The organism is Algibacter amylolyticus (assembly GCF_014202225.1).
In the GTDB taxonomy this organism is placed as follows: Bacteria; Bacteroidota; Bacteroidia; order Flavobacteriales; family Flavobacteriaceae; genus Algibacter_B; species Algibacter_B amylolyticus.
In genome coordinates this window covers 115,343-173,013 of the sequence record NZ_JACHGE010000009.1, presented here as the reverse complement: position 1 = coordinate 173,013, position 57,671 = coordinate 115,343, and the positions used below count along the sequence as shown (strand labels likewise).

Here is a 57,671-nt window from a genome sequence, read left to right as displayed (position 1 = left end):
ATGTGCAGCAAATACTTAATAATGGTTTCAAATTTTACTTTTTAGATTTTAACGGTTTTGCTGGACTACCTATTAAGGTAGTTTTAGCATCAAATGATTTGGTAACGTTTGCTTTAGCACCAACAATACAATCGTTACCAAGTGTTAACTTATTAGGTAGAATTAAAGAATTTAATCCAAATAAAACACGCTCACCAATGGTACTATAAGCACCAACTAAGGAAAAAGGTGCCATAAAGCAAACATTACCCAAACTAGCATGATGTCCTAACATAGAGCCAGAACTCACAATACAATCATCACCAATTTTAGTTGCTGTATGCAAAATAGCCATGGCGTGTATAAAACATCCAACACCAATTTCTACAGATGGACTTAGAACTGCTTTTGGATGTATCAAATTAGGTGTTTCCCCTCCAAGGCTCCTTATTGTTTTTGAAATTGACTCTCTAGTATTGTTTTCTCCTACAGAAACGCCAAATTTTTTACCTTTTATATTACCACTAAAAAGCGCTTTAGTGGTATCTATAATTTTTACACCTAGAACTATTTCTCCAACACGATCCTCATTATAATGATATAACCCTGCCACTTGATAACCACAATCTCTAGCCAATTCTATTATAACTTCCGTATAATATCCAACACCAATTAAATATATAGTTGGTTTCATTTAGATTGTTTTATTAATAATTAAGCTAATAGCATCCACTTGATCTTCTGTTAAATCAAAATATAAAGGCAAACATAATATACGCTTAGCTATATTTTCCGCAATAGGCATGTTTTGCCCACCTAAATAATCAACTGTATTTAATGCTGGATAAAAATACCGCCTTGGATGTATATCTTTTTCATTTAGGGCTTTCTTAACCTCATATAATTGTTTTTCATTTTTAAAAACTACAGGCATATACGCATAATTATAAAGTACATTTTTTTTAATTTTTTGAAAAACCAAATCTTTATTATCTTCTAAATGATTCAAATATCTATCGTACAAAAGCTTTCGTCTATAAAAAATATCATCAAAATAAGGTAATATGGTTAATCCCATGGCTGCCTGAAATTCACTCATTTTGGCATTAATACCCAAACCATGAAATTTTTCAGGACCATCATGCCCAAAATTATGATGATAATACAAAGTATCATGCAACTCTTTATTTTTAGAAAACATTGCTCCACCTTCACCTGTATGAAAAATTTTAGTAGCATGAAAACTACAAGTACTTACATCCCCATATTCAAATATAGATTGTTTTTTATATTCAACACCAAAAGCATGTGCGGCATCATAAATAACTTTAAGATTATATTTATCGGCAATAGCTTTAATAGCGGTTATATTACAGGGGTTTCCAAAAACATGCGTTGCAACAATACCAGTAGTATTACTAGTAATGTGAGCTTCAATTTTAGAAGGATCAATATTAAAGGTTTCTTTATCAATGTCTACAAAAACAGGTGTACAACCTTCCCAAACAATACTTGAAGCTGTAGCAATATAGCTAAAAGGGGTTGTAATTATTTCTTCTTTTAATTGTAATGCTTTTATTGCTATCTGCAATGGTAACGTACCATTTGTAGTAGCAATCATATTCGTAATATTAAATTTATTTTTTACCTGAAGCTCCAAAGACTTCACTAATTCTCCTCTATTAGTAATCCAAATTTTATCCCATGACTTCTTTAGGTGTGCTTGATATTCTTCTTGATTAGGTAAAAAAGACTTTGAGACATTTATCATATATTAACTATAATTTAACACAAATATAAATCTTTACATTTAAAGCGTTATTATTAGTTTTGCTGAATTATAACAATATATATGCAAAACGAAATCAATAAAACACTACAAATCCTAAAAAACGGCGGCATTATCCTCTACCCCACAGATACGGTTTGGGGAATTGGTTGCGATGCCACCAACCCGGAAGCCGTTAAAAAGGTCTATAATTTAAAAAATCGCATAGATTCTAAAGCACTTATATGTCTTGTGGCCGATGATAGAATGCTAAAACAATTTGTTAAAGTCGTACCCGATACAGCCTTAAATATAATTGATATTGCAGAGAAACCAACTACTATTATTTATGACGATGCCAAAAATTTAGCACATAATTTAATTGCTGATGATGGCAGTATTGCTATAAGAATTCCCGCTGATGATTTCTGCTATTGGGTGTCGCGAAAACTAAATGGACCACTAGTTTCTACCTCGGCCAATATTAGTGGTGCGCCAACTCCAAAATCGTTTAAAGAAATAAGCGATGAGATTTTAAAAGGTGTTGATTATGTAGTAAATTTGCAGCACGAAAAAATTTGCAATAAACCCTCATCAATTATAAAGATTAGTAACAGCAATGTTGTAAAAATTATTCGAGAGTAAACGCTCAAATATAACCATGAATTACAAAGAAGCACTTCAGCATAACATATTTAAAATCATATCAAAATCGGCAAAAGAACTTCAACTAGAATCTTTTGTAATAGGTGGCTTTGTTCGCGATTTTCTCTTAAAACGTGGTGATGCTAAAGACATAGACATTGTTGCTATTGGAGATGGCATTCAATTAGCTAAACAAGTTGCTAAAAATCTACCTACTAAAACCAAAGTACAAGTTTTTAAAACTTATGGTACGGCTATGCTAAGGCATGATGATATTGAAATTGAATTTGTTGGTGCAAGAAAAGAATCTTATACAGAAGATAGTAGAAACCCCTCTGTTGAAAATGGCTCTTTAGAAGACGATCAAAACCGAAGAGATTTCACTATAAACGCACTAGCACTAAATTTAAACGAAGATGCTTTTGGAGATTTATTAGACCCCTTTAATGGTGTAAATGATTTAGAAAATAAAATCATTAAAACACCTTTAAACCCAAATATAACTTATAGTGACGACCCGTTACGTATGTTACGCGCCATTAGGTTTGCTACGCAACTAGATTTTATTATAGAAGCAAAATCGCTGGAAGCTATAACTAATAATAGCGCTCGTATAAAAATAATTACTAACGAGCGTATAGTTACCGAGCTTCATAAAATTCTTGAAAGCAAAAAACCATCAAAAGGATTTTTATTACTAGAAAAAACAGGGTTATTAAAACACATCCTACCAGAATTAACAGCCCTAAAAGGTATTGACGAGGTTGAAGGGCAACGCCATAAAGACAATTTTTATCATACCCTAGAGGTAGTCGATAACATTTGCGAAAACACCGATAATCTTTGGTTACGTTGGGCAGCCTTATTGCACGATATAGGAAAAGCGCCAACCAAAAAGTTTAGTAAAAAAGTAGGATGGACCTTTCATGGACATGAATTTGAAGGCTCAAAAATGGTTTATCATTTGTTTAAAAGACTAAAAATGCCATTAAATGATAAAATGAAGTTTGTTCAGAAAATGGTATTTATGAGCTCTCGTCCTATCGTTTTGGCCGATGATACGGCTACAGATTCGGCAGTGCGTCGTTTGGTTTTTGATGCAGGCGATTATGTTGAAGATTTAATGACGCTATGTGAAGCAGATATAACAACTAAGAATCCTAAAAAATTCAACAAATACCATAACAATTTTAAAACTGTTCGTGAAAAAATTATTGAAGTAGAAGCTCGCGATCATGTTAGAAATTTTCAACCGCCAATATCTGGTGAAGAAATTATTAAAACATTTAACCTTAAACCTTCTCGCGAAATTGGTTTAATAAAAGAAAGTATTAAAGAAGCTATACTAGAAGGTACTATCCCGAACGACTATGAAGCGGCATTTCAATTAATGCTAAAGGAAGGAAAACGTTTAGGATTGCAAGTGGCAAATACAAAAAATATATAAAACACACAGCGCTAAAATAAAAACAGTTGCATGCATTTAGTTAAAACAGATTCAGAGAACAAGGACTTTAAAGATTTGGTATCTCAACTAGATGCATATTTAACTATAGTTGATGGCGATGAGCATGATTTTTACCATCAATACAACAGTATAGACGCTCTTAAAAACACTATTGTAGCCTATATAGACAACAAGCCAGTAGGTTGTGGTGCTTTTAAAGCGGTTGACAGAAATACTGTAGAAGTTAAACGCATGTTTACAAGGCCAGAAACCAGAAACTTAGGTCTTGCTACTAAAATTTTAAAAGGTTTAGAGGATTGGGCAAAAGAATTAGGATATAAAAAATGCATTCTAGAAACAGGAAAAAGACAAATAGAAGCTGTGCAGTTTTATAAAAAAAATAAGTATCAAGTTATACCTAACTACGGACAATATGCAACTATTGAAAATAGTATATGTTTTAATAAAGCATTAATTTAATATGAAAAAAGACAACAAAAAAGTAATCTATTGGTTGCTTACCGGGTGTGTATTAATTTTTATTATGGTAGTTGTTGGTGGTATAACTAGACTTACTGATTCTGGCTTATCCATTTCAAATTACAAATTAATAACGGGCACCATTCCGCCATTAAATAATGCCGAGTGGGAAGAAGCTTTTAATTTATATCAGCAATATCCCGAGTTCCAAAAATTACATTCGCATTTTACCATAGAGGATTTTAAAAGTATTTATTTCTGGGAATGGTTACATAGACTTATTGGTCGAGTTATTGGCCTAGTATTCATTATTCCGTTTTTATACTTTTTAGCGACTAAACAACTTAACAAAAGCACTATAAAAAAATGTGTTGTATTATTAATACTTGGAGGCTTTCAAGGTTTTTTAGGTTGGTATATGGTAAAAAGTGGTTTGGTAGATATGCCAGATGTGAGTCATTTTCGTTTGGCAGCACATTTAACAACAGCATTCCTAACCTTTGCAGCTACACTTTGGGTAGCCTTAGACCTATATTTTCCGAATAGAAAAACAATTAATAAGTCCTTTCGAAAACTAATAATAGTCAGTTATATCATGCTTATCATTCAAATTATTTATGGTGCGTTTGTAGCTGGTTTAAAAGCCGGTTTACTGCATAACCACTGGCCTTTAATGAATGATAATAAGTTGATACATCATACCGTGTACGTTCTTGACCCTTTTTACAAGAACTTTATTGAAAACCCAAGCGGTATTCAATTTGTTCACAGAACTTTAGCGTATTTAGTTGTTATTTCTATTTTAGTATTATGGTTTAAATCGCGCAAATTAACGCTTACCACACTACAAAGTAAAGGTATAAATACCTTGTTAGTTCTAGTAGGAGTTCAATTTTTGCTGGGTGTTTTAACCATAATATACGCTGTTCCGCTCTGGTTAGGTGTTGCCCATCAAATAGGAGCCTTTTTTCTGTTAAGCGCCATGACATTTACGCTTCATAGATTTAGTAAGTAAAGAATAACTTTATTAAGATTCCCGTTTTCACGGGAATGACAATTTTAACGGATACTACGAGTTTAGACTCGTGGAATTCTTTTATAATAATTTAAAAAAAAGCTACCTTTGTAGCATAATTTGCTTGCCATGATTTATAGATTTAGAGTTATTTTAGATAATGATACAGAAGAGGATATTTTTCGCGATTTAGAAATTCGTGAAACAGATACCCTTGAAGATTTACACAATATAGTTACACAATCTTTTGGGTTTGATGGAAGTGAAATGGCTTCGTTTTATTTAAGTAACGATATTTGGGAACAAGGTGAAGAAATTTCTTTATTTGATTTAAGTGATGATGGTTCTGCGCGATTAATGAACGAAACATCTTTAGATAGTGTGGTTCATGAAGCACAAACAAAACTAATATACGTTTACGACTTTATGAGCATGTGGACATTTTATGTTGAACTTGCTGAAATTGTTGAAGAAACCGAAGGCAACGATTACCCTAACCTTATGTTTGTGCAAGGTCAAGTACCTGATACTGCCCCAGAAAAAGTGTTTGAAGCAGACGAAGACGATCCGTATAACGAGTTTAACGACGAGATTGATTTAGATGATTATGACAACCTAGATTTTAACGAAAACTGGAATTAGTATTTCGTTGCTCTCTTAAATTCTCAATATTTACATTTTCGTAATTTCGGGTTAAAAACTCCAATGAGTATTTTAGAATTTGGCCCATATTTTCGCAACGTTTAAAGTTAACGTCTTGCGTGTATTCAAATATCTTATATTTTAATAAATCGATATTATCAACCGTTGAAATGGCATCTTCCCCCATACAATCTAATAATACATCTATACGATCATGAAAACTTTTTAAGCGTTTTACTAGTATAGAGCGCTCCTCAGTTTTATATTGGTTTATAGACAGTTTTTGCATGCTGTTGGAAACCAATTGCACCATCTCATAGTTTTCTTTAAAAAATTGCGGTCTGTAAATATTAAACTTCCCCTCATAAGACTGCTGATCGAAATCTATAGCTCTTATTTTATACACCACATGATCAAAATCGTGAGTTGGTACAATAACATAATTGTACGATCGCATATCGCCTAAAAGCCTAATCATACAACGTTCGTTAAACTTAACAAACTCTTTGGCTATTTGAGATTTTTCAGATTTATCGCATTTTGGTAAAAAATTCTTTATAAACTCATCTCCAGGAATACCTGCAATATGTTCTTCAATTAATGTATTCTTATACACCAAATAATTTAGGTTGTAAGGCGATAACATATGTTCTAGCTCTAAACCATAAATCCTAGAAGAATCGGCTGTTTTAACATAAAAATACGTGTAATTATCATTCAAAATATTTCTAACTTTTATTCTAAATGGTTTGGAGTTTCCAAAGGTGCAAAAATCAATAGCATCAACATTTAAAAACGGCAAAACACTATCGTTACCATCAGAATGAAATATGGTATATACCTTTTTTAAGGCAGCATCAATTTCCTCACGTTCATAATCGTTATAATACACCCGAATCCATAACGTATCGTTATCATCTTTATCATAAACCACAATAGAACCTTGAAAACGCAACAAATCATCATAAAAAATAGGGATTTTTATATTTCTGTTGTATTCGCTTAAATACTCGTGTAACTTAGGCGTTATAGGAAATGATGGCTTCTTCTTTGATATTTTTAAATCTTGCATAGGTATCTTACTTATTCAAATTTAATGTTTTTATTGATATGGGTGTAACAAAAACGGCATACATTCGTCGTACTAAAATAACAAACCACAGCTAACTTTTTAGGTTGGCCCAAAAAACTTTTAGTTTGGATACTATACTTTCAATTAACAACCTTACCAAAAAATTCGGGTACTTAACAGCAGTAAAAAATTTATCCTTTACCATTAAAAAAGGTAATGTTTACGGCATTTTAGGGCCAAACGGAAGCGGGAAATCTACAACATTAGGCATTGTGCTAAATGTAGTTAATAAAACCGAAGGCGATTTCCATTGGTTTGATGGAAACACCTCAACTCATGATGCCTTAAAAAAAGTAGGTGCCATTATTGAGCGCCCTAATTTTTATCCGTACATGACGGCAGAACAAAACTTAAAATTGGTTTGTAAAATTAAAGATGTTCCGCTTAGCAAAATAAACGAAAAGCTAGACGTTGTTGGGCTCTTAGAACGTAAAGACAGTAAGTTCCAAACCTATTCTTTAGGTATGAAACAACGTTTAGCCATAGCTTCTGCCCTATTAAACGATCCGGAAATATTAATTCTTGATGAACCTACCAACGGTTTAGACCCGCAAGGTATTCATCAAATTAGAAAAATAATAAAACAAATAGCCGCTAAAGGCACGACTATATTATTAGCATCGCATTTGTTAGATGAAGTTGAAAAAGTATGCTCGCATGTTGTAGTACTTCGTAAAGGTGTAAAACTGTATTCTGGTAGGGTTGATGAAATGATTTCTAGTCATGGCTTTTTTGAACTTAAATCGAATAAAGAAACCGAATTAATTACATTGTTAGAAAGCAATCCTTCTTTTGGAAAAATTAAAGTGGAAGACCAACTAGTTACCGCCTTTTTAAATGAACCTATGAAATCTGAAGATTTTAACAAATACCTTTTTAGCCAAGGTATTATTCTAACACATTTAGTACAGCGTAAGGAAAGTTTAGAAGAACAATTTTTACAATTAACCGATAACAACAACCAAAACTAACCCTAATGTTACGACTTTTAAATTTAGAATTACAAAAGCTATTACTAAATAGAACGAGCAAAATACTCATATTCGTATCCTTTATTTTACCCTTTTTCGTGATACTTCTATCATCCCTAAAAATTAATGTTTTTGGTTTTTTTACGCTAGAATTAGGTGAACTAGGTATTTTCAACTTCCCTATTATTTGGCACTTAACAACATTTTTCGCGTCTCAATTTAAGTTCTTTTTTGCTATTGTGGTAGTGAGCATGATTGGTAATGAGTACAGCAATAAAACTATTAAACAAAACCTTATTGATGGATTAAGCAAAAAGGAATTTATACTTTCTAAGTTTTATACTATTGTATTCTTTTCATTGGTTTCAACCTTTATAATTGGTTTAATTTCATTTTGTATTGGCTTATATTATTCTAGTTATAACGAGGCTTCCATAATTTTTAGTGAAATCGAGTTTCTATTTGCTTACCTATTAAAACTCATAGGTTTCTTTAGTTTATGTTTGTTTTTAGGTATGTTGGTAAAACGGTCGGCGTTTGCATTAGCATTCTTATTCATTCTATTTATTACAGAATGGATACTGTTTGGGTTATTATCTTGGCAATTTGATGTTGCTTTAGCTGGTAATATTCAGGATTTCTTTCCTTTAAAATCTATGTATAATTTAATAGACCAACCGTTTCAAAGAATAGCCATGACTAAATTTCCTAACAAAGGAGAACTTATTTATGATTACGCTGTGCATTGGTACGAATTAGCCATTGTAATGGGTTGGACAGCGCTTTTCGTTTTTTTATCGTATAGATTATTAAAAAACCGAGATTTATAATACCTTTGGTAGCAATTGCTACAAAAAATGAAAAAGACTATATTATTCGTAATATTCTGTGTAATAAGTATATCTTCTTTTTCGCAGGCTGAAGCTTCAAATTGGTATTTTGGTTATGGAGCTGGTATTAACTTTAACCAAATAAACGGAGAGGTTTCGGCACTAAATGATGGCCAATTATTTACTAACGAAGGTTCTGCGGCTATTTCAGATAGCTTCGGGAATTTATTATTTTATACAGATGGCATAACCATTTGGAATAAAAACCATGGTGTAATGACCAATGGTTCTGGGCTAAATGGCGATCCTTCTAGTACGCAATCGGCTATAATAGTTCCTAAGCCTAATACACCAGATATATATTATGTTTTTACTGTAGACGACCATAATCCTGATGAACCGCACTATGGATTTAATTACTCCGAGGTAGACATGACGTTAAGTGGAGGCCTTGGTGCTGTTATCACAAAAAACGTAAATTTAATTCAAGATTGTTCCGAAAAATTATCAGCCGTAGTAAAAGACTGTGAAACGAAGTCCATTTGGGTGCTTGCATTTGCATCAGAAAGTGGTTTACTAGAAGAATATAATACTTTTCATGCCTTCGAGGTAAGCGATCTTGGTATAAATACCACAGCTGTAAAATCAACTTTTCCTTTAGCAATAAATGACTATAGAGGAAATTTAAAAATTTCTCCCGACGGAAAAAAAATGGCTTGTGCTAATGTTTCGGCTGATAGATTTTTTAACAATGTTAACGACAGGCTATTGTTATTCGATTTTGATTCGGCAACGGGTCAAGTATCAAATCTTGATCGCGTAGTTGTAAGTGGTAGCAGTAATTTCCCGTATGGTATAGAGTTTTCACCAAATAGTGAGTTACTCTATGTACATGCCTCAAACGATTATAATGGTGCGAATAGAAATGTGCCTTCAAATCATACCTCAGTATTATTGCAATATGAGCTTCTAGCCGGAAATGTTCAAAGTTCGGAAGTTGTTATAGATAGCAGATCGTTATACAGAGGTGGTTTACAGCTTGGTCCAAACGGAAAAATTTATAGAGCTCTAAGTGCTACTTACGACTTAGGATTATCTAATCTTGGTGTTATAAACAATCCTAACGCTGTTGGTATTGCTTGCGATTATGAACATAACGGACTAAGTGTATCTCCTAACCTATCATCACAAGGCTTGCCTCCTTTCATTCAATCTTTCTTTAACGAAAAAGTAGATATTATAAATAACGGAACAGGATCTTCAACTTTAGACCTTTGCGATGGCGATAAATACACTTTAAGCGCTCCAGATATTGCAGGTGCTACCTATATATGGACAGTAAATAAAACGCCTTTATCAAACACAGCGCATGATATTGAAGTATCATCCACAGGAAATTATGAAGTTTTTATAGATCTTAACGACGGAAATTGTGGTGTTTTAGAAGGACAAGCTTTTGTGAGCTTAAACCCTAATCCGGAAGCCTACAATGACACCTTATTACAATGTGATGAAGATGGAACTACCGATGGCCTTACCGTTTTCAACCTCAACAAATCTCATAATAATTTAACAGGTGGCATTCTAGATCGATCTCTTAAATTCTATACAGATTCGGCAAGAACTATTGAAGTTAATGGCAACAATTTCCCAAACACATCAAACCCTCAAACCATTTATGTTGAAGTAATAGACGACACTTCGGGTTGTAGTAGTTTTTCTGAGTTAACTCTGCAAGCCAGCGTAACCGATGCTAACAATACCGAATTAATGCATTGCGACGATGATGGTACCGAAGATGGTTTTCATATTTTTAACCTAAACGACGCAAATATTAATATTGTTAATGGTTTACCAACAGGACTAAACGTTACCTATTTTGAAACTTATGATGATGCCTTAATTGAGTCTAACAACATAACAGGAATATACACTAATACAAAACCATATTCGCAAACCATATTTGCGCGCGTTGAAAATGCTAATAACTGTTACGGGATTAGCGATGTTTTACTAACAGTAAATCCTTTACCAAATATTGAAACTGAAAGTTTGGAATACTATTGCTTAAATGATTTCCCGAATACCGTATCTATTGATGCTGGACCTATAAATGGTTCACCTAACAATTACAACTTTAGCTGGTCTAATGGCGATACTAGTTATGAAACAGAAATAAATACTGTAGGCACGTTTACAGTTACAGTTACAGACAAAACTTATGGCTGCTCGAAAACCAGAACAGTTACTGTTGCAGCATCTAATATTGCAACATTTAGCGCTCCCGCATTTAATGTAACCGATGCGGTTCAAAATAACACGATAACCGTTTTGGTTTCGGGAGAAGGCACATATCAATATAGCTTAATTGATAGCAATAATTTAACTATAAAGCCGTTTCAAGATAGTAACCTTTTTGAGAACATATATCCAGGAATTTACCAAGTTGCAGTTAAAGATGTTAAAAATGATTGCGGTATTGTAAATGAAAATGTATCCGTAATTGGTTTCCCTAAATATTTTACCCCAAATAACGATGGTATGAATGACACTTGGCAAATCTTAGGAGTCTCTAATCAATTTCAAGCCGAATCTAAGGTATACATTTATAACAGGTTTGGAAAACTATTAAAAGAGATTACAGCTACCGAAAAAGGATGGGATGGTACATTAAACGGACAAGTTCTACCTAGCGACGACTATTGGTTTTCAGTTAAACTAGAAGACGGTAGGGTGTACAAAAATCACTTTTCGCTAATAAACTAAAAGTCAGTCTATTTCAAATCAAAAAAAACTGCATTTTATCTGATTAATTTTGCATTTCATCTAAAAAACATCTATTTTCGGCCTTATTTCACCCCATCAAAATGCTTAATAAGCACTAAAAAAAAGAACTAGAAAGCTACTACCAGTTATGAGATCGATTTCCTTCATCATATTTACCTTGTTTTTTTGTGGAGCTATTGGGTTTTCTCAACAAATCACTGTAAATGATAATGTTGGTCTACAATCATTAATTCAAGATAATTTAGTTAATGGCTGTGTAAACATATCAAACATCAGTTCTTCGGTTAACGGAGCTCCAAGCGGATTTAATAGTTATGCTTTTTTTGAAAAAGGAGGATCTAATTTCCCTTTTGAAAATGGGATCATGCTATCTACAGGCGGTGCTACTTCCGGCGGAAATTCATTAAGAACACCTACCCTTAGCGAAGGGGCTACAACTTGGGGTACCGATCCAGATTTAGAAGCTGCTCTAGGAATAACAAATACCATAAATGCAACATCTATTGAGTTCGATTTTGTTTCAATATCTAATCAATTTCAATTTAATTACATTTTAGCTTCAGAAGAATACTTCGGTATTAATCCCTGTCAGTTTTCCGACGGATTTGCATTTCTAATTAAAGAAGCAGGAACTAGCGACCCGTATGAAAATATAGCAGTTGTTCCCGGAACCACCACGCCTGTTAATACAAGTACTATTCATAATGTTAGTGCCAACTCAGGGACTTTAAATTGTAACCCAGAAAACGAACAATATTTTGCCGGTTACAATCTTGGAGATACAAATTACAATGGCAGAACAACGGTATTAACAGCTGCAGGTAGCATTACGCCTAATGTAACGTATCATATTAAATTAGTAATTGCAGATCAAAACGATTACACCTTCGATTCTGCTGTATTTATAGAAGGTGATAGTTTTAAAGTTTTAGACTTAGGAGAAGATATAAGCACTTGTGCCAGCTCTGTAACTTTAGATGCCGATTTAGAAAACGCTCTAGCATCTTACGCATGGTACAGAAACGATATTTTAATTCCTGGTGCAGTTAGCCCAACATACACAGCAATATTAGATGGCACGTACCGCGTTGAAGTAGCTGTACCAATAAATGGAAGTACTTGTGTAGAAACAGACGAAGTAGAAGTTGTTCTAAACACAGAGGAACCTATGGATGCTATTTCCGACTATCAATTATGTGACGATTTTAGTGGTGATGGCGTTGAAACCTTTAACGTAAGTATAAAAGATGGAGAAGTTGCAGCAAATGCACCTTTTACAAATTACGCTTTCAGTTATCATTTATCAGATAGTGATGCCAGACTAAACATAAACCCAATTACGGGACCAATACAAAACACATCTTCCCCTCAAACTATTTATGTACGCGTTCAAGATTCTGATAGTAATTGTTTTTCATATACAACCTTCAACTTAGTTGTTAACCCTTTACCAAATATTGTAGAGCCTACAACCTTAGAAATTTGCGACAGTGATGATAATCCAGACGGTTTTGCGGTTATTGATTTAACACAAAAGAATGATGAAATTACTTCGGGTCAGAGTAACTTAGTGGTTTCATACCATTATAATTCCTTGGATGTTGGCACTGGAGCAAACCCAATACCTACTCCATATATCAACTCAAGCACACCAGACTTAGTTTATGTAAGAATTATTGATACAGAAACTGGTTGCGTTACCACAACAACATTAGATGTAGATATTACCATAAGCCCAATTGTAAATAGAGACACACAATACTTAGATGCCTGCGATAGGGATTTAGATGGAAGCGCTGTTTTTGATTTAACTGAAGTAATTGCCGCCGTTTTAAATGGTTTAACCGGTGTAACAACCACTTTTCATCAGTCGTTTAACGATGCCGAAATGAACATTAATGCCATTGCAGACGAAACAAACTACCAATACACTAACGCCGTAACAGAACCAGGTTCTGGAACTATTTATTTAAGAATAGTAGACGATACCACAGGATGTCCAACCATTGTGCCTTTTGAAATTCATACCAATTTATTATTAACAGGTACAGATACAGGAGATTTTGCATTATGTGATGACAATGGTGATTCTACAGATACCCTAGATTTCGATTTAAACACCGTTGAAACTTTTATAGCTAACGATTTACCTAGCTCTATTACAGTAACGTTTTATGAAGACGAAGATGACCGTGATAATGGTGTTAATGCCATTGATAAAACAGTGCCTTACCCTGCGTTAAGTCCGCAAGTTTTATACGTAAGTATTGCTGGTGGAGGTTGTGTTGAATCGACTGAAATAAACCTTTTAGTAAATCCTATTTTACTTTTTGCAGAAGTAACTGTGCCTTACTGTGATGATGATGATGATGGCTTTGCAAGTATAGATTTACATTCCTTAGATGAAACAGTAACTGGCGGAAACACTAATTTTACGGTAACTTATTTTGCAGACGAAACAGATGCCCAAACGAATAACACTGCAAACCAACTACCACCATTTTACAACAACACAAGCTCTACTGAAACGCTTTATGCTCGATTAGAAAGTGTAAATACGGGTTGTGCCACCGTTAACCCATTTCAAATAGAAGTATTGGTTGCTCCATCCTCTAACCAACCAGACGACATTGTTATATGTGATGACGACGATGATGGATTCTATATTATAAATATTGAAGATAAAATAGACGAATCCGTAGCCAGTAGAACGGGATTAAATATTGATGTTTTTACAGATCTTGAAGCTGCAAACAACAACACGCTTACCGAGGCTATTCCAGAATCGGAACGTGCTGCATACAACACAGATACTCAAACCATCTACATTCGTATAGAAAACGCTATTACAGATACAAACTGTACTTCTATAGTTTCATTTGAAGCCATAATAAATACTTTGCCAATTATCCCAACAGATATCCTTTTTCAAGTCTGTGAAGACGATGGCGATAATTTTGCTGATTTTATTTTATCTGAAATAGATGAAGAAGTTTTAAACGCACAAACCGGCAAAATTGTTTACTACTTTGAGGATGAAATTGATGCAATAAACAGAAACATAGTAAATGCCCTTCCTAAAGGCGCAGACACACCTTATAATTCCGATTCTAGAACCGTATATGTTAGAGTTGAAAATACAACAGACCAAACCTGTTTTGATACTGGATCTATTGAAATACAGGTAGCACCAGATCCTGTATACGACCCTATTATTGATTTCTTAGTTTGTGATGATGCCACAAACGATGGCTTTTTCGAATTTAATTTAGACGATAAAAAAGCTGAAATCCAAACAAATTCGCCAGATGTATTAGGCATTACTTTCCATACATCACCTCAGGATGCTATGGATAATTTAAATCCGTTATCCTCTACTTACACTAACGTAACAAACCCGCAAAGTATTTATATACGAATAGAAAGTAGTGCCTCTTTTTGTTATGTTGTAGAAGAATTAGGAATGAATATTGTTTCGGCTCCCGATATTTTAGTTGGCACACCTTCAATAACAGAATGTGCGCCTACACAGGCTGGTATAGCTAATTTCGATTTAACGGTTTATAATTTGGATACACGATCGGCAGATTTTGAAGTATTAGATCGTGTAAAAAGTAACCTCATCATTAATTATTTTGAAGACATAGCCGATATTAATCATGATGATGGGTTAGATAATTCCAATGAAATAACAGATCCAACAAGTCTTGATTCTGAAGCAAAAACCGTTTATATTAAAATTACTAACACCTTAACAGGTTGTTTCACTTTAGTGCCAATAGAATTAAATGTGGATTTACCACCTGTAATAAATACGGTAAATAATATTCCTATTTGCGATAACGACACTAAAACCTATGATTTAACCGATGTGGATAGCCTAGTGGTTGACGATCCTACTCTAGTAACTATTTCATATCATGTTACAGAACAAGAAGCTATTGATAATGTGGCTCCTATAGGCAATACGTTTAACTATACGGCTAGTAGCCATGAAATTTTCATTAGAATTTCAGATATTATTACAAGTTGTCCAATTGTAACATCATTTGTATTAGAAATAAATCAAAACCCAACGGCTAATAGACCTGCAGATTTAGTTATTTGTGATGATGATTTTGATGGCGAACAGGATTTCGATTTAACCGATAATAACAATGCCATTCTTGGTAGTTTATCGGCTTCCAATCATAGCATTACTTTTTACAACAATTTAGATAATGCCGAAACTGAAACCGATGCGCTTTCCAATAATTACAGGTCTTCAACGGAGAAAACTATTTTTGTAAGACTAGAAAACAGAACTACTGGCTGCTTTAACACCACACAATTTGATTTATTGGTAAATCCAAAACCAGAAATTCCTTTAGAAGAAATCGTTCCATTATGTAATGACGAACCTCTACTTGTAGTCGCAGATACCGGTGTACCTGGAGACCAGTATTTATGGTCTACCGGAGCCAGAACAAGCGAAATAATAATTGCTCCAGAAGACATTGGAAATTACTCTGTTACTGTTACGAGGCCAAACGCGGTTGGATCGGACTGTAGTACAACTCATGACTTTGAGGTAATCCCTTCGGAAGAAGCAGAAATAACACTTACATCAACAGTTAATTTTGCCGACCCTAATAGAATTACTGTAGAAATTAATAATGGCAGAATTGGCGACTATGTTTTTATATTAGATGGTGGCGAACCACAAACATCTAATATTTTTAACGATGTGTCATTTGGGCGCCATCTTGTAACCGTTAGAGATTTAAATGGGTGTATGGATATTTCGCAGCCCGTTTTTGTTTTTGACATTCCTAAGTTTGTAACACCAAATAATGATAACGCCTATGATACTTGGCACATTATTGGAGCAGATCAATTACCAGGTACCGAAGTATATATCTACAACAGACATGGAAAATTACTAAAAATGCTACCTTATAATTCCATTGGTTGGGATGGCACTTTTAATGGCCAAAATATGCCTTCGGATGATTATTGGTTCTCTGCAGATATAGTTCAAAATGGAGAAACATTTAATATTAAAGGTCATTTTGCTTTAAAAAGGTAACTAGTTAAAAATTCATTTTAGAATAGCATTTAGAAAGTTTTTAAATTAATATTAAACGTTTATACTTTTTTTAAGTCCAACACTATTAAAAAAGCATATTTTAGTAATGCGATTTCAATTCGATTGGCCCTTATGTATAAAGTCTTACTCATTGAGAAGTTTTTAAAATTTATACTTCCAATACTAATTATTCAGTTAAGCCTTCAAGGTTTCGCACAATTAAGCAAAACGCATTATATACCCCCATTAACGAGTGCTGCTTTTGGTAATGCCAATCCAGAAGACCAATATATTTATATATCAACACCCAACAATTCTAACGTACCTTATACCATTATTCCTTTAGGGCAACCTGCATCAAATTATATTACTGGTACCGTTTCAAATGCATTACCTCAGCAAATAACTGTAGGCACAGGATATGGTCAACTTTTTATACCATCAACAGTGTCGAGTGTGGTAACAAATAACAGAGGTTATATTATAGAAGCAGAAGCTCCTATTTATGTTTCTATTAGGATGAATGCTGGTGAAGGTGCTCAAGCAGGGGCCTTAGTTAGTAAAGGACTATCTGCTTTAGGCACAACCTTTCGTGTAGGCAGTTTTACCAATGCAAACCCTAGTGATAATTACTTAAACTTTGTTTCGGTAATGGCAACCGAAGATAACACCTCTGTTAACTTTAGTAATTTACCAAGCGGTCTACAAATAACCAATTATTCAGGAGCAACACCAATAAATATAACTTTAAACGAGGGTGAAAGCTACACATTAGCAACTCATAGCGACGACACTGTTATTAATCAAGATGGCCTTATTGGATGCTTGGTAAATTCGGATAAACCCATTGTTGTTAATTGTGGTTCCGCAAACGGTAGTTTTGGTACTGGTAACGGTAGAGATTATGGTATTGATCAAATTGTAGATGTGTCTAAAGTTGGAACAGAATATATTTTTGTTCGTGGCGATGGCGATAACGCTTGGGAAAATGTTTTAATTGTTGCACATTCAAATAATACAACCGTAAGCATAAATGGAAATGCACCTATTACTTCCATTAACGCGGGAGACTATTACGTTATTGAGGGCAACCAATACAACAGCAATGGAAACATGTACGTAGAAACATCTCAACCCGCATTTGCTTACCAAGGCGTTGGCGGTTTAGGCAATAATGGTTCTGCAAATGAGGCCAACCAAGGTCTGTTTTTTGTACCGCCTTTAAGTTGCGAAACGCGTGGTAATCTAGATAATATTGCTAATATAAATAACATAGGAAACACCAATTACAGTGGGGGAATTTCAATAGTAACTAAGGTTGGTGCTACAGTTAACATTAACGGTGCACCTATTAGCGCAGCTTCCAATCCTGTAAATGGCAAACCCGATTATATAACCTATAAGGTAAAAGGGCTATCAGGAAATATAGCTGTACAAAGTGATGATGAGTTATATTGCGCCTACTTTAATTATAATGGATCAGCCACTTCCGGAAGTTTTTACTCCGGTTTTCCATCGGCACCAGAAATTAATTTTGATGCACAATTTGCGACACTAGGAAATTGTATACCTAACATCACTCTAGAAGCGGCCAATACGCAAAGTTTTGATAGTTTTAAGTGGCTGTTTGATGATGGTTCTGGCTCAGGCTTTATCGATTTGTTAGTTACCACAACAAGCATTACACCTACCCTTCCGGGGAAATATAAATTGGTAGGCATTATTACATGTACAGGAGAAGAATTAGAATCTATAGAAATACCTATTAGCGTTTGCCCCGATGATAGAGATAATGATGGTATTATTGATAATATAGATATTGACAATGACAATGATGGCATTTTAAACTGTACAGAATCGCGAGGTGATGTAATTCTTGATTTGTCAAATACTAGCTCGCCTATCCTTAGGTTTGAAGATGGCACAAGTAACACCACCATAGCAACTAACACCACTGTTTTAAACCGTACAACTACTGGCACTAACACTATAAATTTAATGTCTACAGGACATATTACCAGTACAATTCCGCAAGATAATAATGCCGAAAATGAATACAATATAACATTTACCGAACCCGTTAATGTTAAGTTTTATGAAGACATTACAGCGACACTCACTAATGTAGATGGCGCGTTTTATATTGTAAAAGTATTACCTGTTAATAAAAACATCACCCTTATTAATCCTAGTGACAGGCTTCTGGTTGATTCAAATTTCGATGGTATTTTTGAAACTGGAGTAACTAGTATTTCAGGATCCGAAATACATTTTAAACCCAACCCCAACGCCATTGGAACGATTCCATACGAGTTTTTAGCAAATCAAGTAGATCAATTTTCTTTTATTCATAAACTAGAAAACATAACAACAGCCTCTACGTTTTCGGCAAATATTGGATTAAAGTGTTTTAAAAACGACCATGATTTAGACGGTATTAAAGACGAATTTGATTTAGATTCTGATAATGACGGTATTCCTGATAGTATAGAATATAGAGGTTCACAGATTGCCTTGTCTGGAATAGACAATGATAAAAATGGACTAGATGATGTGTTCTTTTCAATCTTTCCTTTAGATTATGATGGCGATGGCGTTTACGATTTTTATGATTTGGATAGCGATAATGATGGTATTTATGATGTATTAGAATCTGGAAGCGGATTATTAGATTCCAACATGGATGGCATAATTGATAATATCAATTCAACAATTGGATTAAATGGTTGGGACGACAATGCAGAAACGTCTGCCGACAGCAATCAAATAGGCTATTTACTAGACAATTTAGATGCTGATAATATATTTAGTTATATCGATGAAGATACAGATGGCGATGGCTGCTCTGATGTATTTGAAGCTGGTTTTTCCGATGGCAATAATGATTTCTACTTAGGAGACACACCCCCTGTTGTTGATGATTATGGAGTAGTTATCAATGCTTCTGATGGTTACACCTTACCAAATTCCGATTACTCAACCGCAACACGAATAAGCATAACCAAACAACCCGAATACACTACCGCTTGTGAATCATCTTTAGCCATTTTCTCTTTGGTTACAGATGCCGGAACTATGCAATGGGAAACAAGCCCCGATAAAATAACATGGACACCATTAACAGATACAGGCAATTTTAGTGGCACACAATCTAGCGATTTAAACATCGCCAATGTGCCAACCTCATTAAACAATAATTGGTTTAGAGCAAGGTTAAACAGCACAGGTACTAGATGTATCACGTTTACAGATGAAGTTTTATTATTAGTAAATGCGCAACCAAAAATCAACCCAACAGTAATTTTAGTACAATGCGATGACGATAATCTTTCAACATTAGGCTTTAGTCCCTTTAATTTAACCGAAGCTAATACCGCAATTTCTACCAATGCATCAAATGAAACTTTTTCATATTACCTCACGCAATCTTCAGCACTTCTAGGAGACATTACAAGTACCGATTATATTAGCAATCCCACAAGTTTTGTAAACAGAACTGTTAGTAACGATTTAGTTTGGGCTCGTGTAGAATCTCAAGGCGGATGCGCTGCTGTAGCTCAAATTGAAATAAATGTTTCTACTACTGTAGTACCTTCAACATATATTTTAAATTTTAATCAATGTGACGATAATCTCGATATTGATGGCAACGACACCACCAATAACGACAATAGAGATGGTATTGCAAACTTCGACTTTAGTAGTGTAACTGCTTCTTTTATAAGTTTTACACCTCCGGGACAATCTACTTTACCACCGCGTTATTACAGAAATGAAGTTGACGCTTTAGCCGAAGTTAACGAAATTACAGACCCTTCAAATTATAGAAATATTGGTTATCCTAATTCTCAATATATATATGTTAGAGTGGATAGTGCCTTATCTAACGACTGTTTAGCTTTAGGTGCTCATATATTATTAACCGTAGAGCCATTACCAGAATTAAACACATTAACTATAGCAAGACAGTGTGATGATGATGGCGATGGTAAATACCCTTTTGATACCACACAAATAGAAAATGATATTTTAGGCAACCTAAACCCTGCAAATTTTACGTTTTCTTATTTTGATGAAAACGGAACAGCCTTATCTAGTCCTTTACCAAACCCGTTTCTTACCGCCTCGCAAACTATTACCGTTCAAGTAAGTAATAAGGCTACTTCTGCTCCAGATGGTCCTTGTTTTGATGAAACAATACTCACTTTTACTGTAGATGCACAGCCTATTGTCAACACCATTCCAGACCTAATTGTTTGCGACGGAAGCGCTAGAGATAACGATAGCGATGGCTTCTACCCTTTCGATACTTCTGCATTTAACGCTTCCATATTAGGGAGTCAAACCGGTATGGAGATTTATTACACCTATACCAACGAAAATGGGAACTTGTTATCAAACCAAAGTAACTTGCCAAATCCATTAAACTCTAAAACGCAAACTATTATTGCCGAAGTAATAAACCCCGAGAATAATACCTGTACAGCAACCACAACTATAAATTTTATTGTTAACTCACTACCCAAATTTACGGTAGATACACCAAGACTTGTTTGTTCTTCAGATCCTTCATTCGCTATCGATTTACAACCTTTTGAAGCTAATATTACGGAAAGTTTCAACTACGAATGGGTGTTTTCTAGTTTAGATGGTACAATCACAAATCAATTTGTATCAAACAATAAAATTATTTCGGTTTCTGAAGCAGGAATATATAATATTACATTAACAAAAACAGATGGAACAAACTGTACTAAAACCCTAAGTATTTTTGTAGATGCATCTCAACAAGCAGTAATAACCCAAGATGCTGTTACTATTAAAGATCTTTCAGATAACAATACTGTAATTATAGATACCACAAATTTAGGTAACGGAAATTATCAGTATGCGTTGCAAGAAGAAAACTCACCATTTATAAACTACCAAACCAAAGCTACTTTTAATAACGTAAAACCTGGGTTTTATACCATTCACATAAAAGATGACATTTGTGGTGTTTCAACTTTAGATATTTCCGTTATAGGCTACCCTAAATATTTCACACCAAACGGTGATGGCGTGAACGACTTTTGGAGAATAAAAGGAGTTAACAATGTAGTTCAGCCTAATACAACTGTTTATATTTATGATCGCTATGGGAAATTAATTAAGCAACTTTTGGTAAGTAACAGTGGTTGGGATGGCACCTCTAAAGGCAATATACTGCCTAATAACGACTATTGGTTTCAGGTTAAGTTAGATGATGGTAGAACGTTTTCTGGCCACTTCGCTTTAAAACGATAAAAATTAAATTTCCATCGGTTAAATTCCTAATTCCATCAACTTTAAGTAATTTAGACACTTAAAGTATTAAAGGCATATGCAGTTTAAAATTGAATCGGAATTTAAACCAACCGGCGATCAACCACAAGCGATAAAACAGCTAGTTAACGGAATTACTTCTGGCGAAAAATACCAAACGCTACTTGGTGTAACGGGTTCTGGAAAAACATTTACGGTAGCTAATGTTATTGAGGAGGTCCAAAAGCCAACCTTGGTTTTGGCGCATAACAAAACTTTAGCTGCCCAATTGTATTCGGAATTTAAACAGTTTTTTCCTAATAATGCCGTTGAGTACTTTGTATCATATTACGACTACTATCAACCAGAAGCATACATCCCTGTTTCGGGAGTATTTATTGAAAAAGATTTATCTATAAATGAAGAAATAGAAAAAATGCGTTTAAGCGCTACTTCGTCTCTTCTCTCTGGCCGTCGTGATGTTCTAGTAATTGCATCTGTTTCTTGTATTTATGGTATTGGAAACCCCATTGAGTTTCAAAAAAACGTTATTACTTTAAAAAGAGATCAAGAAATTTCAAGAACCAAATTACTGCATCAATTAGTACAAAGTTTATACTCTAGAACCGAAGCCGATTTTAGACACGGAAACTTTAGAATAAAAGGAGATACCGTTGATATTTTTCCTAGCTATGCTGATGATGCCTTTAGAATTCACTTTTTTGGAGATGAAATTGAAGATATTGAATCCTTTGATATTCAAACCAATGAAGTTGTTGAAAAATACGACCAACTAACTATTTATCCTGCAAACATGTTTGTTACCTCGCCCGATGTTTTACAAGGCGCTATAAAAGAGATTCAGGACGATTTGGTAAAACAACATGATTATTTTAAAGAGATTGGTAAGCACTTAGAAGCTAAACGTCTTAAAGAACGTACCGAATTTGATTTGGAAATGATTCGCGAATTAGGCTATTGCTCGGGTATTGAAAACTATTCGCGTTATTTAGATGGTCGTTTACCAGGAACACGACCTTTTTGTTTATTAGATTATTTTCCAGATGATTATTTAATGGTTGTAGATGAAAGTCACGTAACTATATCTCAAGTTCACGCCATGTATGGAGGTGATAGAAGCAGAAAAGTGAACTTGGTTGAATATGGATTTAGATTACCTGCTGCCATGGATAATAGGCCATTAAAATTTGAAGAGTTTGAAGCCATTCAAAATCAAATAATATATGTTAGTGCTACACCTGCAGATTACGAGTTACAAAAATCTGACGGTATATTTGTTGAACAAGTTATCCGTCCTACAGGTTTATTAGACCCTATTATTGAAGTACGCCCAAGTTTAAATCAAATTGACGATTTAATTGAAGAAATACAACAGCGTATTGAAAAAGACGAACGTACTTTAGTAACAACACTTACTAAGCGTATGGCAGAAGAGTTAACCAAATATCTAGATAGAATTCAAATTCGTTGTCGTTATATACATAGTGATGTTGATACTTTGGAGCGTGTAGAAATCATGCAAGATTTACGAAAAGGACTTTTTGATGTCTTGGTTGGTGTTAATTTACTTCGTGAAGGTCTAGATTTACCTGAAGTATCGCTAGTAGCCATTTTAGACGCCGATAAAGAAGGTTTTTTACGTTCTGCACGTTCGCTAACCCAAACTGTTGGTAGAGCCGCTAGAAACTTAAATGGCAAGGCTATAATGTATGCTGATAAAATTACTAAAAGCATGCAAAAAACGATTGACGAAACAGAATATAGAAGGGAAAAACAAATTGCATACAACACAAAACACAACCTCGTTCCTACCGCATTAAATAAAAGTTTAGATAACGTGCTTTCTAAAAACTCGGTAAGTACTTACAGTTATGAACTTGAAGCGCTAAAAGCTGCCGAACCAGAAAGTGAATATTTAAGCAAACCCGAACTGGAAAAGAAAATTAGAGAACGACGTAAACTAATGGAAGAAGCTGCGAAAGCTTTAGACTTTATAGTCGCTGCAAAACTTAGAGATGAGATTAAAGCTTACCAAGAAAAACTAGAAAAGCTAAAAGTATAAACTTTTAGCTTTCTATAAGCAACACCTTTGTAAATTATAATGAACACTTATTATAGTAAACCTTTAAAATTAAAGGAGAGAGACGATGTGTTAGTTGTATTGAGTTTTAAAAATATCAATCAAAACATCAGGTGGTACTATTTTATTAGGAAAACTTTCCATTAAGTATAATACTTTGGTAATAGATTCATGACTTAACCCCATACGTAAACCAAAATTATATAACTTGATTACGCCAGCAGAATTATTATCCTCATTGGTTTCTTGTTCAATATTTAATAGTAATACTAATCTATGAAATTGAACAATACGTTCGCTATGCGATTTTAAATGTGTATACGATACAGGATTATCTAACAGATAGTCAAAATCATCACGAGAGATTTCTAATTGCTTAGCCACTCCTAGTAAAAAGTTATATTCTATGCGTTTAATATCCTTATCATACTTTGCAAAAGCGATCATTTCTGACAAAAGGCTTAATTTTTCTACTCTATTTACCATTATTAAGGGTTTTTGAGGGTTTTCTTAAAGGGATGAATTAATTATAACATAAAGTTACACAGAAGGGGTTCATAAATAATCGTGGATTTAATGTAACTTATCGAAAAACAGTAGGCTTTTAATCGTGATTTTTATTGGTTTCGTCAATAAAATGAATTATTAAACTAATAAAATTGCACTTTATCTTTTTAGAAGCCATTAATTCAGCATATAAACCACCACAGTAACACACTGTATTTCAGAAACATAATTACAAATTCTAGCTCTAAAAACGTATCCTTTAAAAATTCATTTTTTAAGGTATCTTTACAACATGTAAAAAACGTTAGTATTTCATTCAGCAAAATTCAAAATCGATGAAATGCATAGGCCTTAAGAAAACAAAAAAGCAACAATGACAAATAATGACATTTTAAAAAAATTAAGAGTAGCCTTAAAGCTGCGAGACGACGAAATAGTAAAAATTTTAGAGCTTGTAGATTTCAGAATTACTAAAAGCGAATTAGGTGCTTTTTTTAGAAAAGAAGATCATCCAAAGTATATGGAATGTGGCGACCAAATATTGCGTAATTTTTTAAACGGACTTGTTATTCATCTTAGAGGTCCAATGCCAAAGAAAAATGAAAAAATAGAGCAAAAGGGTAAACCAAAATTTGATCCTAAAAAGGGAAGTAAGTTCTCTAAACCAAAGAATATAAAGGATATTAAAAAATAGAAATATCTATACTATTTATAAAAACAAAAAAGAGCAACATTTAAATGTTGCTCTTTTTTTATATAATAATTGAAGTGTTAAAAATTTTAGCCCTTAACTTTTATCCTAATACTTGCTGTACTTTATCAGCAGCTTCTTGAAATTCTGTAGCACTCATAACATCTAATCCAGAGTTATCAATTAACTCCTTAGCGATATCAGCGTTAGTACCTTGTAAACGTACAATAATTGGCACATTTATAGTCCCCATATTTTTATAAGCATCAATAACACCTTGTGCTACACGATCACAACGTACAATTCCTCCAAAAATGTTTATTAGAATTGCTTTAACAGCAGGATCTTTTAAAATAATTTTAAATGCAGCTTCAACACGAGCAGCATCAGCAGTACCACCAACATCTAAAAAGTTAGCTGGTTCTCCACCGGCTTGCTTAATTAAATCCATTGTTGCCATTGCTAAACCAGCTCCGTTAACCATACAACCAACGTTTCCGTCAAGATCAACATAGTTTAAACCTAGTTCTCCAGCTTCAACCTCAATAGCGCTTTCTTCACGTACATCACGTAAATCAACATAATTTTTATGTCTGTATAATGCGTTGTCATCAATAGTAACTTTAGCGTCAACAGCCATAATTAAATTATCGCTCGTTTTTAAAACCGGGTTAATTTCAAATAAAGAAGAATCCGATTTTACATATGCTGTATAAAGATTAGTAACAAATTTTGTCATTTCTTTAAATGCTAAACCAGATAGACCTAAGTTAAAAGCAACACGTCTTGCTTGAAATGGCACTAAACCAACAGCAGGATCAATCTCTTCAGTAAATATTAAATGTGGTGTTTCTTCTGCAACAGTTTCAATATCCATTCCACCTTCAGTAGAATACATAATCATATTACGTCCTGTACCTCTATTTAATAAAACAGATACATAAAACTCACTAGTTTCAGTTTCACCTGGGTAATAAACATCTTCGGCAACTAAAACTTGGTGCACACGCTTACCTTCAGCAGAAGTTTGAGGTGTAACCAAATCCATACCTATTATTTGACCTGCAATTTCTTCAACTTCTTGCAAATTTTTAGCAAGCTTAACGCCTCCGCCTTTTCCACGTCCTCCAGCATGTACTTGTGCTTTAATTACGTGCCAGCTTGTTCCGGTCTCACTTGTTAATTGTTTTGCTGCAGCAACTGCTTCTTGAGCATTTTGTGCTACGATACCTCTTTGGATACGTACTCCAAAACTATTTAATATTTCTTTACCTTGATATTCGTGTAAATTCATAATATGGCTTCTTTTTTAAGATTCACAAATGTAAATAATAGCGTTTACTTACCCTAATATTTATTTACGAAAACATTTAAAAAATATTAACAGATTTAAAACTGTTAAATAATTAACAAAATGTTTAATTTGATATATTTTTTATTTTTTTATTTTTTTTTGAAATCAAACAAATATCTTTGACAAAAATTAAATGAATCATGTTAGATAATCAGTTGCTAAAAATTGCACAAGATTTTGGAAGTCCAGTATACGTTTATGATGCTGAGAAAATTGAAAACCAATACAAAAGACTTACGTCTGCTTTTAAAAATGTAAAAAAATTAAAGATAAATTATGCGGTTAAAGCATTATCTAACATCTCGATATTAAAACTTTTAAAGTCTTTAGGTTCTGGTATTGATACGGTTTCAATACAAGAAGTGCAATTAGGATTGGCTGCAGGCTTTTCGCCAGATCAAATTATATTTACTCCAAACGGCGTTTCTTTAGATGAAATTGAAGAAGCAGCAAAATTAGGGGTTAAAATAAACATAGATAACCTTTCTATATTAGAACAATTTGGAACAAAACACCCAAAAGTTCCTGTTTGTATTCGTATTAACCCTCACGTTATGGCGGGTGGTAACGCTAATATTTCTGTAGGTCATATAGATTCTAAATTTGGTATCTCTATTCACCAAATACCTCATATTTTAAGAATTGTGGAAAACACTAAAATGACAATTAACGGTATACACATGCATACTGGAAGTGATATTTTAGATATTGAAGTATTTCTTTATGCAAGTGAAATTTTATTTGATACTGCTAAACAATTCAAAAACTTAGAATTTATCGATTTTGGTTCTGGTTTTAAAGTACCTTACAAACAAGGAGATATAGAAACTAATATTGAAGAATTAGGGAAAAAATTATCGGCAAGATTTAATGATTTCTGTAAGTCTTACGGAAAGGATTTAACCTTAGCCTTTGAACCTGGTAAGTTTTTAGTAAGCGAATCTGGTAGCTTTTTAACTAAAGTGAATGCTGTAAAACAAACTACCTCAACTGTATTTGCTCAAGTAGATTCTGGTTTTAATCATTTAATTCGCCCTATGTTTTATGGCTCACACCATGATATTGTAAACATCTCTAACCCTAACGGAAGAGAGCGCTTTTACACGGTTGTTGGTTATATATGCGAAACCGACACATTTGGTAATAACAGGCGTATAAATGAAATTAATGATGGTGATATTTTAAGTTTTAAAAACGCTGGAGCCTATTGTTTTTCTATGGCTAGTAATTATAACTCTAGATTCCGTCCTGCTGAAGTTTTGTGGTATAATAACGAAGCGCACTTGATTAGAAAAAGAGAAACTTTTGAAGACATTATAAATAATCAAGTTGAAGTTGACTTCACTTCAAAAAAAGAAACTGTTTTAGCAAAATAATAGCTTTCTGAAAATAAATTACTGGCTTTAAAACTCAAAAATTGTTTTAAAGCCATTTTTTTTGAAATAAATTGAAGCTTATTAAGCATTACAATTAAAATCGTTATATTTTTGATAAAATTATAATTTCATGGATTTTACAAACCCTCTCGTTTACGGTGTACCTTGTTTTCTTGGACTCATACTTCTTGAATTTACATATAGCAGACATCATAGAAAAGATAAAAAAAGTAAAGAGCTTTACGATAATAAAGATTTAATGGCGAGCCTTACTATGGGTATAGGTTCTGCCGTTTTAGCACCACTTACCAAAACTATTGCAGCTATAGTACTTTTTAATTATGTTTATGAAGTTTTTAACCCTTTAGTTGATGGTGTTCGTATGAACATTATGGGTTGGCAATCCTTTGGATATGCTTGGTATATCTGGCTAATTTGCCAATTATTAGATGATTTTAGTTATTACTGGTTTCACAGGCAAAACCATAATGTTCGTGTTTTATGGGCAGCTCATATTGTACACCATTCCTCAGACAATTTTAATTTAGGAACGGCCGTAAGAAACGGTTGGTTTACTATATTTTATAAGCCCTTTTTCTATATGTGGATACCCGCAATTGGCTTTCCCCCAGAAATGCTAGTCGTTTGTTTAGGTATAGAAGCGCTTTGGCAATTTCAGTTGCACTCTGTTTATGTTCCAAAAATGGGATTCATAGAAAAATTTATGAACACACACACCATGCACCAAGTACACCACGCTCAAAATCTAGAGTATATGGATAAAAACCATGGTGGCTTTTTAAATATTTTTGATAAAATGTTTGGTACCTGGAAAGAACTAGATGAAAATATTGAAATAAAATACGGTGTAACACACGCTCCAAACTCATATAACCCATTAGTTATTTTAACCCATGAATACAAGGATATCTGGAATGATATGAAGAAATCTAAAAACTGGTACCATAAATTTATGTATGCTTTTGGTGCACCAGGTTGGAGTCATGATGGTAGTACCCTAACCATTAAACAACTACGAAAGCAAATGGAAGCAGAAACCTTAAAAAGTTAACTTTTTAAGGTTTAAAAAAAGCCTTCAAAATCTTAGTGATTTTGGAGGCTTTTTTTTTACCCAAGCACCTTATATATTATATATACTTTAAAACATTTGGTTATAGTCAATATTTTATCTAATATTATACCTATTCCCTACGTCTTTTTTATTAATAGCATAAATAAAAAGACTTGTATGTTAAATTGAAATTTAACATACATTAAAGGAGATAAAAAACCACATGCACATTAAAACAAAGCGCATAGAATCTATAGACATATTAAGAGGTCTAGTTATGGTTATTATGGCTTTGGACCATGTTAGGGACTATTTCCATTACGGTTCGTTTTTTAGCGACCCAATGAATTTAGAAACCACTACACCCTTTTTATTCTTTACTAGGTTTATAACCCATTATTGTGCCCCTGTTTTTATATTTCTTGCCGGCACCTCTGCTTTTTTATACGGTGCAAAAAAAACTAAGAATCAATTATTCAAGTTTTTATTAACACGAGGCATTTGGTTGGTTCTTTTAGCATTGATAGTCAATAACTTTTTATGGAAGTTTGATGTTAGTTACAGTTTTATTATTCTGCAGGTTATTTGGGCTATTGGCCTATGCATGATGCTATTAGCTTTTACTATTTATTTACCTTTTAAAGCTATACTAGCGCTGGGAATTATACTAGTAATAGGACATAATTTGTTGGACGGCATCACTTTTACGGGCACAAGCACAACATCTATATTATGGTATATTTTACACCAACGACAGTTTTTAGTAATTAATAATACTATGTTTGCCTTTGCTTATCCCATTTTGCCTTGGTTTGGGGTGATCTTATTAGGGTATTGTTTTGGTAAACTTTACCAAAACAGTTTTTCAGCAGAACTCAGAAAAAAATATCTATTAGCTATTGGTACCACAGCCATTGTATTATTCTTTATAATTAGAGGCATTAATATTTATGGTGATTTAGTCCCATGGACAGTACAAGATACCACTACAAAAACGGTATTTGCCTTTTTTAAAGTCACCAAATACCCACCATCTTTAGTATACATTTTAATTACTATTGGTCCTGCTTTAATTTTTCTATATCTTATAGAAAACACTAAAAACAAAATAAGTGATTTCCTTTTAGTTTTTGGTCGTGTGCCACTATTTTACTACTTCCTTCACATTTTAGTTATCCATGTTCTAGCTATATTAGGCATTCTCCTTTTTGGAGGAAATTGGCAAGACATGATTTTAACAAAAGAAGTCTTCCAGAACGCTAAACTAATTAATTATGGTTATTCGCTATTTGTTGTTTATATGGTTTGGATGTTTGTAATTGCGCTCCTTTACTATCCATCAAAAAAATATATGATTTATAAGGCTACCAATAAAGACAAATGGTGGTTAAGCTATCTATAATTTTATAAGTTAAATATGATAAAAAAAGAAGAAGGCTTAAAAAGACGCGTTGGCGTATTAGGGTTGTCTGCCAACATAATTAATATTATTGTTGGGTCTGGTATTTTTGTATTGCCTGCTGTTGTTGCCAGTTATATGGGAGCTTCTAGTATAATAGCCTATTTGTTTTGCGGTTTTCTAATGGCTATGGTTATGCTGTGTTTTGCAGAAGCTGGAAGCAAAGTAACAAACACTGGCGGTCCGTACACCTACATAGAAACAGCATTTGGAGATTATGCCGGTTTTATTGCTGGCACTTTTGCCATTGGAAGTAATTTATTTGCCGATGCAGCCGTATCAAACGCATTAGTAAACATTATTGGCACTGCATATCCTATTTTTGCTGAAGGCTGGCCACGTTTTTTATTTCTATTTATCCTTTTTTATGGGTTAGTTTACATTAATGTTATTGGATTAAAACAAGGTATTGGCTTAGTAAAGTTTAACACCATGATTAAACTAATTCCCTTACTCCTACTTATTATATTAGGTTTTAAAGATGTTACTATTAGTAATTTATATATTGAAAATATGCCGAGTATAAAAACATTAGGAGAAACCTCTCTTATTTTATTCTTTGCTTTTCAAGGTTGCGAAACAGGTATTATTGTGGGTGGCGAAGTTATTAATCCAAAACGCACTATACCTCGAGCCATTTTAATTAGCATCTCGGTTGTTGTGATACTATATGTTTTAATACAAACCGTTTCGCAAGGTGTTTTAGGGGCTAACTTACCTAACTTTAAAGCGGCGCCACTTGCCGAAACAGCCAAAGTAGTTATGGGATCTTTTGGTTACAGCTTATTACTTATTGGAGCTGTAATTTCCATGTTTGGTTATATGAGCGGGACAATACTTAATAGCCCTAGAATAGCTTATGCCCTTTCTAGAGATAACGTTATCCCTATAAAAGCACTTTCTAAAATCCATAAAAAATTTGCAACGCCCTATATAGCCATTATAACTCATGCCACTTTGGGCTTTATTTTTGCTATTTCTGGTAGTTTTGAACAACTGGCAGTCATTGCCAGTAGCTCTATGTTAATACTTTATTTTGGTGTTGCGGTATCTGTTATTAAATTACGTAAATCTGATAGCGAGCAGAACGATGTTTTTAAAATTCCTGGCGGTCTTTTAGTACCCATTTTAGCCATGGGCATTATTGCTTACTTTTTATCTAGCCTTGGTAAAAATGAAATAATAACAACAATAGTATGTATAGCTGTATTATCTCTCGTGTTTTTAGTGCTAAGATTTAAGAAAAATAAAAAGGCTTAAATATTACTTTTTTAATGAACCTTTAAATAGATTTACATCAGAGCTAAAAGGATTTCCTGAAGCGCGACGTAACATAACAATTTGTCCGCAATGCCACAACGCATCTTCTATTGGGCCATTTATGATATTCCAGAAAGGAATCTCGGAGCTTTCAAGATTGTATGGTGTTTTGGTATCGCGTAACACATCGGATACTAGTTTTAAATTTAGTAAGGTTTGTTTACGCTGGTCTTTAAAACTTAACTCGGTCCTATTTTCGTCCTTATTATCTACTAAGATGCTATTTCTAATAAATTTTGAAAGCGCATAAATATGCGCAATAGTTTCGGCAGAAGTTCTTCCAGATGCACAAGTTTTATGGCTTAAATCTTCGTTTCTTAAACCTTGGGTAGCCCAATAAAAACGAAAGCCTAAGCCATCAATTGTTCTTGCTGCTACGGTTCCTGCTGTATATGTTTCCGGGTTATCTGGAATTTCATAAAAAGGTAGTTCCTCTTCTATTTGCGCCATAAAAACCGTGGTAAAAAGTAAGTTGAGTATTAAAAGTGATGTTCTCATAAACCTAAACTTTACCTGAAAAGCATTAGTTTTTTATTGATGTGTTATTAGAAATAGGGTTTACGCCATACTTATCGAATAAATACACTAAAGATGTCATTGTTGCAGCGCCTAGTTCAAGTTCGCGTTTATTTATAGCATCGAAAGTATCGTTACTAGCATGGTGATGATCGAAATAACGCTGAGAATCTGGACGTAAACCAGCCAAAACATTAGATTCTGTTTTTAAAGGACCAACATCTGCTCCGCTACCTCCTTTTTCAAAATAATGAATAAGATAAGGCTTAAACAGTTGTTGCCAGCTTAATACTTGACTAAAAGCAGCATCGCTACAATCGAAACTAAAACCTCGAGGTGTAAAGCCTCCCGCATCACTTTCCAGAGCAAAAATATGATTCTCGTTTTTCTGTTTGGCAACCTCGGCATATTTATTACCACCGCGTAATCCGTTTTCCTCGTTCATAAATAATACCACACGAATACTGCGTTTTGGCTTAATTCCAGATGCTTTTAACAAGCGTAAAACATCCATAGATTGCACTACGCCTGCACCATCATCGTGAGAGCCATCACCTAAATCCCAAGAATCTAAATGGCCGCCAACAATAATATATTCGTCTGGGAATTCGCTTCCTGTAATTTCGCCTATTACGTTATGCGATTGTACATCTTTAAGTTGCTTACAATTTTGTTTGAAATAAAATTGAATAGATTTATCGAGGGTTAACATGGTACTTAATAACTCTGCATCGTTTGTACTAATGGCTGCCGACGGAATTCGTTTATCGACCGGTACATTATTATAGGTCATACTTCCTGTATGCGGTAAATCGTCCATTCGTAAATTCATAGATCGCACAATAACACCAACAGCACCATATTTTATAGCTTCTACTGCGCCTTGGTAACGCTGGTTAACACAACCACCGTAAGCATCGAAAGTTTGAATTAAATCGGCTTGCATGGGGCGATTATAAAATACTATTTTACCTTGTACGCCTTCAGTACCTAGAGCTTCTAATTCTTGAAAGTTATGCACCTCTACCACTTGGGCTTTTAATCCTAAAGCTGGGGTTGCTACAGAGCCACCAAGGGCACAGATATTAACGTTAGTGGTTTTACCTGGTTCGGTTTCTATAAAGGCAAATTCTTTTGCACCACGCACCCATTTTGGAACCATTACGGGTTGTAACCACACCTTATCTAATCCTAAGGCTTCTAACTCCTCTTTGGTATAAGCTACAGCGCGTTCTGCACCCAGAGAACCCGATAACCGGCTACCAATTTGATTGGATAAATGGTTTAACCAATCGTAACTTTTTCCGTTTGTTAAGGATTGTGTATATATAGACCTTAAAACCTCGGCATCGGTTTGAGAATAGCCAATTGAAGTACTAATTCCTATTAAAATTAGAAGTATTCGTTTCATGGTGTTATTTTTTTTAAAGATACTATTTCCTTAAAATCAAGTATTACACAGAACCATAAATTTGTGTTAATAGCATGGGGCAAGTGAGTTAACGATTGAACGGCATGTTTGAAATCCTTTTTTGTGTTTGCCAAAACCTTATAAATGAGGTAAATATTTAAATAAAAGACCTATTTTTAATGCTACGAAAAAACTAAATACACAAAAAAGATTGAGTAGTGAAAGCGTGTTAAAACGCCCAAAACCTACTCGTTACTTAGCTCTTGCTTGTACATTTCGATGTTGGCTTTAACCTTATCGTCTAATTCTGGCTCTTTAATATCGGTGTATGTGCTTAAGGTGTCGTACATGATTTTTGCCATTATGAATCGTGCCGATGGCTTATCGTCTGCTGGCACAGTAAACCAAGGTGCGTGCGGTTTAGAAGTTCTGTTTATAGCCTCTTCATAATAGGTTTGATACTCGTCCCATAATTTGCGTTCTTTTAAATCGCCTGCCGAGAATTTCCAGTTTTTTTCTTTCTTATTAAGGCGACGTAGAAGTCTATTTTTCTGTTCGTCCTTTGATAGGTTTAAAAAGAATTTAAAAATTATGGTTCCGTTTTGGGCAATGTGCTTCTCGAAGTTATTTATTTGCTCGAAACGCTTATCCCAAAAGGCATCGTTTACATCGTTTACGGTGTTTATACCCGGAATATTTTCGCCCATTACATACTCTGGATGTACACGTGTTACCAGCACATTTTCGTAATGCGTTCTGTTAAAAACGCCAAACTTACCGCGTGCCGGAAGTGCGATGTAATGGCGCCATAAAAAATCGTGTTTTAACTCCAACGGGGTTGGCACTTTAAAACTATGAACCACCACTCCCCGTGCATTAAAATCTTTAAAGACTTCGCGAATTAAACTGTCTTTTCCGGCGGTGTCCATACCTTGAATACACACTAAAACAGCATATTTACCGTGTGCATAAAGGGTGTCTTGAAGTTTACCTAGTTTTTTACGAACTTTTTTAAGTTCCTTTTCGGCATCGTCTACAACAACTTTTGTTACCGATTTTTTAAGACTAATGGCTGATGTTACTTTATAATTATCTACTTGCATGTGTCTTTTATTTTAAATTTATTTTGATGCAAATAGCTTTACATCTTGTTCGCTTACCTCGCTACCACCAAGGATAATTAAACGCTCTATTACGTTACGAAGTTCTCTAATATTTCCGGTCCAATCGTACTCTTGAAGCAGTTTTATAGCTTTATCTGAAAAGCCTTTTTTGGCTGTTCCTTGCTCGCTAGCTATTTTGTTTGAAAAATGCTCTACTAATAACGGAATATCCTCTCGCCTATCGTTTAAGGCAGGAACTTTAACCAAAATTACGGCTAGTCTGTGGTATAAATCTTCTCGAAACCTACCTTCTTCTATCTCCTTTTTTAAATTTTTGTTGGTTGCTGCTACTACACGAACATCAACTTTAATATCTTTATCGCTACCTACACGTTGCACTCTACTTTCTTGCAATGCACGTAATACTTTGGCTTGGGCAGAAAGGCTCATATCGCCAATTTCGTCTAGAAAAATAGTACCACCATTAGCGGCTTCAAATTTTCCTGCACGGTCTTTATTTGCACTTGTAAACGCGCCTTTTACATGACCAAACAATTCGCTTTCAATTAACTCGCTTGGTATGGCTGCACAGTTAACTTCTATTAAACTCCCTTTAGAGCGTGTACTCTTTTCGTGTAACCAATGTGCTACTAATTCTTTTCCTGTTCCGTTAGGTCCAGTAATTAACACACGCGCATCGGTTGGAGCAACCTTATCAATAATATCTTTTATTTGAGATATGGCATCGCTTTCGCCAATCATCTCATATTTTTTGCTAACCTTCTTTTTAAGAATTTTGTTCTCGACAACCAATTCTTTTCTATCTAAAGCATTGCGTACGGTATTTAATAAACGGTTTAAATCTGGCGGTTTCGATATATAATCAAAAGCTCCTAAACGCATTGTATTTACTGCTGTATCTAAATCGCCATGACCAGAAATCATAACTATTGGAATTTCTGGCTTTATTTTTTTAACAGCCTCTAGCACCTCGACACCATCCATTTTTGGCATTTTAATATCGCAAAGTATTAAGTCGAAATCTTCGTCTTTTATTTTTTCAATACCTGCCAAACCATCTTCTGCTTCATCTACTTTATAGGCTTCGTTTTCTTCTGAAAGAATTTTTACAAGCACGCGTCTAATTGCTGCTTCATCTTCAATTACTAAAATTTTTGACATACTTAAATTTTAAATTTTAATCCTGTTCTTAAATAAAAAGCATTTAACGTGTTAAATTTAAAAACTTCATCTCTATCTTTATTACGTAATACATTGTTTAACCTAAAAGTATAACCTGTATACATGTAAGCTACTAAATGTTTTGTAAAGCAATGTTCGTACCCTAATCCTCCAATAGCAACAGATAATGATATATGCTCTGTTTTTTTACCATCTATAATAGTAGCATCTTGAAGGTGCGCCAAATATCCATCTAACCCCACAAAAACTTGCATGATGTTGCGTTCGTTAAACGTGTATTTTAAATTAGACTTTGGTACACCTGCATTATAACTCCAGTTTTCGTTTATTTCTCTAAAATAACTAACAAAAGGCAACGGAAACGGGAGACCCGTGGTAGCATTATAAGTTAACCCTAAAATTAAGCGATACGGACGTTTTAAATTCTCGTCTTTCCTTTTATCGTTTATAAAAAAGGCACCACCATTAATAAATAAATCCTGAGAACCTATGGGTTGAGATAGCGTAGAAGCTATTCGAGGATTAACTTTTACACCAAACCGCCAACTTTCGTTCCATTTAAAGGTATAACCTAAATTTAAATCGATAACGTGAATTTTGTTTAGGCTAGAAACATCAAAATCATAACCGTCTTCTAAATTAAGTAAAATACGATTATACTCTGCGCCTACTATTAAATAATTATCTTCCTTAACTTTAATAGGGTAATTTACAAGCGCTCTTAATCTTGTATATTGATCTTCAGAATTACTTTGTGGAATAAAGGAATACTCCAAACGTGCTAAATCTGTAAGTTGCGCATTTGAGAATTGAAAACATGCAAAACCTCCTAAAATAAGCAGGTATTTTAGAACAACTTTAATTCTATTTTTAAATGTAATGGTCTTGATTTTGTATTACTCTTTTTGATTAAAAATATGAACATCTCTTTGCGGAAATGGTATGGTTATATTGTGTTTTCTGAATAATCTATCTATTTCAAATCGAATTTCACTTTGCGGAATACGCGCATTAAAACTATCATCGATGGTAAAGGCCACTTTAAAGTCTAATGAACTGTCTCCAAAATTTGTGAATAGCACCGTTGGTTCTGGAAATTTAAGAACATCTTTTTGTTTTTTTGCGGCTTCTAAAAGTAGCTTTTTAACTAATTGCACATCGCTTCCATAAGCTACACCAACTGTAACGCTTTCTCGAGTTGATGTTCCGTTTTGAGTCCAGTTGTACAAGCTATTTGTTAAATATAAGTGATTTGGAATAATAAGCACTTTATTATCTATAGTTGTGGCCCTAGTAGTTCTTAACTTAATTTCTTCAACTCTACCTATTTTGCCTTCTAACTCAATAATATCGCCTACATGAACCGTTTGGTCTATAAGAATAAATACTCCCGAAATAATATCTTGAAACAGCGTTTGTAATGCCAAACCAATACCAATCATTAACGCTGCCGATGCCGCAAAAACAGCCGTAACATTAACACCTAAACTATTTAACGTAATTAATAAAATAACAAGGTATATTAACCACCTAAAATAGCCATAAACCACATTAAATTTTCCTTTATTTTCGTTTGGTAAATTTCTTGTAATAATTTTTAAAACAACTTTAAGTAATACCGTAGTAATAAAAATAACAGTTATAATAACGATAACATCCCTAATGGAAATACTTATATCTTTACTAAAATCGTAGTGCAGATTTAAAAACTCGGAAATATTCTCCCAAATTGAGCTTTCCTTAATAGTTTCTTCTAAATTTCCTATACTTTGATTCATTTTAATACTTAATCCATTTAATCAATTCCTTATAACTCGGTTTTTTACCATACATTAAAATACCTACTCGATAAATTTTTGCAGCAAACCAAACGGTAAGCATAAATGTACCTATTAATATAATCAAAGATACTACTTGTTGCCAAATGGGCACGCCAAAAGGAATACGCATAAGCATAACCACTGGCGATGTAAATGGTATAAATGAAAATACTGTAGACACTGTGCCATGAGGATCTTCAATAACCGTAAATATACCTATATAAACAGCCAAAACTAATGGCATTAAAATAGGTAACATAAATTGTTGGGTATCGGTTTCATTATCGACAGCTGCTCCAATAGCTGCATACAACGAACTGTAAAGTAAATAACCGCAAATAAAAAATAAAATAAATGCCGTTATTAAGTTAAGCAAAGGCAAGTTAAAAAATGCCGTAACAATGTTTTGAATTTCACTATTAATCTCTGGAGTTGCCATGGCTTGTTCCACCATTTGCTGCTGTGGTGTTTGCATTTGTGCCAAGTCTACGCCTAAAACAAACGATGCCACCGTCATTAAAACACCGCCTAAAATAATCCAGATTACAAATTGCGATATACCAGCTAACGAGGTTCCAATAATTTTACCCAACATAAGTTGTACAGGTTTTACCGAAGAAATAATAACTTCAATAATTCTACTCGTTTTTTCCTCAATGACACTACGCATTATCATGTTACCATAAATAATGATAAACATAAAAAGCAAATAACCAGCTGCACCTCCAAAAATTAATTTTACAACACTATCTACTTTCGATGTTTTTTCACCCTTAAAACTTTCTTGATTTATTTCAATTTGAACTTTTGAAGCTTCTAACTTTTCTACATCTATACCTTCATTTATTCTATTTTGAAGGGTTAATTCCGTTTGAATTTTATTTTCTATTGCTGAAATTAAAGTAATTGATGGCGACTCTTCTGAATAAAACGTTACATTTTTAGACTTTATTGGTCCTTCTGAAACTTTAGATATATATAGTAATCCGTAGCCTTCTGATTCTTGCACCAAAGCTTTAGCGTCATTTAACGACATGCCTTCTAAATTATTATAAGACGTATGTTCGGTGCTTTTAAACACATGACGCACTAATCCTGAATCATCTAAAACCGAAATAACTTTTACTTTATCGTTATTTAATTGCGTTAAATAAGCAACAACAGCTATAAACGTAATAAAGATTAACGGACTCAAAAACGTCATAATAATAAACGATTTGTTTTTAACCTTAGTTAAATATTCTCGTTTTATAATAAGTGGTAAATGGTTCATACTATTAACTATTATTTACAGCTTGAATAAATATATCGTTTACACTAGGAATAAGCTCCACAAAATGAGATACCTCACCTTTTTGAGTTAAATAGTTTAATAAATCATTTGGATTTTCGTCCGGATTTATTTTTATATTTAACTTAAGCTCATCTTCTAAGGTTTTAAAATTAGCCTTTGAAACACTAAACTTTTCGGAGATTTCTTTTTCTAATGCTATTTGGTTGTTTGATCGAATACCAACTTCAAACGTATTAATCTTAAATTGTCGTTTTACATCAACCAATTTACCATCCAGTATTTTATTCGATTTATGAATTAATGCAATATCATCGCACAACTCTTCTACCGATTCCATTCTATGGGTTGAAAATATTACGGTTGCTCCATTTTCGCGTAAGCGTAAAATTTCATCTTTAATTAAATTGGCATTTATAGGATCGAAACCCGAAAATGGCTCATCGAATATTAAAAGTTTAGGTTCGTGTAATACCGTAACAACAAATTGTATTTTTTGCGCCATCCCTTTTGATAGCTCTTGAATTTTTTTGTTCCACCAATCGCCAATTTCCAAACGCTCAAACCAATATTTTAAACGTTTTTTAGCTTCGGCCTTACTTAAACCTTTTAATTGTGCAAGGTAAATAGCCTGTTCACCTACTTTCATAGATTTATATAAGCCACGTTCCTCTGGTAAATAGCCTATATCCATAATATGCTTTTGAGAAAGCGTTTCGCCATCTAAAATTACCGAACCAGAATCTGGCATTGTAATTTGATTTACAATACGGATTAGCGTTGTTTTTCCTGCGCCATTAGGTCCTAAAAGACCAAATATACTTCCTTTAGGTATGGATACCGAAACGTCGTTTAAAGCTTTAAAATCTCCAAAATACTTAGAAACATTATTGACCTCAAGTAAGTTATTCATCTTGAATTTTTAATTAACTGTAAGACCGTAAATATATTAAATGTTGTAATAGAAGCTTGATGCTTTTACTAATAATTATGATTATTATAATACAAGCTTTATAAATTAATGAAAAGCCTGTGACTAAATTCAGAATTATATCAACTTAGCATTTTTAGCAGGACTTAAAGTCTTCTAAAAGCTATGTTTTACTTAAAAAACAAAACCCACCCTCAATAAATTAAGGATGGGAAAAAAATTGCTATGAAAAAGAAAAATTATCACTAAAATAAATTAGTGATATTCAAATATAGTTTTTTTTCAATACAAATACTAGATAATCACCAAAATAACTTGTAAACTTATACGGATATTTCAAGTTTTAATAAAATACCTCCCATTTTTATAAACAAAAAAAATCCGCTTAAAAGCGGATTTTTTAATCACTATATAACTATTTTTAAGAAAACATATCTTTCACTTTCTCAAAAAATGATTTATCAGAGCTTTCTGGTTTTGGCGAGAAATGCTCATCATCTTGCATAGACTCGAAAAAGTCTTTTTGCTGTTTATTCAATGTTTTTGGCGTCCATACATTAACATGTACTAATAAATCGCCTTTACCATAACCGTTTATACTTGGAATTCCTTTTCCGCGTAAGCGTAAAATTTTACCAGATTGTACTCCAGCTTCAACCTTAATACGCACTTTTCCTGTTACGGTATCTATTTCTTTTGATGTTCCTAAAACAGCATCAGGGAAACTTACATACATATCGTAATGTAAATTATCGCCTTCACGCTGTAATTTTGCATGTGCTTCTTCTTCAATAACAACAATTAAATCTCCAGAAATTCCATTTCCAGGAGCTTCATTACCCTTACCAGAAACTTTAAGTTGCATACCATCAACAACACCCGCAGGTATTTTAATAGATACAGTTTCTTCAGCTACTTTTAAACCTTGTGCATCTGCATCGCTAGGTTTTTTATCGATAGTTTGTCCCGCACCACCACAAACATTACAAGGTGCCGAGGTTTGCATTCTACCTAAAATAGTATTGGCAATTCTTGTTACTTGTCCAGAACCACCACATGTAGAACATGTTTTATAAGTAGTTCCTGGTGCTTGAACTTTACGTTTTACTTTAATTTTTTTCTCAACTCCAGTAGCTATTTCTTCTAAAGTTAATTTTACACGAATACGTAAGTTGCTCCCTTTAACTCGACGTTGGCCACCGCCACCGCCAAAACCAGAGAAACCGCCTCCGCCGCCTCCAAAGATATCACCAAACTGACTAAATATGTCGTCCATATTCATGCCGCCACCAAAGCCGCCGCCACCGCCACCATTCTCGAAAGCCTGGTGTCCGTATTGGTCGTAACGTGCTTTTTTGTTTTCGTCACTTAATATTTCATATGCTTCAGCTGCTTCTTTAAACTTAGCTTCTGCTCCTTTATCATCTGGGTTTTTATCAGGGTGAAATTCAATTGCTTTTTTTCTATAAGCTTTTTTAATTTCGGCTGCAGTTGCACCCTTATTAATCCCTAATATTTCGTAAAAATCTCTTTTAGCCATTCCTGTTCCTACCCTTCCAAAAAGAAAGGACATTTTTTAATTATTAATACTTTTTATTGCCCTATAACTACTTTAGGAAAACGAATTACTTTTTCTCCTAGAAGATATCCCTTTTCAACGATGTCGATAATTTTCCCCTTCATATCATCAGAAGGTGCTGGTATTTGCGTTATAGCTTCGTGGTTATCGGCATTAAAAACATCGCCTTTTTTAACTTCCATAGGCTTTAGTCCTTTTTGCTCAAGCGTTTTTATTAATTTCTGGTAAATTAATAATACACCTTTACGTAATTCTTCAGCCTCTTTATCGTCTTCGATATGTGTTAAAGCACGCTCAAAATCATCTAAAACAGGTAATAATGTTTTCATAACACCTTCACTTGCTGTAGAAAATAATTCTATACGTTCTTTAGCTGTACGCCTTTTATAATTTTCAAACTCTGCAAATAGCCTTAAAAACTTATCTTTCTCTTGCTTTACTTCAGCTTCAAGTTTTTCTTCATTGGTAAGTTCTTCTTCAACTTGCTCTTCTACTTGTGCTTCTACCTCAACTGCTTGGTCTTGGGTAGATTCCACTTGTTCGTTCTCTATATCGTTATTTTCTTTATTACTCATGGTAAATTCAATTTTTTCAATCTTAAATTAAAGTTGGCAAAAGTACTGCCATTATTATAAAAATGTCATAATGTCATTAAAATAATTATAATTTTTTTTCTGATTGGTATTGTCTAATTTTACACAATAACAATTAAAACATTTTAAAATGAAAAAGAATATTGCAAAGATTTTATTTGTAGCAGCATTAGCTATAACAGCAACAAGTTGTAAAGACAAAGCAAAAGAAGCTGCTACAACAGCAGCCGAAGCTGTTGAAGAAGTAGTAAATGCAGAAAAGTATACGGTTAACACAGAAGCATCTACTATTACATGGGCAGGTTACAAGCCTACAGGATCACATAATGGAACTATTGCTATTGAAAATGGTATTTTAGATGTTACTAACGGTAAAATTGTTGGAGGTTCATTTATTATTAACATGGACTCTATTACTGTTTTAGACATTCCTGCAGACGATAAAGGAAACGCTAAATTAGTTGGTCACTTAAAAAATGCCGATTTCTTTGATGTTGAAAAACACCCTAACGCTGCCTTTACTATAACTGGTTTAGAAGAAGTAGATGGTAAAACAATGCTTTCTGGTAACTTATTACTTAAAGAAACTAAAAACAATGTTACGTTTCCTGTAACGGTTACAAATGAAAATGGTTCTATTACACTTACTAGTGAAACCTTTACTATAGACCGTACAAAATGGAATGTACAATATGGTTCTAAATCTATTTTTGATAATTTAGGTGATAAATTTATTAATGACGATATGGAATTAAAAGTTACAGTTAAGGCTACAAAGTCTTAATTTTTAAACACATATTTTTTAAAGCCACTTTCTTAAAACAGAGTGGCTTTTTTGTTTTTAACCACGCTGTTAAATAGATTGCATTCTTATTTTCATTCTCAAAAAACTAAAATAATGTTAAATCTTTTTTTATTACTAAACGATTGGTTAGTTTTGTAGTGTAAAACATAATAATGGCTAGAAACAAACAATATAACGAAGGGGAAGTCCTTGAAAAAGCAATGCACCTCTTTTGGAAAAACGGCTATGAGACAACCTCTATGCAAATGTTAGAAAAAGAAATGGGCATTAATAAGTTTTCCATTTATTCTAGTTTTGGCAATAAACATGGATTGTTTCTAGAAAGTTTAAAACAGTATAAATCTAGAGTAAACGATGTTTTACAAAAGTTTAAAAACGGAACTAAGGGCATTGAAGATATTAAACAATTTTTCTATGATTCTGTAAGTTCTAATTTTAAAAACGACCATTTAAAAGGCTGTTTTGTAACAAACACTTATAATGAATTTTCTGAAACTGAAGACGAATTAATCAAAGAGCAGATGGATTCTTTTATGGATAATTTAAAATCTATCATTATTGAAAAATTAAAGATGGATTCTACCAAAACTGAAGACACTGTTTTAAAACAAGCTAACTATTTACTATTAGCAAAGCATGGTTTAGCAGCAGCAGCAAGAGTAAACACAACACAAGAAATTGAAGATTATATTGAAATGACTTTCAAAAACATATAACCCTTTTTTTTACACAATAACTAAACGAACGTTTAGAAATAATTAACATAAATATAAAATAAAAATTATGACAACTTTAAAAATTCACGACATTGAAACGGCTCCAACGGAAGCAAAACCTTTATTAGAAAACTCTAAAAAAGCATACGGTATGATTCCTGGTTTACACGGTGTTTTAGCGGGTTCTCCACAAATTTTAAAAGCATACCAAACCTTACATGAGCTATTTACTCAATCTTCATTTAACGAAGAAGAATTAACTGTGGTTTGGCAAGCCATTAACGTAGAGCATGCATGTCATTATTGTGTTCCTGCACACACAGGTATTGCAAAAATGATGAAAGTTGATGATGCTATTACTGAAGCTTTACGTAACGAAACACCTTTAGAAAATTCTAAATTAGAAGCCTTACGTACTATGACTTTAACTATTGTTAGAAATCGTGGTAACGTATCGCAAGCAGATTTAGACACCTTTTACGCAGCTGGTTATGAAGAAAAACATGTTTTAGATATCATTTTAGGATTATCGCAAAAAACTATAAGTAACTACACAAATCATATTGCAAACACACCTGTAGATGCCGCTTTTGAAAAATTTGCTTGGTCTAAAGAAGAAGTAAACTCTTAATAATTTAAATTTGATTAATAGCAGTAGACCTTCCGTATTTACGGAAGGTTTATTAATTTTAAGCTTATGAAAGAAAAATTAAAAATAGATATCGTATCAGACGTTGTATGTCCTTGGTGTACCATTGGCTACAAGCGTTTAGAAAAAGCCATTCAGGAATTAGGTATTGAAGACCAAATTGAAATTGAATGGCAACCGTTTGAATTGAATCCTAATATGCCCTCTGAAGGTCAAAATGTAACCGAACATATTGCAGAAAAATATGGGGCTACTTTAGAACAGCAGAAGGAATCTCAACAACACATGACTGAAGTTGGAGAAGAACTCGGTTTTAAATTCGATTATTTTGACGACATGCGTATGGTAAATACTTTCGATGCCCATATTTTATTAGAATATGCTAAAGCTTTTGGTAAGCAAACCGAATTAAAAATGACACTAACTAAAGCGTTTTTTAGCGACCGTAAAGATGTGTCCGATCTAAATATTTTAAAAGAAGCCTTAATGCACGTAGGTTTAAATGCAGACGAAGCATTAGCCCAATTAGATAATGAAGACGCGCGTTACCAAATACGGCAAACCCAAAACTATTGGAAAAACTTAGGAGTAAATTCGGTGCCAACAGTTGTTTTTAATCGAAAAAGTGCTGTTACTGGCGCGCAACCTGTAGATACATTTAAGCAAGTACTAACCGAGTTAATAGCGGAACAAGCTAATGCATAATATAAGAAGAATTGATACCTAGTAAACCTAAATAACGAATACTATGACACCTTTGAAACCTAAAGTACTTTTTTTTGATGTAAACGAAACGCTTTTAGATCTGTCTACTATGAAAAAGCAGATTGGAAAAGCTTTAGGCGGCAAAGAGGATTTGCTCCCTTTGTGGTTTACAACAATGTTACAGTATTCGTTAGTGGTTTCGGCAAGTGGTACGTATCACTCTTTTGGACAAATAGGTGCTGCTGCATTGCAAATGGTAGCAGCAAACCATAACATTACAATTTCTGAAAATGAGGCTCGGAACATTGTTACAGATTCTATGCAAAACCTACGGCCACACCCCGAAGTCAAGGATACTTTAGTTACTTTAAAAGACGCTGGATACCAATTGGCAGCTTTTACAAACTCATCGCAAGATGGATTAAAAAATCAATTTAAAAATGCTGGATTAACGGATTATTTTGATGACATGCTTAGTGTTGAGTCTACCGGAAAATTTAAACCATTTACAGACACCTATCTTTGGGGAGCAAAAAAAATGGGCGTAAAACCTGAGGACTGTATGCTAATTGCAGCCCATGGTTGGGATGTTGCAGGTGCACTTTGGGCAGGTTGGCGCGCAGCTTTTGTACACAGACCAGGACAACAAAGGTTTCCTTTAGCTCCAGAAACGGAAATAGTTGAAACAGATTTAAATAAAATTGCTAGTATTTTGGCCGCTTATCAGTAAAAACTCTAGTACTTTTAATTGAAGTACAAATTAGCCTTTGATGCTTAGTAAAAGCTCTGGATTTGGGCAATTTTCTTTATAAAATTCCAAATCGTTTTTATTACAAACTCCGGGATAATCGCCTTTAAAATCTCCTAAATTCTTAATTATTTGAAAATGCAAATGTGGCGGATAATCGCCATTTACAGAAGCATCACCAAGAGTTGCTATTTCTTCATTTTGTTTAAAAACGGTTCCAACTTTTAAGCTATTTATAGAAGCTAAACTTAAGTGGCCATACAGCGTATAGAATACCATGCCTTTAAAATGGTGATCCAAAATAATAGTTGGACCATAATCGCCATAATTGGTATTGTTATTAAAACTATGCACACGGCCATCTAAAGGTGCATAAATTGGTGTTTCTGCTACGCACCATAAATCGACACCTAAATGAATATTGCGTTCGCTCTCGGCTTGATTATTAAAATGAATACTGCGCTTATAAATGTTTCTAACTTCTAAATAGCCACCGTAAGCCACTTCCGCCTGACCTTTCGATATTACACTATTTACATAATCTCCAAGCTTTTCTGCAGATGACACATCGATAGTATTTAGCTGAGAATTGGTTTCAGATAAATCTAACGGAATATATCTTGAAGCATCTATAACCTGTATTGGCTGCTCTCCTATTTTTTTAAGTACTTCTAAAAAACTCAATGCTTATTATTTAGGTATTCTCCAAAAGTAATAAAGAATTTCTTTAAGATTAAAATATTCGATATTATCCAATTAAATAATATTTTTGCATTCATGGAAAACAAGGAACAGGTTACAAAAAAATTACATCGTGCAGTTGGCGAAGCCATTAAACAGTTTTCAATGATTGAAGATGGCGACTCTATTATGGTGTGTCTTTCTGGAGGAAAAGACAGCTATACACTGTTGCAAATGATGTTACATTTTCAAAAAGTAGCGCCAATATCCTTTAAGATTATAGCGGTTAACTTAGACCAGAAACAACCTGGTTTTCCTGAAGCCATTTTACCAACTTACTTAAGCCAATTAGGAGTTGATTATAAAATAATAGAAAAAAACACCTATAAGGTGGTTATGGAGAAAACCCCGGAAGGCAAAACAACTTGTAGCTTGTGTTCTAGATTACGTCGTGGCACATTATACGAAGCAGCCAAAGATTTAGGTTGTAACAAACTGGCTTTAGGTCATCATAGAAACGATATTATAGAAACATTTTTATTAAATTTCTTTTTTGCAGGAAAGCTTGAAACCATGCCACCAAAGTTTAAAAACGATACTGGCGATTTAGTTGTTTTAAGACCTTTAGCCTTTTGCAAAGAAAGTGATATAGAAGCTTATTCGAACTACATGAATTTCCCAATAATTCCTTGTAATTTATGTGGCTCGCAGGAGAATTTACAACGTAAAAAGGTAAAACAAATGATTGCCGATTGGGAAACCGATTTTCCTGATAGAAGTTCTGTTATGATGAATGCTCTACAAAACGTGTATCCTTCTCATTTACTAGACAGAAACCTCTATAATTTTGATACACTCGAAGACACCACTGTAAAAGATGACACCTTTGTTTAAAATACTTTTACGCTGTTACAACTTCGGCATACAAATCAAAATCTTCTGCTTCAATAATTTTAACAGTTGTGTATTCTCCTGTTTTTAGGTAGGTATTAGTCGCATCAATTAAAACTTCATTATCCACGTCTGGTGAGTCAAATTCAGTTCTACCAACAAAATAGTTACCTTCTTTTCTGTCGATAACTACCTTTAGTACTTGTCCAATTTTATGTTGATTCAATTCCCATGAAATTTGAGATTGAATTTCCATAATTTGATTTGCTCTTTCTACTTTTACCTCCTCTGGAACATCATCTTCTAAATTATAAGCATGTGTGTTTTCTTCATGAGAATAGGTAAAACATCCTAAACGTTCAAAACGCATATCTTGAACCCATCGTTTTAATTCTTGAAAATGTGCTTCAGTTTCACCAGGATACCCAACAATAAGTGTTGTTCTAATAGTCATTTCTGGAACAGCTTCTCTAAATTGAGAAATTAACTTTGTAGTTTTCTCTTTAGTTGTACCACGACGCATACTTTTAAGAATATCATCAGAAATATGCTGCAACGGAATATCTAAATAGTTACACACTTTATCCTCGCGTTTCATAACATCTAAAACATCTAATGGAAATCCTGTAGGGAAAGCGTAATGTAATCGAATCCATTCAATACCGTCTACCTTTACTAAAGCTTCTAATAATTCGGCTAAGTTTCGTTTTTTATATAAATCTAATCCGTAATAGGTTAAATCTTGAGCGATAAGAATTAATTCCTTTACGCCATTAGCTGCTAATTTTTCAGCTTCAATAATAATCTCTTCAATAGGTGTGCTTCTATGTTTCCCACGCATAATTGGAATAGCGCAAAACGAACAAGGTCTGTCGCAACCTTCAGCAATTTTTAAATATGCATAGTTTTTTGGGGTTGTTGTTAAACGCTCTCCAATAAGTTCGTGTTTATAATCGGCACCTAAAGCTTTTAAAAGTCCTGGCAACTCCGTGGTTCCAAAATACTCATCTACATTAGGAATTTCTTTTACTAAATCTGGCTTATAACGCTCACTTAAACAACCTGTTACAAAAACTTTATCTACTTCACCTTCATCTTTTTTCTTAACATACTCAAGAATAGTGTTTACACTTTCTTCCTTGGCATTATTAATAAATCCGCAGGTATTAATTACAACAATATTCCCCTCTTCTTCGTGAGCAACATCCTTTCCATTGGCCTTTAACTGCCCCATTAACACTTCGCTGTCGTAAACATTTTTACTACAACCAAGGGTTACTACATTAATTTTGTTCTTCTTAAGAGTTTTTGTGCGCATAGCTTAAAATTAGTGCGCAAAGATAACAAATGATTTGAAGAGTAAACTACCTTAGAGCTAATCTATTGATAAAGAATTTATGGATAAAAAATACAATTGCGTAAGTATTTTATTATATTTACAAGTAAAATTGTCCCAAACAATGTTTATATTTAATAAAAAGGCGCTAATAGTAACCTTATTGCTCATTTTAGTAAATGGGTTAGTGGTGATTTTTTGTGAAAGATTAACACTATCTATAGTAAACATTATTAGCACTTCTATATTATTCCTCTTTTTTTTACCATACGCTAAAAGAAATTACACTTTACTTTTAGGTTTTATTTTTTTAGTCTTTAGTTCAATTTGCTATTTGGATTATGAAAGCCCCATGCTAAGGCTTTGGCTTCATTTATTTAGAATATTTGCTAATATTTTCTTTATCATACATATTTACCCTAAGCATAAAACAATAACATATCATAACTTTGGATTGTACATAATTATGGTGGTTTTAATTCTTTTAAACATCTATTTAATTTACAGCATAAACGGTTTAGTGGATTATTATACTGGCACACTAAAATATAGTAGTATAGCCATATATAGTCTTGGTGCAGCACATATATTATTAGCGACCGTTACCTTTTGGCTTAATATGGTAACGGATAAAATACCCAGCTATTTTGTTGTTTTTGTTACCTTGTACATTCTGTCTGACATAATAAATATTTTAGGCTATAGCTTTGATTCTAATATATTATTTACAATTAATCGTACTTTTTATATTTTTGGTTTATATTTTCTAATCTATTATGCCTATACCTTACTAAACCCTGCACAAGAAAATAGTAAAACCTTGAATACATAATTAAACCTTATTAAAATTCAATCGTCTAACAACAAAAACAAGATGAAATCTATACTTTATTATTCTATAGTTTTTCTACTTCTCTTTAATAGTTGCTCTAATACTTCTGAAGATAATGCAAAAGAAGAAGAATTAACTCCAGATACCATGTATTTTCCTGAAAACACTAGTGACTATTGGGAAAGCACCACTATAGCAGAATTAAATTGGAACACAAACAACTTACAACCTCTACTAGATTTTTTAGAAGAAAAAAACACTAAAAGTTTTATGATTCTGTACAACGGAAAAATTGTTTTGGAGGAATACATGAATGACCATAACAACTCTAAATCATGGTATTGGGCAAGCGCAGGCAAAACGTTAACTACAACGCTTACTGGAATTGCTCAAAATGAAGGTTTACTAAATATAGAGCATATGGTTTCTGATTATTTAGGAACAGGCTGGACAAGCGCCACCATAGAACAAGAAAATTTAATTACATGTAAACATTTATTATCCATGAATTCTGGGTTGGATGATAGTTTAGGTGATGATGTATCTTCAGAAAACTTACAATACCTCGCCGATGCGGGTTCACATTGGTCCTACCACAATGTATATGTAAAATTGCAAGATGTTATTGCTAGCGCAAGTAACCAAGATTGGTCCGATTATTTTAACAGTAAGCTGAGAGACAAAATTGGTATGACAGGGCAATGGATAAATTTAGGAGACTTAAGTGTTTATTGGAGTAATACACGAAGCATGGCCCGCTTTGGTCTATTAATTGCTGCTCAAGGTACTTGGGAAGATTCTCAAATTATACCTCAAGAATTTTTAACCGATGCTACAAATACTTCTCAAAATATAAATAAAGCTTATGGTTATATGTGGTGGTTAAATGGAAAAGACAGCTATCATTTACCAGAGTCGCAAATAGAGTTTAATGGCAAACTTATACCAAATGCTCCCGATGATATGTTTGCTGCTTTGGGTAAGAATGATCAGAAAATATATATTGTGCCTAGTAAAAATCTAGTTGTAATACGCATGGGAGAAGCTGCCGATGAGGATAACTTTGCCCTTTCTACTTTTGATAATGATTTATGGGGAAAAATTAATGCACTAATTAATTAGCATGACATTCACGACTTCGCTTGCGGAAATTTTAAAAAGTAAGAAGTAATATCGTGAATTTCCCACCTTAGCGAGAATCAAAACCTATTATTTGAAAAATGAATCGACAAACTCGAATTTATTAAAAACCTGAAGATCTTCAATACCCTCGCCAACGCCAATATATTTTACAGGTATTTTAAACTGGTCTGATATACCAATTACAACACCACCTTTGGCAGTACCATCTAATTTTGTAACTGCTAAAGCTGTTACCTCGGTTGCCGCTGTAAACTGTTTTGCTTGCTCGAATGCATTTTGACCGGTAGAACCATCTAAAACTAATAAAACATCGTGTGGCGCATCGCCAACCACTTTTTGCATTACACGCTTAACTTTAGTAAGCTCGTTCATTAGGTTTATTTTATTATGTAAACGACCAGCTGTATCTATTATAATAACATCTGCCTCCTGGTTTACACCAGACTCTAAAGCATCGAACGCTACAGAAGCAGGATCGCTGCCCATATCTTGACGTACCATTGGTACATCTACTCTATCTGCCCAAACCTGAAGTTGATCTATGGCTGCTGCTCTAAACGTATCGGCTGCACCTAAAACTACTTTTAAACCCTGCTTTTTAAATTGATATGCTAGTTTTCCTATAGTTGTTGTTTTTCCAACACCATTTACGCCTACTACCATTAACACATAAGGTGTTTTGGTTCCGTTGGCTTGTTTTGGTAAAGTAGGAATTGTGTATTCGGTTTCTTCGCCAGAATTTGTCTCGCTTAATAATGCCGCAATTTCTTCGCGTAATATTTTATTTAGTTCGTCGGTACCTAAATATTTATCTTTAGAGACACGAGCCTCAATACGTTCTATTACTTTTAAAGTTGTATTTACACCTACATCGCTAGATACTAAAACCTCTTCAAGATTATCTAAAACATCATCATCTACTTTAGATTTTCCTGCTACAGCTTTACTTAGCTTACCTAAAAAGCTAGTTTTAGTTTTTTCTAATCCCTTATCTAGGGTTTCTTTTTTTTCTGAAGAAAATATTTTTTTAAAAAAGCTCATTTTTCTTGTTGGTTGGTTAATATTAACTACAAAGTGCTTTAGGGATTGCAGCGACATCCTTTTGCTTTTTCGCAAAAGATACAGCGGAAAGCCCGACCCTTGCGGTAACGCCCTAAAAATTAGAGTCAATTACCTTACCAAAAACTTAATACCTGTTATTATGGCATATAAATATAAAATAAAAAAGCCGCTTTCGTATAGAAAGCAGCTTATAATATCTTGAAACAAGGATTATTACTTTTTAGCTAAAAAGTCGTTTACTTGATCTGGATTCATAATAGATTCAACAAACATGTAAGCTCCTGTTTTTGGAGACTTAACCATTTTTATTGCTTTTGTTAATCTTTTAGATCCTGTTTGTAATGATGCTACTGATTTCTTTGCCATGATCTATTTTTTTTACTTGATTTCTTTATGAACTGTCATACGTTTAAGGATAGGATTAAATTTTTTAATCTCCATTCTATCTGGCGTATTCTTTTTGTTTTTTGTTGTAATGTATCTTGAAGTTCCTGGTTTTCCAGACTCCTTGTGCTCTGTGCACTCTAAGATTACTTGTATTCTATTGCCTCTCTTTGCCATGTCTTTTTCTTATTAAATACAGCTATTATTTTAAAAATCCTTTAGATTTTGCATCTTTAATTGCTGCAGAAATTCCTATTTTGTTGATAGTTTTTAACGCAGATGTAGAAACCTTTAAAGTTATCCAGCTGTCTTCTTCTGGAATGTAAAAACGTTTCTTAACTAAATTCGCATGAAACTTGCGTTTAGTTTTGTTCATTGCATGAGACACATTGTTTCCAACCATGGCCTTCTTTCCTGTAAGTTCACAAACTCTTGACATTGTATATAACTTTAAATTCTTTGTTGCTTAAAATCGAGGTGCAAATATATAAAATCTTTATAATCTGACAACCATATTTTTATCAATTTTTAAAAATTTCTTTTAGCATCATTTCCAACGCCTTATTTACGGCTTTATTTATGACCTTTATTCTAGAATTTCCGAAGTTAAATCCTTCGGAATAAACGCCTGTTTTACTAGCAATAGCAACGAATACCGTTCCTACCTCTGCATCGGACTCGCCTTTTGTTGGTCCCGCATTTCCGGTTGTTGCAATAGCATAATCCGATTGAAATAATTGCTGTGCATTTTTTGCCATAGCCTCGGCAACTTGAAAACTTACTACAGAATGCGCATCAATTTCTGCTTTTGGAACCTTTAAAATGTTAATTTTCGATTCGGTTGCATAAGTTACTATACCGCCTTTAAAAAATGCCGATGCTCCAGAATGTGTTGTAAATCGTTCGGCAACTGCTCCGCCTGTGCAACTTTCTGCAATGGCTAAGGTTTTTCCTAACTTAGTTAATTGTTTTGCTATTACAACTTCTACAGAGCCATCCTCATCCTCTAAACCAGCGTATTCCTTTTGTATTAAAGGTATAACCTTATCTATTTGCGCTTGTACTTCTTGCTTTAATTGGACTTCGTTAAACCCAGAAGTGGATAAACGCAAACGCATTTTCCCTAAATTGGGTAAGTATGCCAATTTAATGTGTTTGGGTAAAGCATCTTCCCAAGCTTCAATTCTTGCAGCTAAGGCACTTTCGCCTAAACCGTAAACCAATAATGTTTTATGTAATATAAAAGGACAATTGTATTTAACTTTTAATTTAGGTACAACTTGCTCTTCTATTAAAGCTTCCATTTCGTAAGGCACACCTGGTAAAGAAATAAAAACTTTATCGTTTTTTTCTAGCCACATGCCAGGAGCTGTACCTAACTTATTCATTAACACCTTGGCTTTACTTGGCACAAAGGCTTGATCTTTATTTACTTGAAGCAACTGCGTTCTTACATGTTGTTTCCAAATGTTTTCTATGTTTTCTAAAACCGATTGATCTCTAACCAAGGTATCATTAAAATACTCTGCTATGGTTTTTTTAGTAATATCGTCTTTTGTTGGGCCTAAACCACCTGTACATATTATAATATCTACTCTGTTTTCGGCATCTGCTAAGGCTTGTAATATATGCGCCTTATCATCTTGTATGGAAGTAATTTGAAAAACAGAAACACCTATTTTATTTAGCTGTTTTGCCATAAAAGCAGAATTGGTATCTACAACTTGACCAATTAAAAGTTCATCACCTATAGTGATTATTTCTGCCTTCATTATAGTTTAAAATCAGATTTCATTTCGGCACTAGCTTTATTTACTGCCGTAAGTACAATGTTTAATTGAGCCGTAACATCCTCATCGGTTTTAGTAAACTTGCCCCAATCTTGCACTTCAATTAATTTATCTAATACACCAAGCTCAAACAAATCTATAGTCGGTTTCATTTTATGTGCTGCTTGGTAAGCTTCTTGATAATCTTTTGCTGCCACAGCATTTTTTAAACGCTCAGCATCAATAGGAACTTCTTCTAAAAAAGCTTCGGCTAAAGCCGCAATAAAACTTTCGTCGTTATCGGCTAATTCACGTACCCTAAATAATTTATAATGTAGTTCCATTTATTTTACAGTTATTGAAAACATTTCTTGATTTTCTATAAAACCAGTTAACTTATCGTTGGCAAAAACTTTGCCAACTCCTGCTGGTGTGCCTGTAAATATAACATCTCCAATCTTTAAAGTGAAATATTTTGACACATATTCTATTAATTCATCAATTTTCCAAAGCATATGGCTTGTATTTCCATTTTGTACAATATCTTCATTCTTTTTTAAAGAAAATTGAAAATCGTCAATATTAGCTACCTCCTTTTTATCTATCCATTTGCCTATAACCGCAGCGCCATCAAAAGCTTTTGCTTTCTCCCAAGGCAACCCTTTAGCCTTTAATGTACTTTGTAAATCGCGGGCGGTAAAATCAATACCCAACCCAATTTCATTATAATATTTACCAGCAAATTTTTTATCAATATGCTTCCCTACTCTATTAATTTTCACCAAAACCTCAACCTCATAATGCACATCATCAGAAAAATCTGGAATAAAAAACGGTTGTTTTTTTAACAAAATAGAAGTGTCTGGTTTTAAAAACACTACAGGATCTGTTGGTTTCTCGTTTTGCAACTCCTTTATATGTTCGGTGTAATTTCTACCTATGCAAATTAGCTTCATGTATTATTAAATTTATTTTGGGCGTTACCCGAAAAGGGTCGGGCTATTCGTTACAAGTCCTCGCACCTCCTATCGTCGGGCTGTGGGCTTTCCTCTTCTATCCCTAACGCGGGTTAGCTTGTAACGGTTAGTTCTCACACAGCAACATTTTCTTTTTTGCAAATTTATGGTTTTGATTTTTTTTTAGAATAAGGAATTTCTTTTATTTTAAATATTTGCATCCTTGTTGTAAAACGTTTTTAATTAAAATAAGTTTATTTACAAAGGCGAACATTCCATTAATATTATAAAAAGCAAAAAACCTCTCCTTTTTAACAACATCCGTCTCATAAAAAATTTAGAACAAAAAAACCCCTAAATTAAAGAGGTTTGTTATGTGTAGTTTTAGTTAGCAATACTTGTATTAACCTGGTTGAATATCGGCCCCTGGTTTTGGTATTACCCTTGGCTTTGGTTTTTGGGGTGTTTCTTGATTGTTTGAAGCCGAATCTGGCTGCTCTGTATTTGGTGGTGTTGGCATAATGTAAAATATTAAATTAAACAATAACTAAATATAGCGATTTAATGGATAATAAATTAATTTGCCTGGAACAAATTTTAAATGGATGTTTGATTTTGAGTAACTTAGCAACATCAACCAACTAATATGAAGATAAAATCCTTTTTTAATCAGTGCCAGGAAAAGGAAGTATTTAAAATGTTGTCTATATATATTGTATCTGCATGGATTATTCTGCAGGTACTCTCAATAACTTGGCAACCTTTAGGACTTCCTGAAAAATCTGTTACCATTTTAATTGTTATTTTACTGCTTTGCTTTCCGCTGTATATCTTTTTTCTATGGAAATTTAAAATTTTACCAGTTCTAAAATCTGAAATAGACACTGAGCTAAACGAAGAAAAGATAACAAACAAGGCCGCCTTTAAAAAAACCTATTTTTCATTTTTAGCAGGTATTACTTCGCTTTGTGCCATTGCCGTTTTTCTTATTATTAATAAAAATTTCACTCAAGAAAATAATGAACCTCTACCAGAAATAGTAAGCAGTAACAAAATAGCTGTTTTAAAATTTGGTAACAATACAGGCGATTCTCAATATGATATTGTTAGCAAAATGGCGTCAGACTGGATAATCCATGGTATTACCGAAAACCGAGTAGCACAGGTAATTACACAAGATTTAATTGATGAGTACAAAACCAGCTTAAAAGGTAAAAGCACTGCTCAAGACGAAAGTGTGCTAATAAAAAAATATCTAAAACCTAGTAAAATTATTTCGGGGAATTTTTATCTACAAAACGGTAAAATGCTTTTTAAAGCAATGATAACCGATGGTATTACTAATAAAACCCTTATATCCTTTAAACCTTCAGAATGCTCTAAGAATAACCCAATACAATGTATTGAAGATTTAAATGAATCTGTAATAGGATATTTTATTACAGAAGATAAAAAAGGATTGATGCTCCAAAAAACACCACCAAAATACGACGCTTATAAATATCTGCTTGAAGCAAAATATAGTAATAACAACCAAGAATATATAAATTTACTTAACAATGCCATTGCTGCAGATTCAGACTATTTTGAACCTAAAGTTTTACGGGTTGGGCATTACTACAACATTAAAGAGTTTAAAAAATCTGACTCCTTATTAAAACTAATAAAACCAGACTCTTACACTAACAAACGTCAGCTAAATTTGCTTAACATGTACGAAGCCCTTTTAAAAGGAGACAACCGTACGGTTTACAAAACCATTATAGAAGAATATAAAATAGCGCCATTTGATTTAAAAACAAACAGAACTGCAATGGTTGTTGCATTACAATACGTTAACAGACCAGAAGATGTTTCAGAAATGTTTAAAGCAATTAATATGGACAGCATGAATCTTAAAAATTGTTCAGATTGTGTACAACGTATTTATGTAAATGCATTTTCAGATATTGAATTGGGTAAAAACACAATAGCCATTCAAAGCATTGAAAAAGCACAGAAAGAAGACCAAGCTAAATTATTAAACAAACCATTGGTAATAGCTTATGTTCGAGCCAACAAAACAGAAGCTTTAAATGCCTTTTTAAGAAAAATTAAAATTACTTCAACCCCAGCTGAAACACAAGAACTATACCTGCAAGCAGGAAAAGAATATCTTTTGAAAGATGAAAAAACCAAAGCCCATGAATATTTCGATAAGATAATAAATGCCCCAAAAGAAACACTAGATTCAAAGATGCTTGCAAATGCTTTGTTTTACAAGGAAGCCTTTACTGAGACCAAAACAGTTTTAAAAGAACTGCACAAAATAAACCCGAAGGACATTGACATTTTAACAAAATTGGCAATCTGTAACTTTAAACAAGCCAACCAAAACGAAGCCAATAAAAATATTAGTGCTATTAAAAACCTAAGAGCCAATTACCAATTTGGAGAAGTAGATTATGCTTTGGCACAATATTACGCCTCGATAGATAAAACTCCAGAGCTTTATAATTATTTACTAAAAGCTGCAGCAAACGGCCATTCCTACCATTGGAAATATTTTAAAAACGATCCCCAATTCAAAAAATATAATAAAACAAAAGAATTTGAAGAAGTTATGAATTTCTGGAAATAA

At 33.5% G+C, this 57,671-nt stretch carries 50 protein-coding genes (1 of these 50 cut by a window edge); 25 read left to right on the top strand and 25 right to left on the bottom strand.

Annotated elements, in window-relative coordinates:
* The 3 genes in view from HNQ90_RS15345 to HNQ90_RS15335 are tightly spaced (at most 3 nt apart) and all read right to left on the bottom strand, a layout consistent with a single transcriptional unit that may run on beyond the window.
* Positions 1–31: the 5' portion of a glycosyltransferase family 2 protein gene (locus HNQ90_RS15345; RefSeq protein WP_144116454.1), read on the bottom strand. 785 nt of this gene lie to the left of the window's left edge; the window shows 31 of its 816 coding nt (coding positions 1–31); its start codon is at positions 29–31; its stop codon lies beyond the left edge, outside the window.
* 3 nt (positions 32–34) lie between these two features.
* Positions 35–673, bottom strand: coding sequence for a DapH/DapD/GlmU-related protein (locus HNQ90_RS15340; RefSeq protein ID WP_144116455.1), 639 nt, complete (start codon positions 671–673; stop codon positions 35–37).
* Positions 674–1,750, bottom strand: a complete 1,077-nt coding sequence (locus tag HNQ90_RS15335) for a DegT/DnrJ/EryC1/StrS family aminotransferase (protein WP_144116456.1) — start codon at positions 1,748–1,750, stop codon at positions 674–676.
* A gap of 81 nt (positions 1,751–1,831) precedes the next feature.
* Between HNQ90_RS15335 and HNQ90_RS15330 the strand changes: the two genes are divergently transcribed.
* From HNQ90_RS15330 to HNQ90_RS15310, 5 genes are all read left to right on the top strand, one after another.
* On the top strand, positions 1,832–2,392 hold the full coding sequence (locus HNQ90_RS15330) for an L-threonylcarbamoyladenylate synthase (RefSeq protein WP_144116457.1): 561 nt from the start codon (positions 1,832–1,834) through the stop codon (positions 2,390–2,392).
* Positions 2,393–2,408: 16 nt separating this feature from the next.
* Complete coding sequence (locus HNQ90_RS15325; protein ID WP_144116458.1) at positions 2,409–3,839, top strand: CCA tRNA nucleotidyltransferase; 1,431 nt, start codon at positions 2,409–2,411, stop codon at positions 3,837–3,839.
* A gap of 30 nt (positions 3,840–3,869) precedes the next feature.
* Positions 3,870–4,319: a GNAT family N-acetyltransferase gene (locus HNQ90_RS15320; protein WP_144116459.1), complete on the top strand. Its 450-nt coding sequence runs from the start codon at positions 3,870–3,872 to the stop codon at positions 4,317–4,319.
* A gap of 1 nt (position 4,320) precedes the next feature.
* Positions 4,321–5,334: a COX15/CtaA family protein gene (locus tag HNQ90_RS15315; protein ID WP_144116460.1), complete on the top strand. Its 1,014-nt coding sequence runs from the start codon at positions 4,321–4,323 to the stop codon at positions 5,332–5,334.
* A 129-nt stretch (positions 5,335–5,463) separates the two neighbouring features.
* Positions 5,464–5,976 carry an IS1096 element passenger TnpR family protein gene (locus HNQ90_RS15310; protein ID WP_144116461.1) on the top strand — a complete coding sequence of 171 codons (513 nt, stop codon included), beginning with the start codon at positions 5,464–5,466 and terminating at the stop codon, positions 5,974–5,976.
* Here the strand turns inward: HNQ90_RS15310 and HNQ90_RS15305 are convergent.
* Entirely contained in the window at positions 5,957–7,048 is a 1,092-nt protein-coding gene (locus HNQ90_RS15305) for a hypothetical protein (protein WP_144116462.1), read from the bottom strand. The genes HNQ90_RS15310 and HNQ90_RS15305 overlap by 20 nt on opposite strands.
* Positions 7,049–7,173: 125 nt before the next feature.
* Between HNQ90_RS15305 and HNQ90_RS15300 the strand changes: the two genes are divergently transcribed.
* From HNQ90_RS15300 to uvrB, 6 genes are all read left to right on the top strand, one after another.
* Positions 7,174–8,079, top strand: coding sequence for an ABC transporter ATP-binding protein (locus HNQ90_RS15300; RefSeq protein WP_144116463.1), 906 nt, complete (start codon positions 7,174–7,176; stop codon positions 8,077–8,079).
* Positions 8,080–8,084: 5 nt separating this feature from the next.
* A complete protein-coding gene (locus HNQ90_RS15295) occupies positions 8,085–8,909 on the top strand; it encodes an ABC transporter permease (RefSeq protein ID WP_144116464.1) in 825 nt (274 codons plus the stop codon).
* Positions 8,910–8,936: 27 nt separating this feature from the next.
* A complete protein-coding gene (locus HNQ90_RS15290) occupies positions 8,937–11,675 on the top strand; it encodes a T9SS type B sorting domain-containing protein (RefSeq protein ID WP_144116465.1) in 2,739 nt (912 codons plus the stop codon).
* A gap of 148 nt (positions 11,676–11,823) precedes the next feature.
* Complete coding sequence (locus HNQ90_RS15285; protein ID WP_144116466.1) at positions 11,824–16,764, top strand: T9SS type B sorting domain-containing protein; 4,941 nt, start codon at positions 11,824–11,826, stop codon at positions 16,762–16,764.
* A 132-nt stretch (positions 16,765–16,896) separates the two neighbouring features.
* Positions 16,897–22,050 (top strand): T9SS type B sorting domain-containing protein, encoded by a 5,154-nt coding sequence (locus HNQ90_RS15280; protein ID WP_144116467.1) that lies wholly within the window; start codon positions 16,897–16,899, stop codon positions 22,048–22,050.
* A 76-nt stretch (positions 22,051–22,126) separates the two neighbouring features.
* Entirely contained in the window at positions 22,127–24,130 is a 2,004-nt protein-coding gene (gene uvrB / locus HNQ90_RS15275) for an excinuclease ABC subunit UvrB (protein WP_144116468.1), read from the top strand.
* A gap of 90 nt (positions 24,131–24,220) precedes the next feature.
* Here the strand turns inward: uvrB and HNQ90_RS15270 are convergent, their stop codons facing one another.
* Positions 24,221–24,634, bottom strand: coding sequence for a TerB family tellurite resistance protein (locus tag HNQ90_RS15270; protein WP_144116469.1), 414 nt, complete (start codon positions 24,632–24,634; stop codon positions 24,221–24,223).
* A 394-nt stretch (positions 24,635–25,028) separates the two neighbouring features.
* On the opposite strand from HNQ90_RS15270, the gene HNQ90_RS15265 reads away from it, so the two are divergent.
* The gene (locus HNQ90_RS15265; RefSeq protein WP_144116470.1) at positions 25,029–25,349 is read left to right on the top strand and encodes a DUF1456 family protein; all 321 of its coding nucleotides are present in this window, start codon (positions 25,029–25,031) and stop codon (positions 25,347–25,349) included.
* 100 nt (positions 25,350–25,449) lie between these two features.
* On the opposite strand, the gene sucC is transcribed toward HNQ90_RS15265, so the two are convergent.
* Positions 25,450–26,640: an ADP-forming succinate--CoA ligase subunit beta gene (gene sucC, locus HNQ90_RS15260; protein ID WP_144116471.1), complete on the bottom strand. Its 1,191-nt coding sequence runs from the start codon at positions 26,638–26,640 to the stop codon at positions 25,450–25,452.
* Between the two features lie 200 nt (positions 26,641–26,840).
* On the opposite strand from sucC, the gene lysA reads away from it, so the two are divergent.
* From lysA to HNQ90_RS15240, 4 genes are all read left to right on the top strand, one after another.
* Entirely contained in the window at positions 26,841–28,076 is a 1,236-nt protein-coding gene (gene lysA / locus HNQ90_RS15255; protein ID WP_144116472.1) for a diaminopimelate decarboxylase, read from the top strand.
* A gap of 130 nt (positions 28,077–28,206) precedes the next feature.
* Complete coding sequence (locus HNQ90_RS15250; protein ID WP_144116473.1) at positions 28,207–29,148, top strand: sterol desaturase family protein; 942 nt, start codon at positions 28,207–28,209, stop codon at positions 29,146–29,148.
* A gap of 223 nt (positions 29,149–29,371) precedes the next feature.
* On the top strand, positions 29,372–30,550 hold the full coding sequence (locus HNQ90_RS15245; protein ID WP_144116474.1) for an acetyltransferase domain-containing protein: 1,179 nt from the start codon (positions 29,372–29,374) through the stop codon (positions 30,548–30,550).
* Positions 30,551–30,565: 15 nt separating this feature from the next.
* Positions 30,566–31,867 carry an APC family permease gene (locus tag HNQ90_RS15240; protein WP_144116475.1) on the top strand — a complete coding sequence of 434 codons (1,302 nt, stop codon included), beginning with the start codon at positions 30,566–30,568 and terminating at the stop codon, positions 31,865–31,867.
* A 3-nt stretch (positions 31,868–31,870) separates the two neighbouring features.
* Here HNQ90_RS15240 and HNQ90_RS15235 read toward each other — a convergent pair whose 3' ends face one another.
* The 10 genes from HNQ90_RS15235 to HNQ90_RS15190 all read right to left on the bottom strand — a co-directional run bounded on the left by HNQ90_RS15235 (position 31,871) and on the right by HNQ90_RS15190 (position 42,356).
* Positions 31,871–32,425: a hypothetical protein gene (locus HNQ90_RS15235; protein WP_144116476.1), complete on the bottom strand. Its 555-nt coding sequence runs from the start codon at positions 32,423–32,425 to the stop codon at positions 31,871–31,873.
* A gap of 25 nt (positions 32,426–32,450) precedes the next feature.
* Positions 32,451–33,854, bottom strand: coding sequence for a M20/M25/M40 family metallo-hydrolase (locus tag HNQ90_RS15230; protein WP_144116477.1), 1,404 nt, complete (start codon positions 33,852–33,854; stop codon positions 32,451–32,453).
* A 245-nt stretch (positions 33,855–34,099) separates the two neighbouring features.
* Complete coding sequence (locus HNQ90_RS15225; RefSeq protein WP_144116478.1) at positions 34,100–34,957, bottom strand: PPK2 family polyphosphate kinase; 858 nt, start codon at positions 34,955–34,957, stop codon at positions 34,100–34,102.
* An 18-nt stretch (positions 34,958–34,975) separates the two neighbouring features.
* Entirely contained in the window at positions 34,976–36,139 is a 1,164-nt protein-coding gene (locus HNQ90_RS15220; RefSeq protein WP_144116479.1) for a sigma-54-dependent transcriptional regulator, read from the bottom strand.
* Between the two features lie 2 nt (positions 36,140–36,141).
* Positions 36,142–36,936 carry a DUF6268 family outer membrane beta-barrel protein gene (locus HNQ90_RS15215; RefSeq protein ID WP_241678362.1) on the bottom strand — a complete coding sequence of 265 codons (795 nt, stop codon included), beginning with the start codon at positions 36,934–36,936 and terminating at the stop codon, positions 36,142–36,144.
* 120 nt (positions 36,937–37,056) lie between these two features.
* Positions 37,057–37,938, bottom strand: coding sequence for a mechanosensitive ion channel family protein (locus HNQ90_RS15210; RefSeq protein ID WP_144116481.1), 882 nt, complete (start codon positions 37,936–37,938; stop codon positions 37,057–37,059).
* 1 nt (position 37,939) lies between these two features.
* Positions 37,940–39,253: an ABC transporter permease gene (locus HNQ90_RS15205; RefSeq protein ID WP_144116482.1), complete on the bottom strand. Its 1,314-nt coding sequence runs from the start codon at positions 39,251–39,253 to the stop codon at positions 37,940–37,942.
* A gap of 4 nt (positions 39,254–39,257) precedes the next feature.
* Positions 39,258–40,184 (bottom strand): ABC transporter ATP-binding protein, encoded by a 927-nt coding sequence (locus HNQ90_RS15200; RefSeq protein ID WP_144116483.1) that lies wholly within the window; start codon positions 40,182–40,184, stop codon positions 39,258–39,260.
* Positions 40,185–40,623: 439 nt separating this feature from the next.
* A complete protein-coding gene (gene dnaJ, locus HNQ90_RS15195) occupies positions 40,624–41,742 on the bottom strand; it encodes a molecular chaperone DnaJ (RefSeq protein ID WP_144116600.1) in 1,119 nt (372 codons plus the stop codon).
* A gap of 53 nt (positions 41,743–41,795) precedes the next feature.
* Entirely contained in the window at positions 41,796–42,356 is a 561-nt protein-coding gene (locus HNQ90_RS15190) for a nucleotide exchange factor GrpE (protein WP_144116484.1), read from the bottom strand.
* A gap of 148 nt (positions 42,357–42,504) precedes the next feature.
* On the opposite strand from HNQ90_RS15190, the gene HNQ90_RS15185 reads away from it, so the two are divergent.
* From HNQ90_RS15185 to HNQ90_RS15165, 5 genes are all read left to right on the top strand, one after another.
* On the top strand, positions 42,505–43,158 hold the full coding sequence (locus tag HNQ90_RS15185) for a YceI family protein (RefSeq protein ID WP_144116485.1): 654 nt from the start codon (positions 42,505–42,507) through the stop codon (positions 43,156–43,158).
* A gap of 173 nt (positions 43,159–43,331) precedes the next feature.
* Entirely contained in the window at positions 43,332–43,895 is a 564-nt protein-coding gene (locus HNQ90_RS15180) for a TetR/AcrR family transcriptional regulator (protein WP_144116486.1), read from the top strand.
* Between the two features lie 67 nt (positions 43,896–43,962).
* Entirely contained in the window at positions 43,963–44,526 is a 564-nt protein-coding gene (locus HNQ90_RS15175; RefSeq protein WP_144116487.1) for a carboxymuconolactone decarboxylase family protein, read from the top strand.
* A 66-nt stretch (positions 44,527–44,592) separates the two neighbouring features.
* Positions 44,593–45,249 (top strand): DsbA family oxidoreductase, encoded by a 657-nt coding sequence (locus tag HNQ90_RS15170; RefSeq protein WP_144116488.1) that lies wholly within the window; start codon positions 44,593–44,595, stop codon positions 45,247–45,249.
* A 43-nt stretch (positions 45,250–45,292) separates the two neighbouring features.
* Positions 45,293–45,979, top strand: a complete 687-nt coding sequence (locus HNQ90_RS15165) for a haloacid dehalogenase type II (protein WP_144116489.1) — start codon at positions 45,293–45,295, stop codon at positions 45,977–45,979.
* A 30-nt stretch (positions 45,980–46,009) separates the two neighbouring features.
* Here the strand turns inward: HNQ90_RS15165 and HNQ90_RS15160 are convergent, their stop codons facing one another.
* Positions 46,010–46,681, bottom strand: a complete 672-nt coding sequence (locus HNQ90_RS15160) for a peptidoglycan DD-metalloendopeptidase family protein (protein WP_144116490.1) — start codon at positions 46,679–46,681, stop codon at positions 46,010–46,012.
* Positions 46,682–46,774: 93 nt separating this feature from the next.
* On the opposite strand from HNQ90_RS15160, the gene ttcA reads away from it, so the two are divergent.
* Positions 46,775–47,572: a tRNA 2-thiocytidine(32) synthetase TtcA gene (ttcA, locus tag HNQ90_RS15155; protein WP_144116491.1), complete on the top strand. Its 798-nt coding sequence runs from the start codon at positions 46,775–46,777 to the stop codon at positions 47,570–47,572.
* A gap of 7 nt (positions 47,573–47,579) precedes the next feature.
* Here the strand turns inward: ttcA and rimO are convergent, their stop codons facing one another.
* Positions 47,580–48,887, bottom strand: coding sequence for a 30S ribosomal protein S12 methylthiotransferase RimO (gene rimO, locus HNQ90_RS15150; RefSeq protein ID WP_144116492.1), 1,308 nt, complete (start codon positions 48,885–48,887; stop codon positions 47,580–47,582).
* A 79-nt stretch (positions 48,888–48,966) separates the two neighbouring features.
* On the opposite strand from rimO, the gene HNQ90_RS15145 reads away from it, so the two are divergent.
* Positions 48,967–49,737 carry a hypothetical protein gene (locus tag HNQ90_RS15145; protein ID WP_144116493.1) on the top strand — a complete coding sequence of 257 codons (771 nt, stop codon included), beginning with the start codon at positions 48,967–48,969 and terminating at the stop codon, positions 49,735–49,737.
* Between the two features lie 42 nt (positions 49,738–49,779).
* Positions 49,780–50,859: a serine hydrolase domain-containing protein gene (locus HNQ90_RS15140; protein ID WP_144116494.1), complete on the top strand. Its 1,080-nt coding sequence runs from the start codon at positions 49,780–49,782 to the stop codon at positions 50,857–50,859.
* Positions 50,860–50,946: 87 nt separating this feature from the next.
* Here the strand turns inward: HNQ90_RS15140 and ftsY are convergent, their stop codons facing one another.
* The 7 genes from ftsY to HNQ90_RS15105 all read right to left on the bottom strand — a co-directional run bounded on the left by ftsY (position 50,947) and on the right by HNQ90_RS15105 (position 55,051).
* The gene (gene ftsY, locus HNQ90_RS15135) at positions 50,947–51,921 is read right to left on the bottom strand and encodes a signal recognition particle-docking protein FtsY (RefSeq protein WP_144116495.1); all 975 of its coding nucleotides are present in this window, start codon (positions 51,919–51,921) and stop codon (positions 50,947–50,949) included.
* A gap of 234 nt (positions 51,922–52,155) precedes the next feature.
* The gene (locus HNQ90_RS15130; RefSeq protein ID WP_144116496.1) at positions 52,156–52,308 is read right to left on the bottom strand and encodes a DUF4295 domain-containing protein; all 153 of its coding nucleotides are present in this window, start codon (positions 52,306–52,308) and stop codon (positions 52,156–52,158) included.
* 12 nt (positions 52,309–52,320) lie between these two features.
* Entirely contained in the window at positions 52,321–52,503 is a 183-nt protein-coding gene (gene rpmG, locus HNQ90_RS15125) for a 50S ribosomal protein L33 (RefSeq protein ID WP_144116497.1), read from the bottom strand.
* A 25-nt stretch (positions 52,504–52,528) separates the two neighbouring features.
* Entirely contained in the window at positions 52,529–52,765 is a 237-nt protein-coding gene (rpmB, locus tag HNQ90_RS15120) for a 50S ribosomal protein L28 (RefSeq protein ID WP_092852938.1), read from the bottom strand.
* An 82-nt stretch (positions 52,766–52,847) separates the two neighbouring features.
* Complete coding sequence (locus HNQ90_RS15115) at positions 52,848–54,098, bottom strand: competence/damage-inducible protein A (protein ID WP_144116498.1); 1,251 nt, start codon at positions 54,096–54,098, stop codon at positions 52,848–52,850.
* Entirely contained in the window at positions 54,098–54,439 is a 342-nt protein-coding gene (locus HNQ90_RS15110) for an Hpt domain-containing protein (RefSeq protein WP_144116499.1), read from the bottom strand. The genes HNQ90_RS15115 and HNQ90_RS15110 overlap by 1 nt, the downstream gene beginning before the upstream one ends.
* The gene (locus HNQ90_RS15105; protein ID WP_144116500.1) at positions 54,440–55,051 is read right to left on the bottom strand and encodes a fumarylacetoacetate hydrolase family protein; all 612 of its coding nucleotides are present in this window, start codon (positions 55,049–55,051) and stop codon (positions 54,440–54,442) included.
* A gap of 697 nt (positions 55,052–55,748) precedes the next feature.
* On the opposite strand from HNQ90_RS15105, the gene HNQ90_RS15100 reads away from it, so the two are divergent.
* Positions 55,749–57,671: a tetratricopeptide repeat protein gene (locus HNQ90_RS15100; protein ID WP_144116501.1), complete on the top strand. Its 1,923-nt coding sequence runs from the start codon at positions 55,749–55,751 to the stop codon at positions 57,669–57,671.

What these genes read in the sequence shown, in the direction of transcription:
- HNQ90_RS15290 (WP_144116465.1), top strand. Translation starts at nt 8,937, where the DNA reads ATGAAAAAGACTATATTATTCGTAATATTCTGTGTAATAAGTATATCT.
- HNQ90_RS15335 (WP_144116456.1), bottom strand. Translation starts at nt 1,750, where the DNA reads ATGATAAATGTCTCAAAGTCTTTTTTACCTAATCAAGAAGAATATCAA.
- HNQ90_RS15225 (WP_144116478.1), bottom strand. Translation starts at nt 34,957, where the DNA reads ATGCAAGTAGATAATTATAAAGTAACATCAGCCATTAGTCTTAAAAAA.
- HNQ90_RS15325 (WP_144116458.1), top strand. Translation starts at nt 2,409, where the DNA reads ATGAATTACAAAGAAGCACTTCAGCATAACATATTTAAAATCATATCA.
- uvrB (WP_144116468.1), top strand. Translation starts at nt 22,127, where the DNA reads ATGCAGTTTAAAATTGAATCGGAATTTAAACCAACCGGCGATCAACCA.
- HNQ90_RS15115 (WP_144116498.1), bottom strand. Translation starts at nt 54,098, where the DNA reads ATGAAGGCAGAAATAATCACTATAGGTGATGAACTTTTAATTGGTCAA.
- HNQ90_RS15220 (WP_144116479.1), bottom strand. Translation starts at nt 36,139, where the DNA reads ATGTCAAAAATTTTAGTAATTGAAGATGAAGCAGCAATTAGACGCGTG.
- HNQ90_RS15230 (WP_144116477.1), bottom strand. Translation starts at nt 33,854, where the DNA reads ATGAAACGAATACTTCTAATTTTAATAGGAATTAGTACTTCAATTGGC.
- rimO (WP_144116492.1), bottom strand. Translation starts at nt 48,887, where the DNA reads ATGCGCACAAAAACTCTTAAGAAGAACAAAATTAATGTAGTAACCCTT.
- HNQ90_RS15170 (WP_144116488.1), top strand. Translation starts at nt 44,593, where the DNA reads ATGAAAGAAAAATTAAAAATAGATATCGTATCAGACGTTGTATGTCCT.
- HNQ90_RS15140 (WP_144116494.1), top strand. Translation starts at nt 49,780, where the DNA reads ATGAAATCTATACTTTATTATTCTATAGTTTTTCTACTTCTCTTTAAT.
- HNQ90_RS15240 (WP_144116475.1), top strand. Translation starts at nt 30,566, where the DNA reads ATGATAAAAAAAGAAGAAGGCTTAAAAAGACGCGTTGGCGTATTAGGG.
- HNQ90_RS15250 (WP_144116473.1), top strand. Translation starts at nt 28,207, where the DNA reads ATGGATTTTACAAACCCTCTCGTTTACGGTGTACCTTGTTTTCTTGGA.
- HNQ90_RS15100 (WP_144116501.1), top strand. Translation starts at nt 55,749, where the DNA reads ATGTTGTCTATATATATTGTATCTGCATGGATTATTCTGCAGGTACTC.
- sucC (WP_144116471.1), bottom strand. Translation starts at nt 26,640, where the DNA reads ATGAATTTACACGAATATCAAGGTAAAGAAATATTAAATAGTTTTGGA.
- HNQ90_RS15330 (WP_144116457.1), top strand. Translation starts at nt 1,832, where the DNA reads ATGCAAAACGAAATCAATAAAACACTACAAATCCTAAAAAACGGCGGC.
- HNQ90_RS15320 (WP_144116459.1), top strand. Translation starts at nt 3,870, where the DNA reads ATGCATTTAGTTAAAACAGATTCAGAGAACAAGGACTTTAAAGATTTG.
- HNQ90_RS15310 (WP_144116461.1), top strand. Translation starts at nt 5,464, where the DNA reads ATGATTTATAGATTTAGAGTTATTTTAGATAATGATACAGAAGAGGAT.
- rpmB (WP_092852938.1), bottom strand. Translation starts at nt 52,765, where the DNA reads ATGTCAAGAGTTTGTGAACTTACAGGAAAGAAGGCCATGGTTGGAAAC.
- HNQ90_RS15110 (WP_144116499.1), bottom strand. Translation starts at nt 54,439, where the DNA reads ATGGAACTACATTATAAATTATTTAGGGTACGTGAATTAGCCGATAAC.
- HNQ90_RS15295 (WP_144116464.1), top strand. Translation starts at nt 8,085, where the DNA reads ATGTTACGACTTTTAAATTTAGAATTACAAAAGCTATTACTAAATAGA.
- HNQ90_RS15265 (WP_144116470.1), top strand. Translation starts at nt 25,029, where the DNA reads ATGACAAATAATGACATTTTAAAAAAATTAAGAGTAGCCTTAAAGCTG.
- HNQ90_RS15305 (WP_144116462.1), bottom strand. Translation starts at nt 7,048, where the DNA reads ATGCAAGATTTAAAAATATCAAAGAAGAAGCCATCATTTCCTATAACG.
- HNQ90_RS15285 (WP_144116466.1), top strand. Translation starts at nt 11,824, where the DNA reads ATGAGATCGATTTCCTTCATCATATTTACCTTGTTTTTTTGTGGAGCT.
- HNQ90_RS15210 (WP_144116481.1), bottom strand. Translation starts at nt 37,938, where the DNA reads ATGAATCAAAGTATAGGAAATTTAGAAGAAACTATTAAGGAAAGCTCA.
- HNQ90_RS15175 (WP_144116487.1), top strand. Translation starts at nt 43,963, where the DNA reads ATGACAACTTTAAAAATTCACGACATTGAAACGGCTCCAACGGAAGCA.
- HNQ90_RS15200 (WP_144116483.1), bottom strand. Translation starts at nt 40,184, where the DNA reads ATGAATAACTTACTTGAGGTCAATAATGTTTCTAAGTATTTTGGAGAT.
- HNQ90_RS15180 (WP_144116486.1), top strand. Translation starts at nt 43,332, where the DNA reads ATGGCTAGAAACAAACAATATAACGAAGGGGAAGTCCTTGAAAAAGCA.
- HNQ90_RS15235 (WP_144116476.1), bottom strand. Translation starts at nt 32,425, where the DNA reads ATGAGAACATCACTTTTAATACTCAACTTACTTTTTACCACGGTTTTT.
- HNQ90_RS15340 (WP_144116455.1), bottom strand. Translation starts at nt 673, where the DNA reads ATGAAACCAACTATATATTTAATTGGTGTTGGATATTATACGGAAGTT.
- HNQ90_RS15270 (WP_144116469.1), bottom strand. Translation starts at nt 24,634, where the DNA reads ATGGTAAATAGAGTAGAAAAATTAAGCCTTTTGTCAGAAATGATCGCT.
- HNQ90_RS15105 (WP_144116500.1), bottom strand. Translation starts at nt 55,051, where the DNA reads ATGAAGCTAATTTGCATAGGTAGAAATTACACCGAACATATAAAGGAG.
- HNQ90_RS15280 (WP_144116467.1), top strand. Translation starts at nt 16,897, where the DNA reads ATGTATAAAGTCTTACTCATTGAGAAGTTTTTAAAATTTATACTTCCA.
- rpmG (WP_144116497.1), bottom strand. Translation starts at nt 52,503, where the DNA reads ATGGCAAAGAGAGGCAATAGAATACAAGTAATCTTAGAGTGCACAGAG.
- ttcA (WP_144116491.1), top strand. Translation starts at nt 46,775, where the DNA reads ATGGAAAACAAGGAACAGGTTACAAAAAAATTACATCGTGCAGTTGGC.
- lysA (WP_144116472.1), top strand. Translation starts at nt 26,841, where the DNA reads ATGTTAGATAATCAGTTGCTAAAAATTGCACAAGATTTTGGAAGTCCA.
- HNQ90_RS15205 (WP_144116482.1), bottom strand. Translation starts at nt 39,253, where the DNA reads ATGAACCATTTACCACTTATTATAAAACGAGAATATTTAACTAAGGTT.
- ftsY (WP_144116495.1), bottom strand. Translation starts at nt 51,921, where the DNA reads ATGAGCTTTTTTAAAAAAATATTTTCTTCAGAAAAAAAAGAAACCCTA.
- HNQ90_RS15165 (WP_144116489.1), top strand. Translation starts at nt 45,293, where the DNA reads ATGACACCTTTGAAACCTAAAGTACTTTTTTTTGATGTAAACGAAACG.
- HNQ90_RS15190 (WP_144116484.1), bottom strand. Translation starts at nt 42,356, where the DNA reads ATGAGTAATAAAGAAAATAACGATATAGAGAACGAACAAGTGGAATCT.
- HNQ90_RS15185 (WP_144116485.1), top strand. Translation starts at nt 42,505, where the DNA reads ATGAAAAAGAATATTGCAAAGATTTTATTTGTAGCAGCATTAGCTATA.
- HNQ90_RS15315 (WP_144116460.1), top strand. Translation starts at nt 4,321, where the DNA reads ATGAAAAAAGACAACAAAAAAGTAATCTATTGGTTGCTTACCGGGTGT.
- HNQ90_RS15130 (WP_144116496.1), bottom strand. Translation starts at nt 52,308, where the DNA reads ATGGCAAAGAAATCAGTAGCATCATTACAAACAGGATCTAAAAGATTA.
- HNQ90_RS15245 (WP_144116474.1), top strand. Translation starts at nt 29,372, where the DNA reads ATGCACATTAAAACAAAGCGCATAGAATCTATAGACATATTAAGAGGT.
- dnaJ (WP_144116600.1), bottom strand. Translation starts at nt 41,742, where the DNA reads ATGGCTAAAAGAGATTTTTACGAAATATTAGGGATTAATAAGGGTGCA.
- HNQ90_RS15145 (WP_144116493.1), top strand. Translation starts at nt 48,967, where the DNA reads ATGGATAAAAAATACAATTGCGTAAGTATTTTATTATATTTACAAGTA.